Source organism: Arthrobacter silvisoli, from assembly GCF_003369445.1.
Lineage (GTDB): Bacteria > Actinomycetota > Actinomycetes > Actinomycetales > Micrococcaceae > Arthrobacter > Arthrobacter silvisoli.
Genome location: NZ_QRCU01000041.1, coordinates 56,472 through 114,142, shown reverse-complemented (window position 1 = coordinate 114,142; position 57,671 = coordinate 56,472). Strand labels below are relative to the sequence as shown.

Below are 57,671 nucleotides of genomic sequence, written 5' to 3'. Positions count from 1 at the left end.
CGGGAACGGCTGGACCACCTGGTCCGGCTCGGCGTCGAGATCCTCTATCTCACTCCCTTCTTCCCCTCGGCGTCGAACCACCGCTACGACGCCGAAAGCTTCCGCCGAGTGGACCCGTTGCTGGGCGGCGACGAAGCCCTCATCCGCCTGGTGCAGGCCTGCCACGAGCGGGGCATCAAGGTGATCGGTGACCTCACCACGAACCACACCGGGGACACCCACGAATGGTTCCGCACGGCGCTCGCAGATCCGGGCGCCGCGGAACGTTCCTTCTACTACTTCGCCCCGGACGGCGGCTACGAAAGCTGGTGGGGCGTGCCGAGCCTTCCCAAGCTTGACTGGGCCTCGGACGGACTGCGCCGCGAATTCGTGGAAGGCCCGAAATCCGTGGTGGCCCACTGGCTCGCCGAGCCGTTCAAACTGGACGGCTGGCGGGTGGACGTGGGCAACATGACCGGCCGGCTGGGCGCCGCGGACTGGAACCGCGAAGTCGGCGCCTTGGTACGGCAGACCGCTCTGGAGACCCATCCGGACGCGTTGCTCGTGGCCGAATCCACCAACGACGCCGCCCCCGATTTCCAGGGAGACACCTACCACGGCTCCATGAGCTACGCCTCCTTCACCCGTCCGTTGTGGGCCTGGCTGACGGACGGGACCGCGGTGAACTTCTTCGGCTCACCCCTGCCCTGCCCGCCACGGATCCCGGCCTCGCAGTTCGTGGCGGAATACCGCGCCTTCGCCGCGGCCTATCCCTGGGCCGCGCGGCTGCACAGCCTCGTGGCGATCGACACCCACGACACCGCCCGCGCTGCCACCGCAATGGTTCCCGGGGGACAGGCGGTGGCCGCCGTCCTTTCCTTCACGCTGCCGGGTATGCCTACCGTGTTCGCCGGAGACGAGTTCGGCCTGGAAGGCATGAACGGCGAACACTCCCGCACGCCCATGCCCTGGGACGAACCGGAGCGCGTGGTGCAGGACCTCCGCGGCCTGTACGCCGCGCTCGGCGCGCTCCGCCGGGAGCCGGTCCTGCGCGCAGGCTCGCTGCGCTGGTTGTACGCCGACGGCGACTCCCTCGCCTTCGTCCGGGAACTGCGGGGAAGCACGGCGCTGGTGGTCGCCGCCCGGGACAAGGCCGACGTCGTCCTGCCGCCGGGGCTGCTGCCGGCCGCAGCCGGGACGGGTACCGACGCCGCGCTCGCCGTCGGGCGTATTGCCCTGGGCGCTGACGGCGACGGCGGCACCCGGCTGCGCGCGGCCGGTCCTGCAGCGGGGGTGTGGCTGCTGTCCTGAAGCTACCGAGTGTTTCCGGGCTAAGCTGGTTGGCACTGAAACACTGCGAAGACTGCCGGCTTGGCAAGTCCGCGGTGCGCGCATGTGAGGAAACACCCGTGTCACATCAGACGGCAGCAGCCGGGAATTCACAGGAAATCAACGCAGCGGCCAGCCCCAACGAGGCGCCGGCCGGCTTCATGGAGGAACTCGCCGCAGGCCTGGCCGCGGCACAGATCACCGCGGACGGCGGCACGCTGTCCACCTATTCGATCGACCAAGGCCCCGTGACCGACTGGCAGTTGCCGCTGGCCGTGGTCTGGGCCGAATCCGTGGAGGACGTGCAGCACATCGCGCGCACATGTACGAAGTACCGCGTGCCGATCGTTCCGCGGGGTGCCGGGACTGGCATTTCGGGCGGCGCGCACGCCGTCAAGGGCTGCATCGTGCTCAGCTTGGAACGGATGAACCGCATCCTTGAGCTGAACCCGGAAGACGAGACGGCCGTTGTCGAACCGGGCGTCATCAACGCCGACTTGAACGCCGCCGCTGCGGAGCATGGCCTGATGTACGCGCCGGACCCGGCGAGCTACCGGATCTCCACGATCGGCGGCAACGTGGCCACCAACGCGGGCGGGCTGCGCTGCGCCAAGTACGGCGTGACCCGCGATTCGGTACTGGCCCTCGACGTCGTGCTGGCCGACGGTTCCCTCCTGCACACCGGGCACCAGACCTTCAAAGGCGTCGCCGGGTACGACCTGACTGCGCTGCTGGTCGGCTCGGAGGGCACTTTGGCGATTGTGGTGGGCGTGACCGTGCGCCTGCGGTACTTGCCCCGCGAGATCCAGACGATCGCTGCCTTCTACCCGGACTTCCGCGGCGCGGCCGCCGGAGTGTTGGCGGTCGGCAAGGCGCGCGTGCAGCCGGCCATCATGGAGCTCCTGGACTTTGGCAGCCTGGAGCAGCTCGACGAGCTGAACGGCACGCAACTGTTGGCCCGGGGCAGGTCCCTGCTGCTGGTCCAGACCGACGGCTTCGGCGCGGCCGCGGAAGCGGATGTCGTCCGGGAGGTGCTTGCGGCCGGGGGAGCTGTGGTGACCACCGAAGCCAGCGAGGAGGCCGAACGCCTCGTGGACATGCGGCGCAGCAGCCGCGGCACCGAGGTGGACGACGAATTCCGGGTGGGCGAGGACATCGCGGTGCCGAGGTCGAAGCTGGTGGATTTCGTCGCCGCGCTGGAGGACATGGCCGCCCGGCACGACGTGCGCCTGAAGGTGGTGGCGCACGCCGGCGACGGGAACCTGCATCCCACGTTCTGGGCGGACCGCGTGGACGAACTGACCGACGCCGGCACCGTCCACCGGCTCAACGCTGCCCTGGATGAGTCGATCGAGGTGGGCCTGCGCCTGGGCGGCACAATCACCGGTGAGCATGGCGTGGGCCAGTACAAGCTGCGCTGGCTCGGCCTGGAGCTGCCGGAGCCCGTCCGTGCGTTGCAGCGGCAGATCAAGGAGATTTTCGACCCTGCCGGCATCATGAACCCGGGCAAGGCGATCTAAGCCACTTGGTATCCCAATACGCCTAAAGGGGTGCTGTGACCACGCTCTGGACGCCCATTTACACCATCCCTATCGCCCTCTAATCTTATTTGGTATACCAAACTCGGACGAGGGGGAACCATGGGCACCAAACGGCAGGGCAAGGCAGCCGGGGCCAAAGGAGCCGCGGGGTGGTCCGTGGTGGCCGTCCTGGCGGCCCTGCTGATGGTATCCGTGAACTTGAGGCCGGCCATCACCACCCTGGCCGGTGCCATGGGCAAGCTCGAAGACGGATTCGGCGTGGACAGGCACCTGCTTCCGGCCTTGGGAGCCCTCCCCGTGCTCGCGTTCGGGATCTCCGCACCGCTTGGCCCGTGGCTGGCCAAGCGGCTCGGAAGCGGATGGGCCGTGGCGGTGGCGCTGCTGGTGCTCGCCGCCGCGCTGGTGGCGCGTGCACTGGTTCCTGGATTCATCTTTCCCGGCACGTTCTTCGCGGGCTCGGCAATCATGGCGGCCAGTGTGCTGCTGCCGCAGATCGTCAAGGAATACCACGGCAGTGGTTGGTGGACCGGGTTGTGCACCATGGGCTTCGGGCTTGGTGCCGCGCTCGGTGCCGGCCTGGTCCAGCCCCTGCAGGCGGCACTGGGCGGCAGCCTCGCCGGTGCGCTCGCGGTCTGGGCGGTGCCGGCCGTGATCGGCGCCCTGATGGTGGGATCGGCGGTCCGGCAAGGCCCGGTCCGGCAAGGCCCGGTCCGCCAAGGCCCGGTCCGGGCGGTGGCGGCCGCTACGTCATCCGGTGGCCCGGCGGCGGCCGACGCGCCGGGCGAACCAGCCCGCCGATCCCTGCGCACCCAGCGCACCGCCTGGGCCGTGGCGGCGTTCTTCGGCCTGCAAGCTTTGCTGTACTTCGCCGTCACGTCCTGGCTTGCCGTGTTCCTCGAGTCCAAAGGCCTGGGCCCGGCGGAGGCCGCCGCGCTTCTGGCCTGGTTCAGCATCGCCGGCCTGCCTGCAGGGCTCCTTGTTCCGGTGCTTGCCGGCAGGCCCGCGGTGCTCAGGATCATGGCGCCGGGCCTCGGTGTCCTGATCGCCGCCGCCTTGCTGGGAGTCCTCGTAGCCCCCGCCGGCCTGCAGTTTCCCCTGATCGGCATCCTGGGCTTCGTCCAGAGCGCCCCGTTCGGCCTGGGCATGGCGCTGATCGTCATCCGGTCCTCCGGTCCGCGCACCGCCGGCCGGCTGTCCGCCATGAGCCAGGGCCTGGGTTTCGCAGTGGCCTCCCTGGGGCCGCTGGCGGCAGGACTCCTGCACGAATGGAGCGGGGCCTGGACGCCAAGCTTCGTCATGCTCGCGGCCGTGGCGCTGCTGGTCGCTGCGGCCGGCTTCTTCGCCGTCAACGGGCCGGTGGTCGACGCCGGTGAGGCCGTCGAGCACGAAAAGGAACCGGCCGCCGTCGGGCGTTAAGAACACAGCGCGAACTGGCAGCAGATGACCCATAAACCGGGACTTAAGGGCAGCTGCTGCCAGTTCGCGCCTAACGCGGAGCGGGGCTAGACGAGCTCCAGCTGCTCCGCCACCACCTGGCCGCGGTGCAGGACCGTGCGGTCCGTGCCGCGGTCCATGACGGCGGAGGCGACCGTCTCGCCGTCGACCAGCAGCAGTTCCGCGGGGTCTCCGACGTCGACGCCGGGGCGGTGGGCAGTGCCCTTCAGCCGGGTGGCGTTCGGGTCCAGGATGCTGGCGCCGCCGATGCTGGCGATCGCGAGGCAGTGCTCGATCAGTTCGTCCTTGCGGAAGCCGTGGGTGAAGGCGAGCTGCCAGGTGCGGTCCAGCATGTCCGTGTTGCCGTAGGGGGACCAGTAGTCGCGCTGGCCGTCCTGGCCAAGGCCCAGCCGGACGCCAGCTTCGGAGAGCAGCGGGATGGGCAACTGGCCTGCCACGCCGGCCGATCCCGGGGCGACGGAGGCCAGGGACACGTCGAGTTCGGCGAACTCGTCGATGAGGCGGCGGGTGGTGGCCTCGTTGACGCTGCCCAGTTGGTAGGCATGGGACATGGTGACCTTGCCCTGCATGCCGAGTGCACGGGTGCGTTCCAGGATGAGGTCGGTGCTGAAGACGCCAAGCTCGCCGGGTTCATGCAGGTGGATGTCCACCATGACCTGGTACTTCTCGGCCAGGCCGAACACGATGTCCAGGTGCTTCACGGGATCGCGGTCCAGGGTGCAGGGGTCGATGCCGCCCATCACGGTGGCACCGGCCTTCAGGGCCTCTTCGAGCAGTTCCGGGGTGCCCTCTTCGCGGAGGAGGCCGGCCTGCGGGAAGGCGATGATTTCGACGTCGGCCTGGTCCTTGAAGTGCTCCTTGGCGGCGAGGACGGCTTCGAAGCGTTCCAGCCTGCAGTCCACGTCCACCTGGGCGTAGGAGCGGACACGGGTGGTGCCGCGGGCGATCATGCGGCCCAGGGTGTCCTGCACCCGCTCGTTCAGCGGTACTTCGGCCTTGCGCCAGTTCAGGCGGTCGTTCATCATCATGGCCCAGACGCCGGGGGCGCCGGTGTGCTCGCGGAAGGGCAGGCCGATCCGGGTGGAGTCCAGGTGCACGTGCACATCGGAGAACGAAGGGACCAGCAGGCGGCCGCGACCCTCGACGACGGTGGCGTCGCCGGCCGGGCGGGCCGGGTCGTGCGGCTCGACGGCGGTGATCTTGCCGCCTGTGCTGTCCGAAACGATGCTCACGTCGCTCAAGGCCTGTCCCCAGGGCCGGGCGGCACGGATCAGGGTTTTCACAGTGATGCTCCTTTGTTGATGGGTCTATTGCACACCGGCGGCCAGCGCGCCCGCCAGAGTGCTGTGGTGGCAAGCGGGGGAGCCTGCGGCTGCCTGGACCGGGACTTCGCCGACGCATCGCTGCTTTTGCTCCTCGCCGAGGGTGGTGAACAGCGGGCAGCGGGTGCGGAAGACGCAGCCGCTGGGCGGGTTGGCCGGGGAGGGCAGGTCGCCGCGCAGCCGGATCTTCTCCTGGGCCCGGGCCTGCCGCGGGTCCGGCAGCGGGACGGCCGAAAGAAGTGCCCGGGTGTAGGGGTGGCGGGGATTGTCGAAAAGCTCGTCGCGGGAACCCTGCTCCACCATTTTGCCCAGGTACATCACCGCCACCTGGTCCGAAATGTGCCGGACCACGGAGAGGTCGTGCGCGATGAAGATATAGGAGACTCCGGTATCCTGCTGGATTTCCTGCAGCAGGTTGACCACCTGGGCCTGCACCGAGACGTCCAGCGCGGAGACAGGTTCGTCGCAGACGATCACGGATGGGTTCAGCGAGATGGCCCGGGCGATGCCCACGCGCTGGCGCTGGCCGCCGGAGAATTCGTGCGGGAAGCGGTTGTAGTGCTCGGCCTTGAGCCCCACCTGCTCCAGCAGTTCCTTGACCCGGTTTTTCAGGCCGCCCTGCGGGGTGATTCTTTGCGCCACCATCGGGGCCGAGATGGCCGTGCCGATGCTCTGCCGGGGGTTCAGTGAGGCGAAGGGGTCCTGGAAGATCATCTGGACCTTGCGCCGGAAGTGGTAGAGGTCCCGGCCGCCCAGCTGGCTGATGTCCACGCCGTCGACGACGATCCGCCCGCCGGTGGGGTCCATCAGCCGGGCGATCATCCGGCCGGTGGTCGACTTGCCGCACCCGGACTCACCCACGAGTCCCAAAGTCGTGCCGCGTTCGAGGCTGAACGAGACGCCGTCGACGGCTTTGACGGTGCGCTTCCCGCCCGGAGCGAAGAGTCCGGTCTTGATGGGGAAGTGCTTCTGGAGGTTCTCCACCTGGAGAATGGGCTGTTGTTCCATGGTGGTCCTATCGGGAATTCCGGATGCTGAGGATCTGTGGGCCGCTCAGGTGGCAGCGTGTGCCGTGCCCGTCCTCGCTGGTGAACTGGGGCCGCTGCGATTCGCAGACGCCGTCGCCGGCGAGGGCCGCGTACTCGCAGCGTGCGCTGAAGATGCAGCCTTGCGGCAGGGCAAGGAGCGACGGCGGCTGGCCCGGGATCGGGTTCAGCTTGCCGGACCCGGTGGTCAGGGTGGGCATCGAGTTGAGCAGTCCCAGGGTGTACGGGTGCCGGGTGTTGTAGAAGATTTCGTCCACCGGCCCGGACTCGACACACTGCCCGCCGTACATGACCAGGACGTCGTCGCACACCTCTGCTACAACCCCGAGGTCGTGGGTGATGAGGATCAGTGCAGAGTTGGTCTCCTGCTGGAGTTCGGACATAAGGTCCAGGATCTGGGCCTGCACCGTGACGTCAAGGGCGGTGGTGGGTTCGTCGGCGATCAGCAGCTCCGGCTCGCAGATCAGTGCCATGGCGATCATGGCCCGCTGGCGCATGCCGCCGGAGAAGTGGTGCGGGTACTCGTCGAAGCGCATGTCCGGGCTGGGGATTCCCACCCGGCCCAGCATGTCGACGGCGGCCGCCCGGGCCTGCTTCTTCGTCGCCTTGTTGTGGACTAGGTACGCCTCGGCGATCTGGTGGCCCACCGTGTAGAAGGGGTGCAGCGCCGAGAGCGGATCCTGGAAGATCATGCCGATGTTCCGGCCGCGGAGCTGCCGCATGCCGGCTTCGGGGAGCGTCACCAGGTCTTTGCCCTGGAAGAGGGCCTCCCCGGTGACCTGGGCGGACGTGCCCTTGAGCAGGCCCATGAGCGCCTGGCTGGTGACGGACTTCCCGGAGCCGGATTCGCCCACGATGCCGAGGGTCTGGCCACGCTCGAGCGTGAAGTCCATGCCGTTCACCGCGGAGACCACGCCGTCGTCGGTGGGGAACTTCACGGACAGGTTCCGGACCTCCAGGAAGGCTCCGGTCATGACGGCTCGGGGCGCAGAGGCGGGTTTCGGCGCAGGGGCGGCGACCGCCGTCGGGCGTGTTTGGGGCTGGGTCATTGGAGCCTCACTCGGGGGTCAATGGCTGCGTAGGCGAGGTCGACGACGACGTTCGCGACGATGACGAAGAAGGCGGCCAGCATGGTGATGGCCATGGTGACGGGAAGGTCGCCGGAAACGGCGGCGCGGACGGCGGTGAAGCCAAGGCCCGGAACCGAGAAGATCTGCTCGGTCAGCACGGCACCGCCCAGGAGCAGGCCGATGTCCATGCCCAGCATGGTCACCACCGGGGTGATGCCGGCGCGCACGCCGTGCTTGAAGGTGACGGTGCGCGGGGCCAGGCCCTTGGCGCGGGCGGTCCGGATGAAGTCCTCGCCGAAGGTCTCGATCATGTTGGTGCGCGTCACCCGGATGTAGGAGGCGCTGAACAGTACCGCGAGGGCGATCCACGGCAGCAGGTAGTTCAGCACCCAGGCCAAAGGGCCCTGCGGCCCGAAGGGACTGTTGATCTCGTTGGTGGTGAACGGCAGCAGGTGGAACTGGTTGACGAACACCAGCAGCAGGAACAGGCCCGTGACCGGGATGGGCAGCGAGACGCCCACCGAGGCGGCGCCGACGATGAATTTGTCCGTGGCGGAGCCCTTGCGCAGGGCGGCCAGGAGGCCGAGCCCGACGCCGGAGAGGGTCCAGAGGACCAAGGCGCCGATGGCCATGGAGAAGGTATAGGGGAGCGAACGGGCGATGATGTCCGAGACGTTCTCGTTGGTCTGGAACGACTTGCCAAGGCAGGGCCACTGGCAGAGGGACTCTGCGCCCGGAGCGCCGATCATGCGGGACGAGAACAGGCCGCGCATGTACTCCACGTACTGGACCAGGAACGGCTGGTCCATGCCCAGGGCCACCCGGGCTTCCTGCACCCGTTCGGGGGTGCATTCCTGGCCGCAGGCCGCGGAGGCCGGATCCGCAGGGCCGAACTGGAACAGGGTGAAGGTGATGAAGCTGACGGCGACGAGGAGCAGGAACAGGGAGCCTGTCCGGCGAAGGATGAAACGGATCATGGTGCTGGTTGCGGGCCGCCCGGAGTCTTCCGGGCGGCCCGCGTCTCCTTTGCGATGAGGCGGTTAGTGTTCGACGCCGACGATCGAGAGGTCGATGCCGCCGAAGAAGTAACCCACCTGGGCGTTGCGGATGTTGGAGCCCACCACGCTGTTGGTGTGGCTGCGGATGAGCGGGATGATCGGGTAGGCCTTCAGAGCCTTGTTGAACTCCTCAGCCCACTTCTTGCCCAGTTCCTCGGAGGTGCCAGCCGTGTTGCGCAGTTCGTACATGGCCTTGGAAACCTGCGGGTCGAAGTACCGGGAGGTGTTGGAGAAGCCGTAGCTGGTGCCGTCGTTGTTCGGACCCAGGATCGGGTCGGCCGAGGTGCGGACCGAGGACGGGTCGGCGCCGCCGCACCAGCCGGAACGGCCCATGTCCGGGAGCTGCTCGCTGGCCAGCACGGAGTAGTAGTTCGGGGCCGGGATCGGCACAAGCTGCACGTCGATGCCCAGGGCCTTCAGGTTCTGCTGGACCACGGTGCCGGTGTTCTTGTAGGAGTCGCGGTTGTTGGCGTAGCCGTACGTGAGGGTCTTCGGGTAGTCCTTGCCTTCGAGGAGCTTCTTGGCTTCCTCCAGCTTCGGCTTGCCCGCGGGGTCGATCTCCAGGCCCGGATCGGCGTAGCCGACCATCTTCGAGTTCAGCGGGCTCTGCTCAAGTTCGCCGAAGCGGCGTCCGCCGTACTGGACCAGGATGGACTGGCGGTCCAGGGCGAGGGCGATCGCCTTGCGGACGTCCGGGTCCTTGAGCTTCTCGGTGTTCAGGCTCAGCACGTCGTTGCAGCCCAGGAGGCCGGACGCCACGCGGTCCTTCACCTGCGGGTCGGCCAGCTTGGCCGAGTCCGAGGTCTGCATTGCGCCGTTGGAGTCCAAGGTGATGGCGTTGGGGTCGGAGTTGGCGAGCAGTTGCTGGCTGATGGTGCTCTGGGAGGTGGAAAGCGAGAAGCTGAAGGTGTCCGGCAGGGCGGTGCGGTTGGTGTCGGTGGCCGGATCCCAGTGCGGGTTTCGGACCAGCTTGAGGGACTTGCCGCGGCTGTAGGACTGCACCATGTAGGGGCCCGATGAGACGGGGTGGTTGGTGTAGTCCAGCTTGGTGTCCTTGTCCTTCGGGACAGGGGCGGTGTTCGAGCGGGAGGCAAGCGCCGGGAACTCGGCGAACGGCTTCTTCAGGTGGAAGACGACCGTGCGCGCATCGGGGGTTTCCACTGCCTTGAGCACGGCGGACGGATCCTTGTACGGGCCCTTGTAGCCGCCGTCGTCGAGCGCTGCATTGAGCTCCTGCGGGGCCTGGGTGTACACGTCCTGCGCGAAGGTGCGCTCCACGCCGTACTTGATGTCGGCCGAGGTGATCGGCCGGCCATCCTCGAATTTGATGCCTTCCTTGAGGGTGTAGGTCCAGCTCATGCCGTCCTTGGAGACCTTGCCCGTGTCCGTGGCGAGGTCGGGGACAACCTTGGGCGGCTGGCCTGCGGTTTCCTTGGCCATGGTCAGCGTCCGGTAGTACAACTGGCCGACGTTGGCCGTCTGGACGTAGTTGCTGTTTCCGGGATCCAGGGTCTGGAAGTCCGAAGACATCAGGACGTTGATGTTGCCGCCCTTGGTGGTGAAACCGGACTTCACGATCTGTGGTGCGGACTCGGTGACCGGGCCTGCCGAAGCGTTGTTGCCCGGCTGGCTCTGGCCGGCCGCGCAGCCTGTTGCGGCGGTGGCGATCAGCACGGCAAGGGCAAGCGCCCTGCTGCGGTTCTTCATGGTTCTCCTCTTTGAGTTGATGGAACGGAGGGTGGGTATGACGGAGTCGGGCGGATGGAACGGGGGCGTTCGGTGGAACGGGTGCAGGGAGTGCTAGTGGCGGGAGGCCTTGGGATCCAGGGCATCGCGCACGGCGTCGCCGAGCAGGTTGAAGGCCAGGACGGTGACGATGAGCATGGCGCCGGGAACGGCCAGGAACCACGGATCGCTCAGGTACCAGTTGCCGGCCTGGGCGGCGTTGAGCATCTGGCCCCACGACGGTGTGGGATCCTTGACGCCGACACCCAGGAAGGACAGCGCCGCCTCGGCGGAGATGTTCGTGGGAATGAGCATGGTGGCATACACCAGCACCACGCCCATTACGTTGGGGATGATCTGGCGGAACAGGATGCTCAGGTGCGAGGAACCGAAGGAACGGGCCGCCTCGACGAACTCGCGCTCGCGCAGGCTGAGTACCTGGCCGCGCACGATCCGGGCCAGGTACGCCCAGCCGAAGAAACCCAGGATGATCACCAGTGATGCCATGGGCAGGAAGCTGCCCTGGCCCAGCGGCGTATCGCGGAGCCGGGACTGCAGGATGGGGGTCAGGGACAGCACCAGGAGCAGGTGCGGGAAGGCAAGGAACAGATCCATGAGGCGGCTGATGACCGCGTCGGTCTTACCGCCGAAGTAGCCGGCGGCCGCACCGAGGACTGTGCCCAGGACCACGGACACGGCCGTGGACAGCAGGGCAATGGTGAGGGAGACCTGGCCGCCGAAGGCCAGGCGGGCGAACAGGTCGCGGCCGAGGCCCGGTTCCACGCCCAGCCAGTGGCTGGCGGAGGGGTACATGTAGCCCGGGAGCGGGAGGCCCGGGGTTTCGAAGTCGTCAAGCACTTCGGGGCTGGTGTTGGAGGTGAAGGGATCATTGCCGGACATGGCACTGAGGACCGGTGCGAGGATCGCGAACAGCATGATGGCCACTACTACGCACAGGCTGAGCAGGGCAATCTTGCTGCGACGGATCCTCAGCCAGGCGGTGGCCAGCAGGGAACGGGCCTCGGCGGGCCGGTCCCGGGAGGGGGCCGCGCTCGCGGTGCCAGGCTCGGCTGGGGACTGAAGCTGAGTCAACGGAAAAGCTCGTTTCGTGGTTCGAGGAGTGCGCTCCGGAACGTTTTGTATACCAAACTCAGGCTAGGATAGTTCCGATGCGATGTAAATCACAAAACGTGGATTGTCTGGAATACCAAACACCAAGCGGTATATGACCCGAAAGCGGCCCGCGAAGGCCGCGGCGGGGAAAGAAAGGAAGCACAGTGAGGATGAGCGTTCTTCCCGGCGCGGGCCACCCCCGCGGTACTGCGGAACAGCTGTTTTGGCCCGTGTATGCTCGGGTGAAGTGATGGGCGGTGTGACCCGCCGTGCTCCGGTGGTCAGTGCCGGGACAGTGAGCTGGAGAGGGGCCATGCCGATGACGACGCCGGTTACGGGAACACTGAACGGCCGGGACGATGAAGCCCGTGCGGAACAGGTGTACCAGCTGGTCCTTGAAGGGATCGTTGCCGGCGAGTATGCGCAAGGAACCCGGTTGCGCGAGCGGGAGCTCTCCGAGCTCTACAGCGTCTCGCGGATCCCGGTGCGCGAGGCCATCCAGCGGCTGGAGCAGGACGGCTTCGTGGAAACCTTCCCGCGCCGCGGCGCGGTGGTACGCAGGCTGAGCCTCAGCGACGTCAATGATCTCTTCGACGTGCGGCTGTGCCTGGAAACCTTCGCCGCACGGATGGCCGCCGTGCAGGTCGCCCAGGGCGCCCCGGGCGAGAGCCTGCAGGAACTGCTCGACGCCGGACGGCAGGCGATCGACGACGGCCGCACCGACGACGTCGTACGCCTCAGTGCCGCGTTCCACGCGGAGATCGTTCGGCTTTCGGGCAACCGCCTGCTGATCGAATCGGTCAAGCCGCTGTTCGGCAGGATGCGTTGGATCTTCGGCCTGGCGCACAACCGCAGCAACGAACTCCAGCGCGACGAGCACGTGGAACTGTGCAAGGCGATCCTCGGCGGCCACGCTGAGCTGGCCTACTCCCTCGCCTACTCCCACATCGAACTGGGCCGCGAACCCGTGCTCCGTGGCCTCGCGGGAACACTGGAACCCTAAGGCTCTTTAAACCCCGACGGCCGGGTTGCTGCCCGCAGGCGGCAACCCGGCCGTCGTCGTCATCAGCGGTCCGGCATCAGTCGTCCGCGTCCGGATAGTCCTCAAGCTCGCTGTACCGGGACTCTTCGGTTTCGACTTCCAGGATCTTCAGCAGCTCGGTGTCGGGGTTGAGCATGATCGCGGCTTCGTCCCGCCGGTGGCGCAGCACCGTGTCCAGGTAGGACTGCACGGTTTCGGCCAGCGGGATGTGGCGGTCCTGCTTCTGGCTCATGTACCAACGGTGTTCGAGGACCTCGTGGACCACCTCGGCCGGTTCCAGCTTGCCCGCCAGTTCGCGCGGGATGGAGCGGACAATCGGCTCGAAGATCTGGCTCACCCACAGGTGGGCGCTGTATTCCTCGTCCATTTCCGGGTTGTTGTCCGCCCGGAACTGGTCCATGTCGTTGAGCAGGCGGCGGGCCTGGTTCTCCTGGGCGTCCAGCCCCGTGAGGCGCAGCAGGCGCCTCTGGTGGTGGCCGGCGTCGACGACCTTGGGCTGCAGCTGGATGGTCGACCCGTCCGCGGTGGTCTTGATGGCGTATTCCTCGACGTCGAAGCCGAGTTCGTTGAGTCGGCGGATGCGGGCGCCGACGCGCCAGCGCTCGCCCAGTTCGAAGGATTCCTTCCCGGTGAGTTCGGCCCAGAGGCGGCGGTAGGAGTCCATGATGAGCTCGGAGGTGGCCACGGGGTCCACTTTCTCCTCGATGAGTCCGCCGTCCAGCAGGTCCATCAGCTCCCCGGCGATGTTCACGCGGGCGATCTCGAGATCGTATTCGCGCTGGCCGGTGGACAGGTCCGGGTACAGTTCGCCGGTTTCTGCGTCCACGAGGTAGGCGGCGAAGGCGCCCGCGTCGCGGCGGAACAGGGTGTTCGAGAGGGAAACGTCGCCCCAGTAGAAGCCGATCAGGTGCAGGCGCACCAGCAGGAGCGCCTGCGCGTCGATCAGGCGCGTCAGGGTGTCCTTGCGGAGCATCTGGGAGAACAGGGCGCGGTACGGCATGGAGAACTTCAGGTGCCGGGTAACGAGCACGGGGTTCAGCGGCCTGCCATCGGGCGTGGTGCGTCCGGTGATCACGGCGACGGGCTCAACGCAGGGCACGTCCAGGCGGGCCAGTTTGCGGAGCATGTGGTACTCGTGGCGGGCCACGTGTTCGGAGGTTTCCTTGATGGCGATGACCGAACCGCCCAGGTGCGCGAAACGCACGATGTGGCGCGAGATGCCGCGGGGCAGGGCGGCAAGGTTTTCCGCCGGCCAGTCCTCCAGCGCGATGTGCCAGGGGAGATCCAGCAGTTCGGGATCGGCGGCGGCTGCGGTGATGTTGAGCGAGCCAATCACGCTCGCCGGGGGAGCGGTGTCCTTGGCGCTGGCGGCTTCGGTACGCGGCAGCTTGCCGATCTGCCCGTAGTCGGTCGGTTCGTCATGCCACTGGGCTCCGCTTTGCTCGGTCATGGTGTCAATTCTTCCGTATGAAGTGGGCGTTTAACGCCGACGGCGGCCCATCCGTGTGGAGGAGCCGCCGTCGGTTATGCGGTTATTGCTTTGTCGGTGGACGTTAGTCGCCCAGGCGCAGGCCCGTCTTGGTGTCGAACAGGTGCACGTGGCCCTGCTGCGGACGGACGAAGATGGCCTCGCCCTTCATCGGGGGGCGGCGGCCGTCGACGCGGGCCACGATGTCGTGGTCCTTGCCGTCCAGGGTGGTGTGGCCGTAGACGTAGGCGTCGGCGCCGAGTTCTTCGACGACGTCGACCTCAACCTGCAGGCCTTCGCCGGCCCCGACGGTCTCAAGGTCTTCCGGACGCACACCAAGGGTGACAGTCTTGCCGGTGGCGTCTTCGAGGACGTCGTGCTTGACGGGGTAGACAGCGCCACCGAACTGTACGCCGTCCCCGACAACCGGGAGCTCGAGCAGGTTCATGGCGGGGGAGCCGATGAAGCCGGCAACGAAGACGTTCTGCGGGCGGTCGTAGAGGTTGCGCGGGGTGTCGACCTGCTGAAGGAGGCCGTCCTTGAGCACTGCGACGCGGTCACCCATGGTCATGGCCTCGACCTGGTCGTGGGTCACGTAGACAGTGGTGACGCCGAGGCGGCGGGTCAGGGAAGCGATCTGGGTACGGGTCTGGACACGGAGCTTGGCATCCAGGTTGGACAGCGGTTCGTCCATGAGGAAGACCTGCGGGTTACGGACGATCGCGCGGCCCATGGCAACGCGCTGGCGCTGGCCGCCGGAGAGGGCCTTCGGCTTGCGGTCCAGGTACTGCTCGAGGTCCAGGAGCTTGGCGGCTTCGCGGACGCGCTCTGCACGCTCTTCCTTGGAAACGCCGGCGATCTTCAGCGCGAAGCCCATGTTGTCCGCGACGGTCATGTGCGGGTAGAGGGCGTAGTTCTGGAAGACCATTGCGATGTCGCGGTCCTTCGGCGGAACGTCAGTGACGTCGCGGTCGCCGATGAGGATACGGCCGGAGTTGACGTCCTCAAGGCCTGCGAGCATGCGCAGGGAGGTGGACTTACCGCAACCGGAGGGTCCGACGAGGACCAGGAATTCGCCATCGGCGATGTCGATGTTGAGCTTATCGACGGCGGGCTTGTCTGTGCCCGGGTACAGACGCGTAGCGTTGTCAAAAGTAACTGTAGCCACAGTTCTCATTTCCCTTCACCGGCAGGTACGTGCCGGACGATCCGTTGTGAATGGTTCTTTTTATTCAGTTGGACTCCCCGCCGAGGGACGCCTCATGAAAGGCGGCTCGGTCAGGGAGCTCATGCGACGCCGCACGGTGTCTGTGCGCCGCGTCACAAAAGAGAGTATGCCAGAAATCATCCCAGGCGAAGCAAATGTTACGTCCGTCACACTTCCGGGTGTTCGGCGGCGACATTTTCGCGCCGTTCCCGGAGCACGGCTTCGAGGAGTTCTGCCACGTGGACCGGCGCCTCGACCCGGAATTGGGCCTGGGTGAAGTCCAGGCCCACCTTGACGCCGATGTCCCCCGGGTGGAGCCTGGCCAGTGCGTCCTCGTCGGTGACGTCGTCGCCGGCGAACAGCACCGCCGTCGCGCCGGTGGCCTGGCGCAGGAACGCCAGCGCCTCGCCTTTGGAGGCGTGGACCACGGAGGCTTCCAGGACGCGTTTGCCATCCTTCAGGTAGACACCGTGCTTGTCCTGCAGCGCGGTGCGGGCCGCGTCGACGGCGTCCTCTGCCACGTCGTCGTCGGCCAACCGGGTGTGGAGCACGACGCCGGCGGGCTTGTCCTCGAGGAGGGTCCCCGGAGCGATGGCCACGATTTCGGCCAGGATTCCGCGGACCTCCGCCAGCAGTGCCTCCTGGTCGGGGTCCAGCCGCAGCCCGGCGGAGCCGGGCCCCAGCCAGGCCTCGGCGCCGTGGCTGCCGATCAGCAGGGTCGCGGCAGGAGGGGCGGCGACCGCGCGCAGGCTGGACAGGGCCCGCCCGGAGATGAGCGCCGTCGTCGTGCGGGGCAGGGCGGCGAGTTCGGCGAGAGCTGCAGCCGAACGCGGCAAGGGACGGGCATCACCGGCATGGTCGACGATCGGCGAGATGGTGCCGTCAAAGTCCATGGCCACCAGCAGCTGCTCGGTTTCCGCGATGGTGCGCACGGCGTCGAGCAGGTCGGGCGAGAGGCTCAGGGGCGGCTTGTTCTCAGCTGTCATTGCGGACCACCTTTTCTGCCAGGGCGGCGAGGAATTCGGAGGACCAGTGGTCGACGTCGTGGTCCAGGATCTGCTTGCGCATGGCGCGCATCCTGCGCCGGGCCTCGCCTGCCGGCAGGTCGACCGCCCGCATGATGGTGCTCTTGAGCCCGTCGATGTCGTGCGGATTCACGAGGAGGGCCTGCTTGAGCTGGTCGGCCGCGCCGGTGAACTCGCTCAGCACCAGGGCGCCGGTGTGGTTGGTCCGCGCGGCGACGTATTCCTTGGCAACGAGGTTCATGCCGTCCCGCAGTGCCGTGACCAGCATGACGTCCGCGGCGAGGTACAGCGCCACCATTTCCTCCACCGGGTAGCTGTGGTGGAGGTAGCGCACCGCGGTGTTCTGCATGGTGTCGTATGTGCCGTTGATATGGCCCACCGTGCCTTCGATCTCCTCGCGGAGGATCCGGTACTGTTCCACGCGCTCACGGCTGGGGCTGGCCACCTGGATGAGCGTGGCGTCCTGGACTTTCAGGCTGCCGTCCTGCAGCAGTTCCTCGAAGGCCTTAAGCCGGTGGCGGATGCCCTTGGTGTAGTCGAGGCGGTCCACGCCCAACAGGATGGTCCGCGGATTGCCGAGGTCGTGGCGGATCTGCCGTGCGCGCTCGACGATGTCCGGGCGCTCGGCGAGCTCGCTGATCTGCTCCACCGCGATGGAGATCGGGAAGGCCTGGGCGCGGGCGATGTGTGTAACTTCGCCGATGGAATCCCGGACTTGTACCTGCTGCTGCTTGACGCTCGCCCCGAGGAAGCGGCGGGCGGAGCGCATGAAGTTCGCGGCATCGCTGGGGCGCTGGAAGCCCACCAGGTCCGAGCCCAGCAGGCCTTCGAGGATCGCCTGCCGCCAGGGCAGCTGGGCGAAGATTTCCGGCGGCGGGAACGGAATGTGGTTGAAGAAGCCGATTTTCAGGTCCGGACGCACCCTGCGCAGCATCTGCGGGACCAGCTGAAGCTGGTAGTCCTGCACCCAGATCGTGGCGTTCTTGTCGGCGGACTGCACGACGGCGTCGGCGAACCTCTGGTTCACGCGGCGGTAGGCGTCCCACCACGTCCGGTGGAACTCCGGGCGGGCGATCACGTCGTGGTAAAGCGGCCACAGCGTGGCGTTGGAAAAGCCTTCGTAATACAGCTCAACATCGTCCGCGCTGAGCTCCACGGGGATCAGATCCATGTCGTCGTGGCTGAAAGGTTCGACGGCTTCGTCCGGGGCGCCGTGCCAGCCGACCCACGCGCCGTCGCTTTTTGCCATGAAGGGGGCCAGGGCCGTGACCAGCCCGCCGGGCGAGCGCCTCCAGCCTTCGCCGCTGTTCGCCGTGTCGTCAGCGGAACAGCGGTCCACAGGCAGCCGGTTGGAGACCACCATGAAGTCGTATTTGGCCGGCGCGGGCGAGGGTCTTTCCTTCGCCTTGGCCGTGAGTTTTTCGCTTGCCGGATTCTGCATTGCTGCCCCCTGGGATGGCTTGTGACTCACATCCCACCCTACCGGCGGGAATCATCACCCACATCCGCTCGTTCATTGGACGGGGTGGCGCCCTCAGCCGGACGCGCGGTCTTCACCCGTAAACTGGCCACAGTGCCCTACCCCCGTAACAGCCACCGAACAACGAGGAACTGATGAGCCCCGCAAACGAACCACGCCTGTCCAAGGCAGAGCGCACCGCCCAGGCCCGGGAACGCGCCCGCGAGATCCGCGAAGCGCAGCTTAAGAGGGACAAACGGAACAAGCTGCTCATCGGCTGGGGCATCGTGGTTGCCGTTGTGGTGATCGTTGGCATCATCGCGGTGACCGTCATGCAGGGCATCCAGAACAACGCCCCCATCGCGGACAAGGGCCCGACGCCGGCCAACGGCAACGTGCACGGTGGCGTGACTCTGCTGAAGGGCACCGAAGTGGCCAAGTCCGAGGCCGCCAGCGTCGACCTCGCCGCCCTGCCGTCCGCACCGGCCACCAAGCCCGCCACCGTCGTCGCACCGGGCGCCGAGGCCGAGGCGGGAAAGCCCGTCAAGGTCGTGGCGTACATCGACTTCATCTGCCCCGTCTGCAAGAGCTTCGAAACTGCGTACGGCGAAACGCTGACCAAGCTGCGGGATGAAGGCAAGATCACCCTGGAATACCGAGCCCTGGGCTTCCTGGACAGCCGCTCCACCACCAACTACTCCTCCCGCGCCGCCAATGCGGCGGCCTGCGTGGTGAACACCTCGCCGGACAAGTACGCGGCCTTCTTCAACCTGCTGTTCGAACGCCAGCCCGCCGAGGGCAGCGCCGGCATCTCGGACAACGACCTCAAGAAGATGGCCACTGAGGTGGGCGCCGCCAACATCGACTCCTGCGTGGACAACAAGACCTACCGGCCCTACGTGAAGGTCATCACCCAGGAGACCGCGAACATCGGCGTCACCGGCACGCCCACCGTCTTCATCGACGGCAAGCAGTGGAACGGCCAGACGACCCCGGACTTCCCCGGCGAACTGAACAAGGCCATCGCCGCGAAGAAGTGACTTCCCTGCGTTTGCGGGCCGCGCTCTTGGTTTCGGCGCGCGGCCCGCAGCCGCGTTTTGGAGGGTGGGCCCAGGAATGAGCTACCCTTGTTGAGCGTTCTTTTTTGACGCAGTGCCCCGCGTAAGGCCGGGGCAGAGGTTCCGGGTCCGCCGGGACACGCCTCCTTAGCTCAGTTGGCCAGAGCACCTGTCTTGTAAACAGGGGGTCGCCGGTTCGAATCCGGCAGGGGGCTCCGATTGAACCCCGCCAGTGCATGCGAGTATGCAGCTTCAGGCGGGGTTTTCTTGTATGCGGTTTTGGCAGCAAGCCACGGCGGTGCGGTTCGATGATCCCGGGCGCATGACAAGAGGGTGCTCGCCGCGCTCGAGGACGTCCGCAAGGACGGGCTGACGATCGCCGTCGGCGGCAACGCGATGGAGGGCCCGGGCTAGGGGCCGGGACCTGTCCATCTACGCTCTGAAGGACTTCTCCCGCGCTAAGTACGTCATGTACAACAGCGGCTGGGTCCGGCCGCAACCGTGCGGGCATGCACCCCGGGAAACCAGGGGTGCATGCTCATTCGAGGCTTTTCTCCACAATCGGCAGGCACTCGTTGCGGCTGTGCTCCACGTGCGCGAACGCCAGCGCGGCGGCAAGTTCGGCATGCCCGCCCAGGATCGCCTGGACGATGGTGCTGTGCTCGTCGTGCTGCACGGCCTGGTCGCGGTCCGCGGCCACGTGGAAGAGCCGGCGGAGCTGGCCGTTGACCGGCGACATCAGCCGCTTGAGCAGGCGGCTGCCGCTCAGCTCAAGGATTTCTTCGTGGATCTGGGCGTTGAGGTCGGCGATCAGCCGTTCGTCGCCCGTGACAAGCGCCCTGCCCGCTTCGGCCAGCAGGCCCGTCAGGCGGCCGGTGTCCGCCCCCGCCGCCGCTGCCTCGGCCGCCAGGCGGGCGGCGAGGACTTCGAGGCTGGCGCGGACGTCGAACAGTTCCGTGACGCCCTGGACGGTCAGGTGGGTCACGACGGCGCCGCGCCGGGGGAGCGTTTCGATGTAGCCTTCGCTTTCGAGCTGGGGGAGCGCCTCCCGCACCGGAACGCGCGATACCTCCAGTTCCAGGGCGACCTCGCGCTCGCGGATCCGCTGTCCGGGCGGGTATGTGCCGTCGATGATCCGCTCGCGTATCCACTCGTAGACGCTCCCGGTGCGCGAAGCCGAAGGTCGCGTCGCCATCGCCTCAGCGGTCATCAGGGGCTCCTTTTCTCACTTGCTGCCCACCTCGACGGCGCGGGCTTCTTTGGCATGCCAATAATCCACCCGAAGCGATGAATTCGGCAAGTTTCCCGGACGCCATCCCTGTTTGGCATGCCAAAAGTATTCTATCGTGATCCTGATAACACTTTGGAAGGAGACCCCCTTGGCCCTTATTCTCAGCGCTTCAGAGCTGGCTGCAGCGGTTGACATGAAAGCGACGATCCAAGCGCTGGAAAGCAGCCTGGTAGACCAGGCGAACGGTGCGGCCGCCCAGCCGGCCCCGCTTTCCATGAAGCTTCCCGACGCCGATTCCCGCTACCTGGTCATGGCCGCAGCCTCGGCGCCGCGCGGCCTGGTCGCCTCGAAACTGCTCAGTGACATCCCGGAGAATGCCCAGGCGGGGCTGCCGTCCCAGCGCTCGTCGATTGTCCTCGCCGACCGGTCAACGGGCGAAACCCTTGCCCTGCTCGACGGGCGTGTCCCCACCCGGATCCGGACTGCGGCCATGACAGCTGTGGCTTCCCGCCACCTTGCCCGGCCCGACAGCAGGGTCCTGGGCCTGGTCGGAGCAGGTGCCTTGGCGGTTGCGCACGTCGAAGCACTGCGGGCGGTCCTCCCGATCGACACCGTGGTGGTCTGGTCCCGCACGGCTGCGACCGTGGATTCCTTCCGCCGTGCCGTGGAACGTCATGGTGTCGAGGTTGTCCGCGCGGAACGCTTGCCCGGGGTCCTGGATGCCAGTGATGTCGTGTGCACGCTGACCCCGTCAGTGTCGCCGATTGTCTTCGGCCGGTGGTTCGGCGAGGGCCTGCACGTCAATGCGGTCGGAGCCCGCCCCCGCCCCGACCACCGCGAGGTCGATGCCGAGGCGATGGCGCGCTCGCGGGTGGTGGTAGACAGCTTGGAAACCGCACTGGCGAAGTCCGGCGATTTGCTCCTCGCGGTCGAGGAGGGGGCACTTCGGGTCGAGGACGTGGCGGGCGAGCTCGGCCAGGTGATCGCCGGTTCGGTGGCCGGCCGAGAAAGCCGCGAGCAAGTGACCCTCTTCAACTCCGTCGGCATGGGGCTGCAGGACCTGGCCATCGGGCGGCTTCTCTATGACGCCGCGGTGGAGCGCGGCCTCGGCCTGAAGGTCGATCTCTCCGCCTAGGGCGGCTCGGTCACTTGGCATGCCAAAACTATAAAATGTCACCTTTCACTAGTGACATTGCACACAAATAATGGAATCCTGTATGCCAGGAGCGATGAATGGACGCTCTGGTACCCCACACAGGATTCCCGTTCTCCCCAACAGAAAGGCAATGTGATGGCAACGACGCGGTCACTCCTTGAACGCATGGACGGCATGCGGGTCGGCAAGCCCCACATCCAGCTGGCGTTCATCGGAGGCCTTGGTCTGCTCTTCGACGGCATGGACGGCTCGCTCGTCTCCTACATCATGCCGATCATCAAACCGCTCTGGCACCTGGACGGCGCCCAGGCCGGACTCATCGGCAGCTCGCTCCTGATCGGTATCTTCATCGGAGCGATCGGAGCCGGCGCCCTTGGCGACCGGATAGGCCGCCGCAAGGTGATGATGTACGCCCTGGCCCTCTACGCCACCGCGACCGTCGTTGCCGCGTTCTCCCAGAACTGGGAGTTCTTCTTCACCATGCGGGTGATCGCAGGCATCGGCATCGGCGCCGAGGCCGCCATCATTCCCACCTTCATCGCCGAGTTCATCCCGAAGAAGCGGCGCGGCTTCTTCGTCGGTGCGGTGGCCGGCTTCTTCGCCCTCGGCTACGTCAGCGCCGCGCTGATCGGCACCACCGTCGTCGCCGGTTCCCCTGAGGGATGGCGGATCGGCCAGCTCGTCACGGCGGCCCCGATCGTGATGCTCCTCTGGTGGCGGCGGGTCCTTCCCGAATCCCCGCGCTGGCTCCTCACCCGGGGCCGCGACGCCGAAGCCGAACAGATCGTCCAAGGCCTCGAAGAAGGACGCCTCGTCCGCACCAGCGGCTCAGCCGTCGTCGCTGTCAGGGCAGAGACGCCGAAGGCGCCGCCGCTGTTCCAGCAGGCAGACCTGTGGCGGCACGGCAACGCCCGCCGCACGGCGGTCATCTGGCTCCTCTGGGTCTCGGTGACCTTCTCCTTCTACGGCTTCTTCGTCTGGATTCCCTCACTCCTCGTAGCCAAGGGGATGACAATCACGGGCAGCTTCACGTACTCGCTGATCATTACCATCGCGCAGATTCCGGGCTACTACAGTGCGGCGTTCCTGAATGAACGGCTCAGCCGCCGCGTGACCATCGCGATCTACCTGACCGGCGGCGCAGTCTCGGCGTTCCTGTTGTCCCAGGCCCCTGCCGAGGGCGCGGTCCTGGCCTTCGGATCCCTGCTCTCCTTCTTCATGAACGGCTGCTACGCCGGCCTCTACGCCTACACCCCTGAGGTCTACGGAACCAGGCTCCGCGCAACCGGTATGGGCAGCGCTTCGGCCTTCGGCCGGATCGGCGGCATCACCGCTCCGATCCTGATCGGCGCGGCCTACCCGGTGCTGGGCTTCGGCGGTGTGTTCACCATGGTCATGGCGGTCCTCGGAGGCGCGGCCCTGGTGGTCCTCGTCTTCGGCGTTTCCACCAGCGGCCGCTCCCTCGAGGACATCGATCAGCGCGCCTCCGGGAAGGCGGAAACGGCGACGGCGGACGCAGCCGGCCGGCTCGGCCCCACCAGCCCGTCGGTGCGGGCAGGCGAAATGAACCACGATGCCGGTTAGGACCGACCCCGGGCAAGCCCGCTCCCAGCCAGTCGTCCTCCGCAACGCGCGTATCCTCGACGTCGGGAGCGGCGAGGTGGGCCCCTCGCGCACCATCGTCGCCCGCGACGGCAGGATCGCAGAAATTTCGGGGTCCAGCCGCACGGTAGCGGACGCCGTCGACATCGACCTCAGCGGCCTGACGGTGCTGCCGGGCATGATCGACGCCCATGCCCATGTCACCCAGGCCTCCGGTGACTTCAACGAGATCCTGTCCTGGACGCCGTCGTACCATGCCGCACGCACGGCCCGGGTGATGCATGAGATGCTCCTACGCGGCTTCACGCTGGTCCGCGACATGGGCGGGGCGGACACGGGGCTGTCCCGCGCCGTGGAAGAGCGGCTGGTCACGGGGCCCAGGCTCAAGGCCGGCGGACCGATCTTCGCCCCCACCGGCGGCCACATCCTCACGAAGGTCTGCGACGGCGAGGTGGAACTCCGCCGGGCACTGCGTGCGGAGTTCCGCGACGGCGCAGACCACGCGAAGCTCACGCTCTCGGGCGGGGTCGTCTCCAAGATGCGGCTCGAAGCGCTGGGCTTCTCGGACGCGGAGGTGATCGCCGCCGTCGACGAGGCCCGGCTGGCGCACCGCTACATCGCAGCGCATGTCTACACAGCGGAGGCCGTCTCGCGGGCACTGCGGCTGGGTGTGCGCACGATTGAGCACGGCAACCTCCTGGACGGCGAATGCATCGAGCTGTTCCAGGAGAAGGGAGCCTTCTACGTGCCCACCCTGGCCACGTACTGGGCGATCCTCTCCGGAGCCAGCGGGCACGGCCTGGACCCGGCCAAGAAGGCCGCGGTGGAAGAGATCTTTGAACGCGGCATCGAGTCGCTGGCCAAGGCGTCGGCGGCCGGTGTCCGGATCGGCTACGGGACGGATCTGCACGGTGCCGGGCTGGCCCACCAACTCGAAGAGTTCCGCCTCCGTGCCCGGGTGCAGACACCTTTGGAGGTGCTCCGCTCGGCAACGCTGGTCGGCGCGGAAATCGTGGGGGAGAGCGGCAATGCAGGCGTGGTAGCCGAGGGCGGCTACGCGGACCTGATCGCTGTGGAAGGGGATCCGCTGACGGATATCGGGGTCCTGGCCGACGGGCGCTCGCTGAAGTTCATCCTCAGCGACGGCGATCCTGTGCCGATTCCTTGACGCTGCCGCCGCCTGGGGCCGGCCGACGCGTGAAGCGGCTGCCGGCCCCGGCCATGATCAGGGCGGTCAGCAACGCCGCGGCCACGTGGGTGACGAGCATCAGTTCCTGCAGGTGCCCCGCGGGCGCCGCGGTGGACCCCGGAACCGGGGGCAGGAGCAGCACGTGGGCGTGCGATACGCCCTGGGGTCCCGCGGATACTCCAGAGAAGAGCGCGAAGGCGGGATGCAGTACCTGCTGTGCCAGCCCGCAGAGCAGGAGCAGCGCCCACGCGGGCAACCGCAGCCGGGAAACCAGCGACGCCGCCATGCTGAGCAGCGCCGCCAGGGCAAGGAGCGCCGGCGGCCAGGGCAGCGCGCCGCCGGAAAGCAGATGTGCCAGCAGGCCCAAGCCCGTGGCGAGGGGGCCGAGCAGCCACGGCACGTAGCTTGGGGCCTGAATCTCCTTGGGATCCATGACTACTCCATGGTGCCCGGGTAGTGGGAGCAAAGGAATAGGTAATCGGGACTCAAGACGCCGTGGAAGGGGCCCAAAAGACGAGTACCGACTACTCGGGCGGATGTTCCCACGCGTCCCTATTGTTTCTAGCAGCACGCACGGAGCGTGCAGGCATTCAACGGGATGCCATCTGTCACGAAGCTGGACGGTGGAGATGGTGCACAGTTGGGGCGCGTCATGTGCCAACGATCCGGGTGCGCGGATTTCATCTATTGAAAGGGCCGGCCAGAACGCAGAAGTCGTGGGAACAACAGGGATCCCGGGACTGGAAATTCCAATGCTCATTGAGGAGTGAAGAATGAAGCGAATACTGGCCGCGGCTGCTGTTGCGGGCATGGTTTTCCTCGGCGGGGCCATGCCCGCCAGCGCTGCCCCGCCCGCCGGACAGCTTTGTCCGGAATGGGATTCGGGCCGGATTGATGTCACCGGAAGCCAGACGTCGATCACCTTGACGGCGCCGGCCGGCATGGTCATCACCGCAACCTGCGTCAAGGCGGGCTCGGCGAACCAGGGCCTCGGTGCGGAAATCACCTACTACGATCCCGGAGTCACCAGCGTGACCATCTGGCACACCTCCGGCAAGGACCTCTCGCACTACTCAGTCATGTACGGTCCGGGCGGTCCCTCCAGCTAGGTCGGACACGGCTGAGAGAAAATGGAAGCTTCCGCGGGCCCTCCCGTGGAGGCTTCCATATTTAACCCGGCTGCGCTAAATACCTCGGGATTCCGGGCTGAAACCGCTGCCTGGAAAGCGAAAATGTTTTCTTGGACACACTATTCGTTGAAGCCGTGTACTATGCCCTAAACTCCTTCACTGAGGTGCCGGAATGGCACTGTGCAGCAACGAAAGCGAACCACACTCATGGCTACCGATTACGACGCCCCACGCAAGACCGAAGAAGAGTCTCCCGCCGAATCGCTTGAGGCCCTTCAGGCGTCCCGCGGCGCCGGTGCCCAGACGGCTGTCATCGATGTTGACGAGAACGACACAGCTGAGGGCATCGACCTTCCCGGCGCCGATCTTTCCGGCGAAGAACTGACAGTTGTCGTCGTCCCTGAGCAGTCCGATGAATTCACCTGTTCGTCCTGCTTCCTGGTCCGTCACCGCTCGCAGATCGCGCTGGAGAAGAACGGCCTCAAGTACTGCTACGACTGCGAAGGCTAAGCCCTCGCACGACTGAGCAAGCCCCGTCTGCCGGACTGTCGGCCAGGCGGGGCTTCTTTTTGTGCCTGGCTCCTTTTCTTGCGCCGATCGATGGGCAATGAGGTCTTGAATTACCCCTGGCAGGCTCCTACCCTCAAGAAACAAGCGTTCGAGGTTTCACGCGCCGGGGGTGAACGCCATGTGGCAGAACATCGTGCCCTTGACCGTCCTCCAGCGTGCCCTGCGTATCCTCCTCGGTTCCCTTTTTGTCGCTGTCGCCTGGGTCTTCGTCAGCGCCGCATCAAGCTTCGCCTCCGACCTTTCCTCCGTGGTTTCTGACACGATCCGGACGGTTCAGGACAACGAACCGGCGTCGAAGGACCCCGTCGCCGACGGCGCGTCGACCGTGGCCGGGCATCCCCCGGCCCGCGTGACTTCCTTGGCGGACACCTCGCTCGCCGCGGTCGAAACCACCACCCGGAATCTGAGCTCTACCGCGGCATCGGTGACTCCAACACGGGCGCAGGCCATCTCCAAGCCGCTTGCCGCCGTCGTGGATTCCGTCGTCCATCACGCTGCCACGGCTGTGAAACCGGTCCTCACCACAGTGGCGTCCCTGCCGGCCCGCGTTGCTGGCGGTGTCGTCCCGTATGTGGTGACGGTGCCCGCTTTGCCGGCAGCCGCAGCCAAGCCTGCCGTGGAAACCGCACCCGCGGGCACGGAGCACGTTGCTCCGCCGTCGGGGCCTGCCCTCGGTGCGGTGCAGGGCCCGGGCGCCCGCTTCCTGGTCACACAGCACGTCGACAGCCGGGCCCCTGCTTCAGGGAACCCGTCCGCAATGGCGGCGCCGGGTCCGGCAGGCCGCCCCGGCGGCCCATCTTCGCCGTCGTCACCCGCAACCGGAGTGGGCGGCGCCGCAGGCTCCGGGGGACCGAGCACCCAACAGCTCGCCGGAACCATCGATATTTTCGCCGTGCCGTTCACCCCGGCCAGCGAGCTCAGGACCCGCTCGAGCGGACCTGACCCACGCGCCCTCAATCGCCACCCCGGTTTTTCTCCTGACTGAATGATCGCCCGCGGTCCGCTGTGGCCGCATCAGCCATGCCTGCCTGAGCAAGGCGGACGATCATTCACGCTCATTTCAGGAGAAGAACGACATGCAAAACTTCATGCGCAGGGGCCTTTACGGCGCCCTGCTTGCAGGCGGAGTCATGCTCGTCGGGGCGGCCGCGGCTTCCGCTGCGGATGCCACCGATAACCAGGAGGGAACCAGCAACCTGCAGGTAACCCTTGGCGCAACGGCTCCGGAACAACAGTCCGACGGCGCTGTGAGCCTCCGGCTCGGAACGCTTGGAACAGGAACGTCATCGCCGTCGGCGAGCCAGCCCACAACCGCGGTGGTTTCGCTCAATAGCCTGGCAGCCCCCACGGGCACCCCGGCTATCACCACATCCGGGACGCAGGCCGGGCCTGCCGACGTGACGGTGTCGCTGGGTACGTTGGATGCCGGGACGGCGGATCCGGCGGCGGGTGCCACCGGGACGCATGCCGGGCCTGCCGATGTGACGGTGTCGCTGGGTACGTTGGGTGCCGGGACGGCCGGCACGAAGCCAGGCACAGCCGTTGCAGCGCCAACAGCCGGGACGGCAACGGTCTCGCTGGGTAACGTGGCAGTGCCTACCGCTGGCACGCCGCGGGTACCGGCGCTTGGCACGGGGACGCTTGGCAACCTCGGTGGCGCGGGGACAAGCGTACTCGGCACTTCGGGACTCCTTGGTAAGACGGGGATCCTCGGCACGGGTGTCCCCGGCAATCCCGGGGGAACCACGGCCCGCGTTCCCGGCGGCAGGACTGTCCCCGGGAACCTTGACGGAACCGGGCTCGGCGTTCTTCGCAACGCCGACGTCCTCGGCGAGGCAGGGATCCTCGGCACGGGCGTCCTCGGCCTTGGCAGGACGGGCGCCTTGGGTAGCACGAAGCTGCCCGGCAATGCAGCTGTCCTGGGCACGGGACTCCTTGGCAACACGGCAATCCTTGGCACCGCCAACTCCGGCGGAAAACAGAATGGTGGCGCTGGCAACGCGAACGGTGCTGTTCCCGCCGTGGTTCGATTCCTCAACGGCCTGCTGGGGGATCTCAGCGCAGGGCGCAGTGATGGTGGGGCCGCTGGCGGCACCGGCGGAGAGCCGGGATCGGGCAACGGATCTGCTCCGGGGGTTGATGTTGTAGTCGACGGCGGCACGAAGGGTTCCGGGTCCACGAATGGCTCGGGATCCGGTGCCGTTGCGGCAACTCCCGTTGCGGCAACTCCCCTTGGCCTGTGCACAGCGCTCGCTGCGTCGCTTGCCCAGCCCCTTGGCGCCGACCTATTGGCCCTCCTGATGGGCCTGCTTGTCGGGTTCGTGGTGCTGAGCGCATTGGCCAAGCGGGTGAAGCCGTTCGCGGGCTTTGCCAAGGCGGCCCGGTAATCCACATACGGTGGCCAGGCCGGTGAGGCCGCCCCGTTGCTGGGGGACGGGGTACCCTCGCCGGCATGGCCGGTATGGACAGCAAGCGGAAGGAGGAGGGGCGGCACCGGACCGCAAGCCGGCGGGCCGGTGCCGTTATCCCGCATAACGAACGGGGTTTTGAAAGCCCCGCAGGAGCCTGGAAAACGGCCAATCCAAGCCCTCCGGGATGACACTCCGTGACCGGTCCGCGGAACGTCTAACGGTTCTGCGCCGAAGCGGATACGAGCCGTTATTACGGGCCAAAACGCTCCTACCCTTGAGGTATCAATCACTCAAGGGAGGTGGCCCGAAATGAAAAAGGTCTACACCTGGCTCGCAGCTCTGCTCATGGCTGCCGGTCTTGGTCTCATCGCTCCGGGGCCCGCTTCGGCGGCCTCATATTGCGGACTCGTCTGGGGGTCGTTGGCCAAGACCAACGCCGCGATGTCCGGTGCACAAGTAACAAACGTCAGAACAGGTCAACAGCCCTGCTACGACCGACTGGTGATCGACCTCAACGGCAAAGTGGCCGGGTACACGGTCAAGTATGTTTCCCAGGTGGTCCAGGACGGCTCCGGCCTTCCCGTGCCGCTGCGCGGCGGTGCCTTCATCCAGGTCACCGTCAACGCCCCGGCATACAACAGCAGCGGACAACCGACGTACAACCCAGTCAACAAGAAGGAATTGACCAACGTCTCCGGGTACCAGACCTTCCGGCAGGTGGCCTGGGCGGGCAGCTTCGAGGGCTACACCACGGTGGGTCTCGGGGTGCGGGCACGGCTGCCGTTCCGCGTCTTTACCTTGGCCGGACCGGGAACGGGTTCACGGCTGGTGGTGGATGTGGCTCACTTCTGGTGAGCCGCGGCCCGGCGAAGGGGTGAGCCGCTAGGCCCGCCGCCGGAGGCATGGCACAGAAGAAGCCCTGGCCCGGAAATCCGGACCAGGGCTTCTTTGCGGGCCGCGCTTCAGGCCGCGCGGCCCGTTCCGACGCTCCGCTCAGACGTCGAAAGCTACTCGGGGACCACCAGCGCGGGAGTGTCCTTGCGGATGGTCTCTCCCTTGAAGAAGCCGGGGTGCAGCCGGGCCATGACCAGCATGACCACGACACCCAGGGCCAGGATGCCGATGCCGAGGATGAACACCAGGCCCACGCCGCCGATTTCGGAGCCGCTTCCGAACTCCGGTGCCCAGCTGTCCACGGCCGTCTGGAAGAACACCAGTGTCAGCACCAGGCCGCCCAGCAGGGGGAAGAGCAGCCGCATGAAGAAGTTGCGCACGCTGGAGAACAGGCTCTTGCGGAAGTACCAGGTGCAGGCGAAGGCGGTGAGTGCGTAGTAGAAGCAGATCATGAGCCCAAGGGCCATGATGGTGTCGTTCAGGACGTTCTCGCTGACCACCTTCATCACTGCGTAGAAGCCGCCGGAAATCGCGCCCGCCGCAATGGTCGCATAGCCGGGGGTGCCGAAGCGCTTGCTTACTGCCGAAAGGTTCTTCGGCAGCGCGCCGTAGTGGCTCATGGCCAGGAGGCTGCGTGCCGGGGATGCCATGGTGGACTGCAGCGAGGAGGCGGTGCCGGACAGCACGGCCAGGGACATCAGGATGGCGAGGGGGCCCATCACGGGCGAGGCCAGGGCCGCGAAGATGTTCGACTGATTGTCCGGGTTGTTCAGGCCGATGCCGTCGCTTCCGATGCCTGCGACCATCATGGTTGCCACGATGACGGCGATGTAGAGCCCGAGGACGGCTACCGCGGTGGTGGTTCCCGCCTTGCCGGCGGTGCCCTTTCCGCCCTTGGTCTCTTCGTTCAGGGTCAGGCAGACGTCCCAGCCCCAATAGACGAACACGGCAAGGGACATGCCCGCGGCGAGCTGTTCGAAGCTGCCGATCTTGGCGGGGTTGAACCAGTCCCAGCTGAAGGCAATGGCGGTAGGGGTGTCGCCCGAGGCTGCGTGGGCGATGGCCATGACAATGAAAAGGCCGAGGACGACGATCTGGAAGCCGACCATGCTGTACTGCACCAGCTTGGTGGCCTGCAAGCCCCGGTAGCTGACCCACACGGCCAATGCCACGAACGCCAGGCAGGTTGCGATGTTCAGTGCCGTGTTGGTGGAGAGGTCCGCCAGTTCCGGGTTTCCGAACACCTGAGCGAGGAACAGGTAGAAGAAGTCCACTGCCACGCCGGCCAGGTTGGAGAGGACGATGATGTTGGCGGCCAGGAGGCCCCATCCACCCATCCAACCGACCCACGGGCCGAAGGCCTTGGTGGCCCAGGTGAAAGTGGTGCCGCTGTCCGGGGAATCGGCATTGAGTTCCCGGTAGGCGAAGGCCATGAGGATCATGGGAATGAACGCAAGGATGAAGATTGCGGGCAACTGCAGTCCGACGGCGTCCGCGGCCGGGCCGAGCGAACTGGTCAGGCTGTACGCCGGGGCAACGGAGGAGATGCCGAGGACGACGACGGCGAGCAGGCCGAGCTGCCCGGTCTTCAGTCCCTTGCCGCTGATCTTATGTACGGAGCTGGCGGCGTTGCCGTCGCGATTGATTGTCTGGCTCATGTGGGCCCTTTCTAGCTGGCCGGGCGTGGTCGGGGGAGGACGAAGATTGCCGCTCGGCCATTGAGACAAGAATCACTAAATGAATAGCGTTCATTTAGTATGGACGCAGAGCGGCCCCAATGCAAGCTGGATCACTTTTTTGTTTTGTTGGTTGGGTTCCGCGCGGTTGCGAAGCGGGATGTGGAGCGGCTCGGAGCGGGCTTCCGCCCCGGAGCCGCGCCTAGTTTTCCACGGGGAAGGCCACACCTTCACCCACCACGCGCAGGCACAGTTCTGTGCCCGGCTTCGTGATGGAGGCGTTCCAGTGCCGGATGGTGATGACTTCCCCGCCGCCGGGGAAGCGGTGGTCGGAACCGGCGCCAGGCTTGGGAGCCAGCCGGATCCGGACGGTGGTTTCCGGGCCGAAGTAGTCGGTGTCCACTACCACGCCGCGGATCGGGCCGTCGGGTGCGATCCGGATCTGTTCCGGCCGGAGCATCAGCTGTACGGCACCCTGGGCCGGGGGGCGGCGGACCGGGATTCCGCCCAGCGAGCAGGTCGCCAGCGAGCCTTCCATCCAGGCGTCCAGGATGACCGCGTCGCCGAGGAATTCCGCGGTGGCGCGGTCTGCGGGCCGGGTGTAGACCACGAAGGGGTTGCCGATCTGGGCCAGCGTTCCGCCGCGCATGATCGCCACCTGGTCGGCGAAGGACAGTGCCTCGGCCTGGTCATGGGTGACCAGGATAGTAGTGACTCCGGCCTCGTTCAGTACGTTGGCCACGGCCCGGCGGGTGGCGACCCGGAGGCCGGCATCCAGTGCGGAGAACGGCTCGTCGAGCAGCATCAGCTCGGGTTTGCGCGCCAGTGCCCGGGCAAGGGCGATGCGCTGCTGCTGGCCGCCGGACAGCTGGTGCGGGCGGCGTTTCGCCATCGCGGGGTCGAGGGAAACCATGTCGAGCAGCTCGGCGACCCGGTCACGCACGGCCCGGCGGCCGCCGTCGAGCGCTGAGTGGTCAAGGCCGAAGGCAATGTTCTGCCCCACCGTCAGGTGCGGGAACAGTGCGCCGTCCTGCGCTACATATCCCACGTGCCGCTTATGGGCCGGCTGCCAGGCGCCGTTGCCGGCCACTTGCCGGCCGTTGAGGCTGATCGATCCGGTGTCAGGGTACTCGAAGCCCGCGATCAGGCGCAGGAGGGTGGTCTTGCCCGATCCCGAGGGGCCGACGATCGCGGTGGTTCCGCCCTTGGCAACGGATAGGTTGACGCCCTTGAGTACGGCCTGGGCACCGAAGTTCTTGGTGACGTCGATGATCTCCAGGTGCGGATCTGTGGTCGAGGCGATGGCCGGGGCGATACGGGGAGCGGGAAGGAGGGAAGGGGATTGTTCGGTCACTGTCCGGCCACTTTCTTGGACTGTTGGAAGAGCAGGTAAGTCATGGGTGCCGAGAGCAGGATCATCAGCAGCGCGTAGGGGGCGGCGCCGGAGTAGTCGATCTCGCTGCTCTTGCTCCAGAATTCCGTGGCCAGCGTGCTGGTGCCGTTGGGGGACAGGAGCAGGGTCGCCGTCAGCTCATTCACGATGCCGAGGAACACCAGCGCTGCGCCGCCGGCGGCGGCCGGTGCGCTCAGGCGCAGGGTGACCTTCAGGAATGCCAACCAAGGGGATTTTCCGAGCGAACGGGCCGCCTCGTCGAGTTCCTTGGGTGCCTGGGCCAGCCCGGAGCGCAGGTTCACCAGGGAGCGGGGCAGGAACAGCAGCACGTAGGCGGCGATGAGGAGCCCGGAGGTTTGGTAGACGCCGGGCAGCAGCCTGATGCTGATGGTCACGAACGCCAGGCCCACCACGATTCCGGGCAGTGAACTGGTGACGTAGTTGGAGAGCTCGAGTGCCTTGCTGAACCAGCCGGGGTTCCGGACCGCAAGGTACGCCAGGGGGAACGCCACCACGGTGGTCACGAGGGCGCCGGTGAGCCCGTAGGCGAGGGTTTGGAGCAGCGCGGGAATGAACTCGGCGGCATCCCAGATCGCGCTTCCGCCAAGCAGGACCCAGCGCAGAACCAGCCAGCACGGCAGACCGAAAGCGAGCACGGTGAGGGCCAGCAGGGCCAGTTGGGAAGGCAGTTGGAAAACGCCGAGGCGCAGGCGGGTGGGCTTGGCCTGGGCGCCCGAACCGATGCGGGCATAGCGGGCGGTGCCGCGGCTGCGGACCTCCACCACCAGCAGGCCCAGGCAGAACAGCACCAGCACGCTCGCCAGCATGTTTCCCGCGGTGCCATTGAAGGTTGACTGGAACTGGGTCATGATCGCCGTGGTGAAGGTGTCGAAGCGGATCATCGCGAAGGCGCCGTATTCGGCCAGCAGGTGGAGGGCCACCAGCAGCGCCCCGCCGGTCATGGCGATCCTCAGCTGGGGCAGCACCACCCGGAAGAACACCGCCCAGGGGCCAAGTCCCAGGGAGGCTGCGGACTGTTCAATTGCAGGGTCGAGCCGGCCCAGCATCGCGGCTGCCGGAATGTAGACCAGAGGGAAGTAGGACAGGGTCGCGATCAGGACACCGGACCAGATGCCTTCCAGCGACGGCACCGCGGAGACCCAGGCGTAGCTGTTGACGAAGGCCGGGATGGCCAGCGGCGCGGCCAAGGCGACAGCCCACACGCGATGCCCGCGCAGTGCTGTCCGCTCCACCAGCCAGGCCCCGCCGACGCCCAGCACCAGGGACAGCGGAACCGTGATGAGGATCAGCAGGATCGTGTTCCCCAGCAGTTCACCCACCCTCGGCCGGAAGATCAGCCCGGCGGCGGTGTCCCAGCCGGTGGCCGCCGTCATGTAGGCGACGTAGCCCAGCGGCAGGAGCGAGAAAAGTGCGATCAGGACCGCAATGACGGAAAGGGCTGGAACGCCGAAAGGCGGGCGAGGGCGCTTGCCCTTGCCCGCCGTCGTCGTGCTCCCCTGGGAAACGGAAGCCGATGGAACGGTACTCACGGAATTAGAGGAGTCCTGCCTCGGTCATCATGTCGGTGACCTTCTTGGAGTTCAGTTTGGCCGGATCAACGGTGGGGGCCTGGAGTTCCTTGACCGGGACGAGCTTCCCGTTGGCCGCGACACCGGACGCGATGGCGTACTCGAAGGAGGTGCCGTCGCGGAGGATCTCCTGGCCCTTCTTGCCGGTGATGAACTTCAGGAAGGCCTGCGCCTTCGCCGCGTTCTTGGAGGACTTCAGCACGCCGCCGCCGGAGATGGAGAGGAAGGCGCCCGGGTCCTGGTTCTTGAAGTAGTACGGGGTGACGTTCTTGGAGTCATCGCCGGTCTTCGCCTGGTCGCCGTAGTAGTAATAGTGGTAGATCAGGGCGGCATCCACTTCGCCGGAGTTGACGGCCTTCATGGCGGTCTTGTTGCCCTTGTATTCCTTGGCATTCTCCTTCATGCCCTTGAGCCATTCCTTGGTGGCGGCTTCGCCCTTGAGTTCGAGCAGGGCGGAGATGATCGCCTGGAAGTCGGCGCCCGACGGGGAAGCGGACCACTTGCCCTTCCACTCCGGCTTGGCCAGGTCCAGCATCGACTTGGGCAGCTTGTCCTCGCTGATCTTGTTCTTGTCATAGACCAGCACAGTGGAGCGCGCAGCGATGCCGGTCCATTTGCCCGTGGAGGGGCGGAAGTTGGCGGGCACCTGGGCGAGGGTGGCCTTGTCGACGTCGGCGAAGAGGCCGGCGTTCTCCACCTGCGCCATGGCGGGGGAGTTCTCGGTCAGGAAGACGTCCGCGGGGGAGGCTGCGCCCTCCTGGATGATCTGGTTGGACATTTCGGTGTCCGAACCCTGGCGCAGCGTGACCGTGATGCCGGTCTCCTTGGTGAACTCCTCGACCCATTCCTTGGTCAGGCTCTCGTGCTGGGCGTTGTAGACCGTGATGTCGGTGGGACCGGCCGGGCTGCTGCTCTCTGCGGACGGGGTGGAGCCGCCACAAGCGGCCAGGCTGAGGGCAGCGGCGGCGGCAAGGGCAATGCCGGCCAGCGCGTTCTTGCGGATCATGGATGCTACTTTCTGCGAACAGGAGCCGTGGGGTTTGCGAAGCCAAGGAAGACCGCCCGAAATTAGGGTAGCCAAACCTTTGAACCCATCAAGCATGCCCCATGTTCGCCGGAATCGCACATATTACGCAAAACCAATGTGACGTAAATACCTCCGGGTCGCTCAGGAGTGCGTGGGTTCCTCCACCAGTGCCGTGGCGATGCTGTCCGCGTCCTCGAGCGCCGCGAGGTAGCGTTCGGCATCCAAGGCAGCGGCGCATCCGCTGCCCGCGGCCGTGATGGCCTGCCGGTAGCGGTGGTCCACGGCGTCGCCGCAGGCAAAGACGCCGCGGAGGTTGGTGACCGTGGTGGGCGAGACCACCTTGATGTAGCCTTCGGCGTCCAGGTCCACCTGGCCCGTCAGCAGTTCGGTGCGTGGCACGTGGCCGATGGCCACGAAGATCCCCGTGGCGGCGTGTTCCCGTTTTTCCCCGCTGCGGGTATCGCTCAGAGTGACGCCGGTGACCTTGGCGTTGCCGTGGATGGCGGAGACGGCGGAGTTCCAGGCGAAGCTGATCTTGGGGTTGTCCTTGGCACGCTGGGCCATGATCCGGGACGCGCGCAGTTCCTCGCGCCGCACGACGACGGTCACGGACTTCGCGAAGCGCGTCAGGAAGGTGGCCTCCTCCATGGCGGAGTCGCCGCCGCCCACCACGATGATGTCCTGTTCCCGAAAGAAGAATCCGTCGCAGGTGGCGCACCAGGAGACCCCGTGGCCGCTGAGCCTCTTCTCCTCCGGCAGGCCCAGTTCCTTGTAGGCCGAGCCGGTGGCAAGGATGACAGCGGGCGCCTCGTGGGTGTCCCCGGCTCCCGTGACCACGCGCTTGAGGTGGCCCGTCAGCTCCACCGACACGGCGTCGTCGAACACTATCCTGGCGCCGAATTTCTCCGCCTGTTCCTGGAGTCCGTCCATCAGTTCTGGGCCCTGGATGCCGCCCGGAAACCCAGGAAAGTTCTCCACCTCGGTGGTGTTCATCAGGGCGCCGCCGGCGGTGACGGAGCCGGCGACGACGAGCGGTTCCAGCCCGGCACGGGCGGCGTAGATGGCGGCGGTGTAGCCGGCGGGGCCGGACCCGATGATGATCAGCTGTTCGGTGCTCATGGTGCCAGTGGAGCAAGAACCGGGCGTCCGATCAAGGGGCGGGGCGGATGCCGTTGCAAGCCCTTGACATCCGGGAGGAAAAGCAAATACTTAAGTATGTGCTTAACAATCAGGGAGAGGCGGATCTCGACGCCGTTTTCCACGCCCTCGCCGATCCCACCCGGCGGGCCATCGTGTCCCGGCTTTGCGAGTCGCCTGCGCCGGTCTCGGAGCTCGCGAAACCCTTCGCGATGAGCCTGCCGGCGATTGTGCAGCACCTCCAGGTCCTGGAGCGCAGCGGGCTGGTGCGGAGCGAGAAGATCGGCCGGGTCCGCAGCTGCAGCGTCGTCCCCGCGGTTGTCCGCTCGGCCGAAGCCTGGCTTGGCCTCCGCCGGACCGGCGCCGAGCGGCGCCTGGACCGGCTCGGGAAGTTCCTGGAAGGCAGCAACGAAGAAAGCAACGAAGGCAGCACCCAACTCAAGGAGTAGGACATGAGCATCACCCACGCCAGCTTCAGCCTCGAGCGCCGGCTGAACGCCCCCGTATCCCGCGTCTGGACCGCCTTCGCGGACAGCGCGAGCAAGAAGAAATGGTTCACTGGCCCGGCGGAGTGGGTCCGGGGCGAATCCAGCCTGGACTTCCGCGAAGGCGGCACCGAGACGGACAGCGGAGGACCCGAGGGTGGCTTCGTCTCCACGATGAAGGCCGTCTACCACGACATCGTGGAGAACGAGCGGATCGTCTACAGCTACGAAATGCTGCTGGACGGTGAACGCATGTCCGTTTCGCTGTCCACCATCGAACTGGAGCCCGACGGCGACGGCACCCGCCTGACGCTGACCGAACAGGGCGCCTACTTCACGGACGAGGACCATGTGGAGGGCCGCAAGGAAGGGACCGAAGGCCTGCTGGACGCCTTGCAGGCGTTCGTCGAAGCCGGGTGACGCGCTCCCGTGCGTGGCGGGCCGCGGCGGGTGGGGGATGATGTAAACCATGCCGCGTAAACCCATTGCCCGGGACGCCGTCCTGGATGCTTTCGAAGCCCTCCTGATCGACGAGGGGGAGCGGGCCGCCACCCTTGACGCCGTTGCCAAGCGCGCCGGCGTCTCCAAGGGCGGCCTGCTCTACCACTTTCCCAACAAGGAGGCGATGATCGGCGCCCTCCTCGAGCGGCTCGACCGGCTGGCCGAGGCGGATATCGACGCGATGAAGTCGGCCCCGGAGGGTGCGGCTGTGTACTTCATCAAGTCCTCGCTTTGGGACGATACGCCCATGGACCGGGTGTTCGTGGCGGCGACCAGGCTCGCCGAAGTGGCGCACGAGGAGACGCGCCGGCGCTTCGCGGGAATCCAGCAGCAATGGCTGGACGTGCTGGCCGGGGAGATCGGGCCGGAGCTGGCCAAAGCCGTCCGCTACATGGGCGACGGACTGTACTTCAACGCCATGCTCGAAGGCAGCCACGGGGGTGCTGCCGCCCATCGGCAGGCCGATGTCGAGGCCCTGATTGCCGCCGTCGAGATCCTCCGCAAGGGCTGACCGGGCCGCGGGCAGCTGCCCCGGCGAGGTGGCAGCCGGAGACATTTGCGAACCGGTCCGCTCCATAGGACAATTGAGCCTTGTGGCAACCATCACCGGTTGCCGCGCGCAGCAAAGACACAAATGAATATGCCTCTGATCTGCGGCGGGAGAGTCCTGCAGACACGTGATGCAGGCGCCGTAGGAGCAAATCCTCCCCAGGAATCTCTCAGGCCCATGTACCGCCGCAGCAAGGCAACTCTGGAAAGCAGCACGCTGTCCCTGCGGGACAAAGGGCTCACCGACGGTGCAAGCAGACTCGTCTGCGGAATCTCTCAGGTCCAAGACAGAGCGGGGAGGAACCCAACCACTGTGGCGTACCCAGCGCCCCCTTCGTCAATGGAGTTCCTTCGTGACTGTTAGTTCAGCATCAACCGCCTTCGTGGACCGGCATATCGGCGCCCGCCGCCAGGCCGATATCGACCACATGCTCAAGACCGTCGGCTACGACACCGTCGACTCGCTGGTGGACACTGCGGTTCCCAACGACATCCGCCAGGAATCCCCCCTCTCCCTCGGCAAGGCCCTGAGCGAGGTCGAGGTCCTGGCCGAGCTGCGCAGGCTCGCCGCCAAGAACAAGACCGCCGTGCAAATGATCGGCCAGGGCTACTACGACACCGTGACCCCTCCGGTGATCCGCCGCAACATCCTCGAAGCCCCGGCATGGTACACCGCCTACACGCCGTACCAGCCGGAAATCTCCCAGGGCCGCCTCGAAGCCCTGCTGAACTTCCAGACCATGGTGGAAGACCTCACCGGCCTGCCCATCGCCAACGCCTCCCTCCTCGACGAAGCCACCGCCGTGGCCGAGGCCGTGCTGCTGATGCGCCGCGCCAACAAGAACAAGTCCGCAGTTGCCGGCAAGACCGTTGTGGATGCGGACGTCCTGCCGCAGACCATCGCGATCGTGCAGGGCCGCGCCGAGGCGCTCGGCTTCGAGGTCGAGGTCGCCGACCTTTCCCAGGGCCTGCCCGACGGCGACATCAACGGCATCGTCTTGCAGCAGCCCGGCGTGTCCGGCCGGGTCTGGGACCAGGGCGCCGTGATCGCCGCCGCCAAGGAACGCGGCGCCCTCGTCACCGTCGCCGCCGACCTGCTGGCCCTGACCCTCATCACCCCTCCGGGTGAGCAGGGCGCCGACATCGCCGTCGGCACGGCCCAGCGCTTCGGTGTCCCGCTGTTCTTCGGCGGCCCGCACGCCGCCTACATGGCCGTGCACAAGGGCTTGGAGCGCCAGCTCCCGGGCCGCATCGTGGGCGTGTCCAAGGACAACGCGGGCGTCCCGGCCTACCGCCTGGCCCTGCAGACCCGCGAGCAGCACATCCGCCGCGAGAAGGCCACCTCCAACATCTGCACCGCGCAGGCACTGCTGGCCATCACCGCCTCGATGTACGCCGTCTACCACGGCCCCGACGGACTGAAGGCCATCGCCGAAACCGTGCACGGCCACGCCCGCACCCTGGCCGCCACCCTGCAGGCCGCCGGCCGGGAACTGGTCAGCGGGTCCTTCTTCGACACCATCACGGTCAAGGTGCCCGGCAAGGCCGGGCAGGTCATTGCCGCCGCCGAAGCCCGCGGCATCAACCTGCGCCGGATCGACGCCGACACCGTCGGTGTTTCCGTGGATGAAACCACGACGCCGGAGGTCCTCTCCGCGGTCGCCGTCGCCTTCGGTGCCGGCCCCCTGGCTTCCCCCGCCGAAGGTGACGCCTCCGGGCTCGAGCTGCCCGCCGCCGTCGTGCGCAGCTCCGACTACCTGCAGCACCCGGTGTTCAACACCCACCGCTCGGAAACGCAGCTGCTGCGCTACATCCGCAAGCTCTCCGACCGGGACCTGGCGCTGGACCGCACCATGATCCCGCTGGGTTCGTGCACCATGAAGCTGAACGCCACCGCCGAGATGGAAGCAATCTCCTGGCCGGAATTCGCCTCGATCCACCCCTTCGCCCCGGAATCCCAGACTGCCGGCTGGCGTGAACTGATCGAAGGTCTGGAAGCGGACCTGTCCACCATTACCGGCTACGACCAGGTCTCCATCCAGCCCAACGCCGGCTCCCAGGGCGAGCTCGCGGGCCTGCTGGCCATCCGCGGCTACCACCTCTCCCGCGGCGACGAGCAGCGCAACGTCTGCCTCATCCCGGCTTCGGCCCACGGCACCAACGCCGCCTCTGCCGTCCTGGCCGGCATGAAGGTCGTAGTGGTCGCCACCACGGCCGAGGGCCTCATCGACCACGATGACCTGCAGGCCAAGATCGGTGCCAACAAGGACGTGCTGTCCTGCATCATGATCACCTACCCGTCCACGCACGGCGTGTACGACGGGGACGTCCGTGAAGTCTGCGACGCCGTGCACGAGGCCGGCGGCCAGGTGTACGTCGACGGCGCCAACCTCAACGCCCTGGTGGGCCTGGCCCAGCCAGGCAAGTTCGGCGGCGACGTCTCGCACCTGAACCTGCACAAGACCTTCTGCATCCCGCACGGCGGCGGCGGCCCGGGCGTGGGCCCGGTCGCGGCCAAGGCGCACCTGGCTCCGTTCATGCCAGGCGACGCCACCAAGGCCGCACACGAGGAAGGCCACGGCGTGGCGATCTCCGCCTCCCGCTACGGCTCCGCCGGCGTGCTGCCGATTTCCTGGGCGTACGTGAAGCTCATGGGCGGCGAAGGCCTCACCGAAGCCACCAAGTCCGCGCTGCTGGCCGCCAACTACGTGGCCGCCCGCCTCAACGAGTACTTCCCGGTCCTGTACAGCGGCGAAGGCGGACTCGTGGCCCACGAGTGCATCCTGGACCTGCGTGAACTGACCGCCCGCACCGGCGTCACCGCCGAAGACGTGGCCAAGCGCCTCATCGACTTCGGCTTCCACGCACCCACCCTGGCCTTCCCCGTGGCCGGCACCCTGATGGTCGAACCCACCGAGTCCGAAGACCTCGGCGAGATCGACCGCTTCATCGAGGCCATGATCACGATCCGCGCCGAGATCGAGCAGGTTGCCGCCGGCGACTTCACGGTGGAGGACTCCCCGCTGCGCAACGCACCGCACACCGCGGCCGCCGTCGTGTCGTCGGACTGGAAGCGTGAATACCCGCGCGAGCAGGCCGTCTTCCCGGTCAAGTCGCTCAAGCAGGACAAGTACTTCCCGCCGGTCGGACGCATCGACGGTGCAGCAGGGGACCGCAACCTGGTCTGCTCCTGCCCGCCGATCTCTGAGTTCGAGAACTAAGTCCGCGCCGACTCCCTAAGGACATTCACATGAGCAAGCACACTGCCCTTTACGGCACGCACGAAGCACTCGGGGCTTCCTTCACGGACTTCGGCGGCTGGCAGATGCCGTTGAAGTACTCCTCCGAACTGGCCGAGCACCACGCCGTCCGCCAGGCCGCCGGCCTGTTCGACCTCTCCCACATGGGCGAGGTCTGGGTCACCGGTCCGGACGCCGGCGCGTTCCTGGACTACGCGCTGGTGGGCAAGCTGTCCGCGATCGCGGACGGCAAGGCGAAGTACTCGCTGATCTGCAACGCCGACGGCGGCATCATCGATGACCTCCTCACCTACCGATTCGGTCCGGAGAAGTACCTCGTGGTTCCCAACGCGGGCAACGCGCCCACCGTCGCTGCCGAATTGGCACAGCGCGCCGAAGGCTTCGACGTCGTCGTGGAGAACGTCTCCGAGGCCATGTCCCTGATCGCCGTGCAGGGCCCGAACGCCGAGGCCATCCTGCTCAAGCTCACGGACGATGCCCAGCATGACCTGGTCAGCGGGCTGAAGTACTACGCCTTCGACGAGGTCACCGTTGCCGGGCACGACGTTATCCTGGCCCGCACCGGTTACACCGGCGAGGACGGCTTCGAACTGTTCCTGCCCAACGAAGGCGCCGCTGCGCTGTGGGCCTCGATCAGCGAAGCGGGCGCCGGGCTGGGCCTGATTCCGTGCGGCCTTGCCTGCCGCGACTCGCTGCGCCTGGAGGCCGGCATGCCGCTCTACGGCAACGAGCTCTCCCTCGAAGGCAACCCCTTCGCAGCCGGCCTCGGCCCTGTGGTGGCACTGTCCAAGGAAGGCGACTTCGTGGGCAAGGAAGCGTTGGCTGCCCTCAAGGCAGCCGGCGCAGGGACCACTTCGGGCCGCCGGCTCGTTGGCCTGAAGGGCCTGGGCCGCCGTGCCGCCCGCAGCCACTACCCGGTGCTGAAGGACGGCGCCGTGATCGGCGAGGTAACCTCCGGCCAGCCCTCCCCGACGCTCGGGTACCCGGTCGCGATGGCGTATGTCGACGTCGAGCATTCCGAGATCGGCACCGCCCTGGAAGCCGAGCTGCGCGGCAAGGTCGAGGCCTTCGAAGTCATCGCGCTGCCGTTCTACAAGCGCGCCAAGTAAGGTTGGGCGCCGGACGGAAGATCCGGCCGGCGCCCCCGCCCCTTGATTCTCAGACAACTGATTTTCCAGACAACGAAACGTAAGGAATGAACATGGCAAAAGTTGCAGCAGGACTCCAGTACTCGGAGGAACACGAATGGGTTGCCCGCGAAGACGGCAACGTTGTGTCCGTAGGAATCTCCGCCGTGGCCACTGACGCCCTCGGTGACATCGTCTACGTCGACCTGCCCGAGGTCGGCTCCACCGTGACCGCCGGCGAAACCTGCGGCGAGGTCGAGTCCACCAAGTCCGTCTCCGACCTGTACTCCCCGGTGACCGGCGAGGTCACGGAACTGAACACCACCGCCGTCGACGACCCCGCCGTGATCAACAGCGACCCCTACGGTTCCGGTTGGCTCTTCAAGGTGGCGGCCGTGTCCGACGGCCCGCTGCTCTCCGCCGAAGAATACGCTGCCAAGAACGGAGGCGAACTGTGAGCACCGCTGCAGGAACCACCGCATTCGACCAGGTCGTCTCCCCGTCCCTCGACGCCCTGCTGTCCGAACTCGACCCGGAAATCGCCGCGAAGATCGACGACGAGCTGGGCCGCCAGCGCGGCGGCCTGGAAATGATCGCCTCGGAGAACCACACCGCCGTCGCCGTGATGCAGGCGCAGGGTTCGGTCCTGACCAACAAGTACGCCGAGGGTTACCCGGGCAAGCGCTACTACGGCGGCTGCGAGCACGTGGATGTCATCGAACAGCTCGCCATCGACCGCGTCAAGGCCCTGTTCGGCGCCGAGTACGCCAACGTGCAGCCGCACTCCGGCGCGCAGGCCAACGCCTCCGTGATGCACGCCCTGATCAAGCCTGGCGACACCATCATGGGCCTGAACCTGGCCCACGGCGGCCACCTGACCCACGGCATGCGCATCAACTTCTCCGGCAAGCTGTACAACGTGGTGCCCTACGGCGTGCGCGAAGACACCCACACGGTGGACATGGCCGAGGTCGAGGCCCTGGCGCTGGAGCACAAGCCGGCCCTGATCGTTGCCGGCTGGTCCGCCTACTCCCGCCAGTTGGACTTCGCCGAGTTCCGCCGCATCGCGGACCTGGTGGGCGCCTACCTGATGGTGGACATGGCGCACTTCGCCGGCCTGGTGGCAGCAGGGCTGCACCCGAGCCCGGTCCCGCATGCCCACGTCACCACCTCCACCACGCACAAGACCCTCGCCGGTCCGCGCGGCGGAATCATCCTGAGCAACGACGCCGAGATCGCCAAGAAGATCAACAGCGCCGTCTTCCCGGGACAGCAGGGCGGCCCGCTGGAGCACGTGATCGCAGGCAAGGCCGTGGCCTTCAAGATCGCCGCGTCGGAAGAGTTCAAGGAGCGCCAGTCCCGCGTGCTGGCCGGTTCCCGGATCCTGGCCGAGCGCCTGGTCCAGCCGGACGTCGCGGCCAAGGGCATCTCCGTGGTGTCCGGCGGCACCGACGTGCACCTGGTCCTGGTGGACCTGCGCAACTGCGAACTCGACGGCCAGCAGGCCGAAGACCGGCTCGCCGCGATTGACATCACCGTCAACCGCAACGCCGTGCCGTTCGACCCGCGCCCGCCGATGGTCACCTCCGGACTGCGGATCGGCACCCCGGCCCTGGCCACCCGCGGCTTCGGCGAAGCGGCCTTCCGTGAAGTCGCGGATATCATCGCCGAAGCGCTGATCGCCGACGCCGGTGCCGACCTCTCCGGTCTGCGTCACCGTGTTGAGGTCCTCGCCGAAGCACACCCGCTTTACCCGGCTGTCAGCAACCTCGGCTGACACCACCCCTTTCAAGCCAACAGCATGCCGTTCCAAACAGCGCGCTGCTGGCAAACCGCTGGGCCGGCATCCGGCAGCGGGCGTCCAAGGGAGCATCACGTCCGCGCAGCGGGCGTCCATGCGTCCGAGCCCGCAGAGGATGCCGGTTCAGCGGAACCCGAGAAGTAACCACCTAGTTAGGAACCGACATGGCTGTTGGCGTCTTTGACCTCTTTACTGTTGGCCTTGGACCCTCGAGCTCCCACACTGTGGGGCCGATGCGTGCTGCCGCGGTGTTCGCGGGCGAGCTGAAGGAGAGCGGCGTGCTTCCGCGCGTCGCGTCCCTGCGCGTGGATTTGTACGGCTCGCTTGCCGCCACCGGTCACGGGCACGGCACCATGACGGCCATCCTGCTGGGCCTGGAGGGCTACCACCCCGAGGTGATCCTGCCCGAAGAGGTCGAGGAACGCCTAGCGGCGATCGCGGACACCGGGACGCTGCACGTGGCCAGTTCGCTTGATCCCGACGGCGGCGTGGCCCTGCCGTACGGCGTGTCCGATATGGTGCTGCGCCCCCTGACCGTGCTGCCGCGCCACACGAATGGCATGACCTTCACGGTCAGCGACGCCGACGGCGAGGTGCTGCACACTGCCACCTTCTTCTCCGTGGGCGGCGGCTTCATTGTGCGCGAGGGTGAAGAGGACGCCGCGCAGAAGGAACTGGACGAGTCCAAGAAGGAACTCCCGCTGCCGTTCCGCACCGCCGCCGAACTGCTGGGGCGCTGCGCCTCCAAGGGACTGAGCATCTCGGAGATCATGCTGATCAACGAGCTCGCCTCCCGTTCCGAAGAGGAAATCCGTGAGGGCCTCCTGCACATCTGGTCCGTCATGGAAGGCTGCGTGGAGAAGTCCATCAAGCGCGAAGGCGTGCTGCCCGGGGGACTGAAGGTCCGCCGTCGGGCTCCCGACTGGCATGACCGCCTGCTGAAGGAAGACAAGGACCGGGACCCCAAGTACTGGCAGGAATGGGTGAACTTGATCGCCCTGGCGGTGAACGAGGAGAACGCCTCCGGCGGACGCGTTGTCACGGCACCCACCAATGGTGCCGCCGGCATCATCCCGGCTGTGCTCTACTACGCCCTGCATTTCGCCCCCGGCATGGACAAAGCCACCCAGCAGGACCGCGAAGACGTGATCGTGAAGTTCCTGCTGGCGGCCGGTGCCGTGGGCGTGCTCTACAAGGAGCAGGCCTCCATTTCCGGCGCCGAGGTAGGCTGCCAGGGTGAGGTCGGTTCGGCCTCGTCAATGGCCGCGGCCGGCCTGGCCGAGGTCATGGGCGGAACTCCGGCGCAGGTGGAAAACGCCGCCGAAATCGCCATGGAGCACAACCTGGGCCTCACCTGCGACCCCATCGGCGGCCTGGTGCAGATCCCGTGCATCGAACGCAACGCGATCGCCGCGGCGAAGGCCATCAACGCCGCCAAGATGGCGCTGTGGGGCGACGGCTCGCACCGGGTCTCCCTGGACGAAGTCATCGTGACCATGCGGGAAACGGGCAAGGACATGAGCTCCAAGTACAAGGAAACCGCAATGGGCGGCCTGGCCGTCAACGTGGTGGAGTGCTGACGCCCCCGCACCCTGTTTATTGTCTGAGCCCGGTGCCATGCTTTTCCCATGAGCGGGGGATACGACAGCGGGTTCCTGCGGGCCGGCCTTGAGCTGCCCAGTCCGTCGGTGACGACGATTCTTCTGGACTACACACACTTCTCGGTGCGGTTCCGTCCGGACCGGAAACTTGCGGCGATCGTCGGGGTCAACATCAACGGGAGGGAGCTGGAGGCCCTGGCCCGGGAGGGCACCTGGCATTTCGATTCGAGGGTGCCCAAGGATCAGCAGGCCGGGCCTGAGGTCTACAAGAACAATGCCTTCGACCGGGGCCACCTGGTGCGCCGTCTGGATCCGGTGTGGGGCGACGAGGCCACGGCCAAGACGGCCAACCAGGACACCTTCGTCTTCACCAACGCGGCCCCGCAGATCGACGACTTCAACCAGGGCAAGCAGTTGTGGGTGGGCCTGGAGGACCATGTGCTGGGGCATGCGGACACCTACGACGCCAAGCTGAGCGTCTTCACCGGTCCGGTCTTCCGGGACGACGATCCGCCGTACCGCGGGGTGAACGTGCCGCGGAAATTCTGGAAGATCGCCGCCTGGACCAACGAGGCCGAACTCGGCGCCGTGGGTTTCGTAGTGGACCAGACGTCCCTGCTGGACAAGGTGGAGCTGGAGAAGGCCACGCGCAAGCGGCTCCTGGAGGACGAGCCGCCCCCGCTGGGTCCCTTCCGCACGTTCCAGGTGCCCATCCAGGACATCGCGGAGCTGACCGGCCTGGCGCTTGACGGGCTCGTCGACGCCGACCGCCTCGCCCGCGGGCAGCGCGCCCTCGGAGAGAAGCCCAAGGCCGTGTTCCTGGAGAGCGCCGCCCAGATCAGGCTCTAGCACCCGCACGGGCCCTGGCGGACGCCGGGGCTGCGCTGTGCGCGACTTGCCGGGCGGGCGCCGTCATCCGGTGCCGATAGACTTGTGGCTGCGCTTCTCCTGTACGCGACTGATTGGACCGACTGATTGGACACGGCCCCCTTGCGAGAATTCACCGCCCGCTTTGCCACTGCCGAGGAAATTGCCAACTGGGATGCCTTGGTAACAGCCAACCCGAACGGTGGAAACCTCCTGCAGTCCGAGGCCTTCGCCGAGGTGAAGCAGCACTACGGCTGGAAGCCCCTCCACCTGGTCTACGAAGGCCCGCACTACACCAGCTACAACCTGGTCCTGGAGAAGTCCTTTCCGGTGCTGGGCAAGCTCTGGTACCTCATCAAGGGCCCGGACGTCGCCGAGGTGGCGGATATCGCCGGCATCGTCCGCGCCAACGCGGAGTTCGTCAAGCGCAGCAAGGCCGGCGTGTTCGCTATCAAGATCGAACCGGACATCGTGCTCACGGACGAAGCCCGCGCGGCCATCGAGGCCACCGGACTGGTCAAGACGCCCAACCTGCAGCCGAACGACTCCACGGCGCTCCTGGACATCTCCCTTGAGGAGCAGCCGCTGCTGCGCACCCTCCATTCCCGCGGCCGCAACGCCGTGCGCCGGGCCATCCGCGAAGGCGTCGAAGTGCTCAACGTGGACCCCACGGAGGAGAACTTCCGGGCCATGTACGGGCTCATGACCAACACCGTGGAAGCCAAGTCCCAGGTCCGGGTCAGGGAGTTCGACTACTACAACCGTTTCTGGACCAACTTCATCAAGCGCGACCAGGGCCGGCTGCTGTTCGTCTACGAAAACGGGGTCCCCTCCGTAGGCGCTTTCGTGATCAACTACGGCCGCAAGGGCACCTACAAGGACGGCGGCTCCCTGCAGAAGCGCGGCCAGTACGGCGACTCGCACCTGGTGCAGTGGACCGCCATCAACCAGGTCAAGGAACTGGGCTGCACCGAGTACGACTTCTGCGGCACCCCGCCGGCGGACAAGGTCAAGGACAGCACGCACCCCTTCCACGGCCTGGGCCTGTTCAAGACCAGCTTCAGCAAGACCGTCACGGACTTCGTGGGCTGCTACGACCAAGTGCTCAGCCCCCTGAAATACAAGCTCTGGACCGTGGCGGGAGAGCGGATCGCCCGCCAGCTCTACACCCGCCGCACCGGGCAGCAGTTCTACTAGAATCGCAGCTGCAACACCTGCTGCATGGCCTTGACGGCCGCCCGACCTGGAGGAAGACCCGCTTGACCGACCGCCCTGAACAGAAGTCGGACGCAGGCAGCCGGCCCCAGACGGACGGGCTGCCGAAGACGCAGCCGATCCGACCCTCACAGGTACAGCAGAACATCAGCGCCCGGCGGATGCTCCGGCGCCTGGTGCAGGGCGAAAACCCGCCCACGGCTCCCCTGAGCATCGTGGACCGGCTCGCCGGCAGCCCATATGCGAACCCGACCATCCAGGTGGGCGGAGTGGATGCCTCCGCACGGAAGACCATCGACTTCGCGCTGCACCTTGCCGAGACGATGTTCCGCTACGGCGCCGGCGCCCTGGAAGTGGAAACCAGCATCATCGCAGTCACCGCTTCCCTGGGCCTGAAATACATCGAGGTGGACATCACCAACCAGTCGGTGGCCATCAACTACTCGCCCAAGGACCAGACCCCCGTGACCCTCCTCCGGGTGGTGCGCTCCTGGACCAACAACTATGCCGGGCTGGCCCAGGTACACCAGCTGGTCACCGACATCGTGGCCGGGGGAGTCGGCAGGGACGAAGCCGTCCGCCGCCTGAACGACATCATCCGCAAGAGCAAGCCCTTCCCGCGCTGGATGGTCACCGTGGCCTTCGGCGTGTTCTCCGCGGCCTTCGTCGGCGTACTGGGCGGCGGCCCTGGTGCTTCCGCGCTGGCCTTCGTCTCGAACCTGCTCGTCAGCCTCCTCGCCCGGCAGCTCGGCCGCTGGCGGACTCCCGATTTCTATGTCACGGCGGCCTGCTCCTTTCTGGTGACCTTCATCGCCGTGATGCTTCGCTGGGCCGGGGCGGACATCGCCCCGTCCATCGTCGTGGCGGGCGGCATCCTGCTCCTCCTGCCCACGGGCCGGCTTGTCTCCTCGGTGCAGGACGCCATCAACGGCTTCCCGGTCACGGCGGCCGGGCGTTTCCTGTCCACGATCCTGACCTTCGGCGCCATCGTGGCAGGCATCGCCGTCGCCCTCGTCCTGGGCGACCGCCTCGGCAGCCAGGCGATCGACGTCACCCAGACCTTCCCGGACGCTTATCCCTTGTGGGCGCAGGCGCTCTTGATCGGCATGGCAGTTGTGGCGATCGGCATTACGGAACAGACCCAGCTCAAGCTGCTGCTGCCGACGGCGGCAGTCGGCCTGGTGGGCTTCTTCGTGCTGTGGGGCGCCACGACACTGGGGCTCGGGGGCCGGCTGTCCCCGGCCCTGTCAGCCGTGGTGATCGGCCTGCTGGCCCGCATCGTGGCCCTCAGGCTCGGTGCGCCGCAGTTAGTGGTGGCCGTTCCGGCCGCGCTGATCCTGCTGCCCGGCCTGACCATATTCCGTTCGATGTATGTGTTGACCATCGAGGAAGCGGACATCCTTGCCGGGACCGGCGGCATGCTCAACGCCGGGGCGATTGTCCTGGCCACCGCTGCGGGAATCGTGTTGGGTGACAACCTCGCCCGCCCGCTGACCCGGAACCTGGCCAGCAACGAGCGGCGCCGGGTCCGCCGTCGCCGCTAGAGGATCTGGCCTACGGGGAGCTTCTTTTCGGCCTGGAACTGATCCTCCACCCGGCCCTGGGCCCAGTAGCCGGAGAGCGACACCTGGCTACGCTCCAATTCATGCTCGCGGAAGAATATATCGCGCAGGCCCTTCATGTAGCCGCGCTCCCCGTGGGCGAAGACGTGGACGCGCCCGGGCAGCCAGGCGGCATTGCGCACGGCGTCCAGCAGGAAGCTGCCGGAGCCGGCGGACACGCCCTCGCGGAAGAGCCAGGCCAGTTCGACGCCGGCCGGCGCCTTGATGTCCAGCACGTCACGTTCGCCGTCCACCTCGAGGAACGCCAAACCCCTTGCATCGGCCGGGAGGGCTTCGATCGAGGCGGCGATGGCCGGCAGGGCGGCGTCATCGCCGACGAAGAGGTGCCAGTCCGCAGAAGGGTCAGGGTTGTACGCGCCGCCAGGTCCGGTGAAGACCAGGCTGTCGCCGGGCTTGGCCTGCAGGGCCCAGGGGCCGGCCAGTCCCTCGTCACCGTGGACTACGAAGTCGATGGCCAGTTCCTGAGCCTCCTCGTCCACCCACCGCACGGTGTAGGTGCGGGTGTGGGGCCAGAGTTCCCGGGGCATGGTCTCCCGGATCTTCCAGAGGTCCAGCGGTTCCCCGTAGGCGACGCCGGGCTGCGGGAAGACGATCTTGACGTAGCGGTCCACGAAATCGTTGTTCGCATAGCCGGCGAACCCGGGACCGCCGGCAATGACGCGCACCAGATGTGGCGACAGCTGCTCGGTGCGTAGCACGGTCAGGTTGACCTGCGGGCGGGACGTACGGTTCGCGGAGGAGGTGGCCGGGAGGGAAGTCACATAGCCAAGCTTAAGGCGTCACCGGCAGTTCCCAGTTGACCGGGTCCGCGCCCTGTTCGACGAGCAGCTCGTTGGCCCTGCTGAAAGGCCGTGAGCCGAAGAATCCGCGGGAGGCGGACAGGGGGCTCGGGTGCGCGGAGGAGATCGACGGCGTCCCGTCCAGGAGGGGTCCGAGCGCCCCGGCGTCCTTCCCCCAGAGGATGGCGACCAGCGGCTTCCGTTTTCCGTCCGCGGTACGGCGGCCGGCGACGGCGGCGACGGCCGCCGTCGTAATGGCTTCCCAGCCTTTGCCCCGGTGCGATCCGGCACTGCCCGCGGTGACGCTCAGGACCCTGTTCAGCAGCAGCACGCCTTCCTTGCTCCAGGCGCTGAGGTCGCCGTGGGTCCGCGGCGGCAGGCCCAGGTCCGATTCCATTTCGCGGTAGATGTTCGCAAGGCTCCGGGGAATGGGCCGGGTGGACCCCGACACCGCGAAGGAGAGTCCGATGGGATGGCCCCGCGTCGGGTACGGATCCTGGCCGAGGATCAGCACCTTCACCCCGGCAAGGGGCTGGCGGAAAGCGCGGAGCAGGTCGGCAGCAGCGGGCAGCACCTCGGCGCCGCGGGCCGATTCGGACGCGACAAAGCCCAGCACGGCGCGCAGCTCCGGTTCCACACCCGCCAGCGCTTCCGCCCAATCGGGGGCCACGAGCGCGGACAACGGCAGGCTGCAGAGCTCCTCGAAATCCGCGGAGCTGTTTCCGGCGTCGAGTTCAAACAGCGTTTCATCGCTTCCCACGCCTCCATTCTTCCTGCGGAAAGGAACGGCGGCGAAACGGCCCGGCAAATGACATGGCTGTTATTTGCCCGTTACCATAGGGAGGGATTGTGTTGGCAAGCGTCGAAGGAGTGTGTCGTGGCAGAGCCCGCGCAGGAACCGATGGCGCCCGCAAGCGGCGCTTGGGCCCTGGATGACCTCAGCACCGAAGTCCGCAGCGACTCTCCGCTCGGTGCGCGGGAGCAGCAGATGCTGGCCCTGGAGCGCCAGTGGTGGAAGTACGCAGGCGCCAAGGAACAGGCCATCCGGGAGCTGTTCGACCTCTCGGCGACGCACTACTACCAGCTGCTCAACGCCCTCATCGATTCAGAGGATGCGCTGGCACACGATCCGATGCTGGTGAAGAGATTGCGTAGACTACGTACGTCACGGCAGCGCGCCCGCACGGCCCGCCGCCTCGGATCCGGCGCCTGAGCCCCGACGCTTGGGTGCAGGGCTGATTCCCGCAGCAAGCAGCAAGGACACCGCTTCATCATGACCAAATTCCCCCGCGATGAATTCGACCGTGTGCCGCAAAACTCCTCGCGCCAGGGTGTCCACCGCGTCGTCACGCCGGCCTCCCGCCCGGCGCTGTGGCCGGTCCTGGTCCTTGGAGCCCTGGCCCTGGTGGTCGGCCTGACGGCGTTCCTGATCCTGCCCAAGTCCGCGCCCACCGCCGCGCCAAGCCAGCAGGCCGCCGCATCGCAGCAGCCCACGCCGTCGCCGTCCGCAAGCAGCACCCCCAGCGCCAGCCCGAGCGCGACCCCCACGCCGAGTGAGACGCCAACGACGAGCGCCGCCGTCGACAAGACGACCCCGGTTGCGGTCTACAACGGGGCCGGGGTCAGCGGCCTTGCCAGCAGGGTCTCCACCACGGTGCAGAACGACGGCTGGGCGCTGTCCGACGTCGGCAACTGGCAGGGCACTCCGCAGCAGGCCTCCGCGATCTTCTACAACGGACCGGAACAGAAGGGCAACGCCGAAGCTCTTGGCAAGCTCCTGGGCATCACCGAACTGCTCGACACCGCCGAGTACCAGGTGCCGGTCGTCGTCGTGCTCGGACCCGGGTACAACTGATCCCCGGCCAGGGAACCCTCGCCGGCGTGGGCCCACCACCGGCTCCCTGACCTCGCTCCGCTTCGGCCAGGGAACCCTCGCCGGCGTGGGCCCACCACCGGCTCCCTGACCTCGCTCCGCTTCGGCCAGGGAACCCTCGCCGGCGTGGGCCCACCACCGGCTCCCTGACCTCGCTCCGCTTCGGCCAGGGAACCCTCGCCGGCGTGGGCCCACCGCCGGCTCCTTGACCTCGCTCCGCCGGTCACGCCTGAATAACATTGCCCCCAGACACCGACTTGGCACCTCCCGGGGGCGGTGACCTTGGTTACAGTGGTTGAAGCCGCTCCGGAGATCCCGGAGGCGGCTCGCAACTGAAAGTGTGGGGAACATGGCTTTGGGAACCGTCAAATGGTTCAACGCCGAAAAAGGGTACGGCTTCATCACTGTTGATGAAACCGGGGACGACGTCTTTGTGCACTGGTCCGCCATCCAGATGGACGGCTTCCGCGCCCTCGAAGAAGGCCAGCGCGTCGAATTCGAACTCGGCGAAGGCCAGAAGGGGCCGCAGGCAGAAAGCGTGCGGTTGATCTAGTGCAGTCAGCCCTCGGCCGGCGTCCAGCGCTCAAGCGTGGTTCTTGGGCCTTGGCACTTATTTCGGGCCTTGTCCTTGGCGTCTCCGCATGCGCTGCGCCGAGCGGAAATGCCCGGCTGGATTCCGTCGAGGCCAGCGGCGACGGGACGCTGCGGATCGGCCTGCTGCTGGACAACACCGGCGACTCGGCATTCCTGAATGAGTCCGAGCTCGCGGCCGCGGAACTTGCCGTCAAACAGATCAATGCCGCGGGCGGGCACAAGGGCCAGCCCGTGGAGTTGCTGCCGCAAAATGCCGCAGCGGACTCCGCCGACTTCGACCGTGACCCCGGGACCCAGGCCCGCTCCCTGCTCGAAGCCGGAGCCGACGTCGTCATTGGACCCAGCGATTCGAGCCATGCCCCGGCGGCGATCGACGTCCTCTCCCGCGCCAAAGTGCCGGTGATCTCCCCGGCCAACGCGGCAACGGTCTTGAGCGGCTACAAGAGCGGTGGCTACTACTTCCGCACCGCCGCTGCCGATTCCGCGCAGGGGAGCGTGCTCGCAAAGCTTGCCCACGGCGGCGGTGCGAAGCGCCTTGCCGTGCTGCACGAAGACAGCGACTACGGCAACGATGTTTCCGGGGCGGTGGCGGACGCCGCCCGGCGGCTCGGCATCGAAGTCCTGCCGGCGGCGGGCTTCGCCGAGGGCAAGGCAGGATCCGCGGTGGCGACGCTCAGGGATGCGGCGCCGGACGCCGTCGTCGTAGTTGCCCGCCGGGGCGCGCAGGCTGCCCTCGCGGAACTGCTCGACGCGGGCATCTCCGGAAAGAAGCTGCTCCTCAGCGACGGTGCCGTCCGCCAGTACGGCAGCGAAGTGGGAGCCGGCGGACTGGACGGCGCCCGCGGGGTGCTGCCGGGAACCTTCCCGGGGACCGACTTCCAGAACGAACTCGTGGGGATCGACCCCGGACTGAAGGACATGACCTTCGCCGCCGAGACGTTCGACGCCGTGAACCTCGCGGCCATTGCCGCCGCCGCTGCGGAGGACGATGCCGGAGCATCCATCGCCGCGTCGCTCACCATGGTTTCCGGCGGTGTGCTGCCGAAGGCCGCCACCGGGAGGGAACGGACCGCGTGCGGTACTTACCGGGAGTGCGTGGCAGCGCTGAACGCCGGCAAGACGCCGGATTACGACGGCGAATCGGGTGTCATCGCCTTTGACGCGAACGGCGACATCACGTCGGCGAACTACATGGTTTTCAGCTACGGCCCGGACAATACGGCCAAAATGGTCGGCAAAGAAACAGCCACCCGCGCCGCCGGGACCTGATCCCGGATGATCACCCCTGGCGAACACGGCCCCGCCGGGGCCCATCCGTCCGGCCTTGTGCTTGCACTCTCCCCGGGTGAGTGCTAATTATTGACTTAGCACTCACTGGCACTGACTGCTAATCCTCGCCGGTTTCGGCCGTCGATGGAGCCGCAGTCGCCAGGGATCAAGAAAACCTTGCCGAGGTGAGGTCCGGACTGCGCGGCGTACAGAGGCCGCAAGGAACTGGCCGTCCGTCGCGGGCACCGCTGCAGGGCTCCTTCTTAACGACTGTCCCGAAAGGACTACCGCCGTTATGGCCAAGATCATTGCATTTGATGAAGAGGCACGCCGCGGTCTCGAGCGGGGTCTGAACACCCTCGCCGACGCCGTCAAGGTCACCCTCGGCCCGCGTGGCCGCAACGTCGTCCTGGAAAAGAAGTGGGGCGCCCCCACGATCACCAACGATGGTGTTTCCATCGCCAAGGAGATCGAACTCGACGACCCGTACGAGAAGATCGGCGCCGAGCTCGTCAAGGAAGTTGCCAAGAAGACGGATGACGTCGCTGGCGACGGCACCACCACGGCTACCGTGCTCGCCCAGGCGCTGGTCAAGGAAGGCCTGCGCAACGTTGCCGCCGGCGCTGACCCGCTGTCCCTCAAGCGCGGCATCGAGAAGGCTGTTGACGCCGTTATCGCTGAGCTGCTGAACTCCGCAAAGGAAATCGAGACCAAGGAAGAGATCGCCGCCACCGCATCGATCTCCGCCGGCGACTCCGAAATCGGCAGCCTCATCGCCGAAGCCCTGGACAAGGTCGGCAAGGAAGGTGTCATCACCGTCGAGGAGTCCAACACCTTCGGCCTGGAGCTCGAGCTCACCGAGGGCATGCGCTTCGACAAGGGGTACATCTCCGCTTACTTCGTCACCGACGCAGAGCGCCAGGAGACGGTCCTCGAAGACCCGTACATCCTGATCGTCAACTCCAAGATCTCCAACGTGAAGGAACTCGTCACGGTCCTGGAGAAGGTCATGCAGTCCAACAAGCCGCTGCTGATCATCGCCGAAGACATCGAGGGCGAGGCTCTGGCCACCCTGATCGTCAACAAGATCCGTGGCACCTTCAAGTCCGTCGCCGTCAAGGCCCCGGGCTTCGGTGACCGCCGCAAGGCACAGCTCGCCGACATCGCTATCCTCACCGGTGGCCAGGTCATCTCCTCCGAGGTCGGCCTCAGCCTGGAGAACGCCAGCCTCGAACTGCTGGGCCAGGCCCGCAAGGTTGTCGTCACCAAGGACGAGACCACCATTGTCGAAGGTGCCGGCGACGCCGAGCAGATCGCTGGCCGCGTGGCCCAGATCCGTGCCGAGATCGAGAACTCCGACTCCGACTACGACCGCGAGAAGCTGCAGGAGCGCTTGGCCAAGCTGGCCGGCGGCGTTGCAGTCATCAAGGCCGGCGCCGCAACCGAGGTTGAGCTCAAGGAACGCAAGCACCGCATTGAGGACGCTGTCCGCAACGCGAAGGCTGCCGTTGAAGAAGGCATCGTGGCCGGTGGTGGCGTTGCCCTCATCCAGTCCGGTGCCAAGGCATTCGCCAACCTGCAGCTCGAAGGCGACGAAGCAACCGGTGCGAACATCGTTCGCGTTGCCATCGACGCTCCGCTGAAGCAGATCGCCTTCAACGCCGGCCTCGAGCCGGGCGTTGTGGTGGACAAGGTCCGCGGCCTGCCGTCCGGTCATGGCCTGAACGCCGCGACCGGTGTCTACGAGGACCTGCTGGCCGCCGGCGTCAACGACCCGGTCAAGGTCACCCGTTCTGCCCTTCAGAACGCCGCCTCCATCGCCGGTCTCTTCCTGACCACCGAGGCCGTCGTTGCCGACAAGCCTGAGAAGGCTGCCCCGGCCGGCCCCGGCGCCGACGAGATGGGCGGCATGGGCGGCTTCTAGTCCCCACGCCCTCCCGCTGCACAGCGCGCAGAGCGCGTTGTACAGCGGGGCCCTCGGGCGCGTGGGCCCAACGCCCGCCCGTAGAACGCACGACGGCGGCCTCCACTTCGGTGGGGGCCGCCGTCGTGCGTTTCCCGCTCCTCCGGCATGGCCGCTTTTCCCGGGGGCTTCGCTGTCAGTCCGGTCTGGCAGGATTGAATACATGACGATTATTGCTGCCGCCGACGGCTCCGCCCTCGGCAACCCCGGGCCTGCCGGCTGGGCCTGGTACGTAGATGACTCCTGTTGGCAGGCAGGAGGCTGGCCGCACGGCACCAACAACCAGGGTGAACTGATGGCCGTGCTGGACCTCTTCAAGTCCACCGCCCACCTGCCCCAGGAAGACCTCCGCATCCTGTGCGACAGCCAGTACGTCATCAATTGCATCACCAAATGGATGGCAGGGTGGAAGCGCAAAGGCTGGCGCAAGGCTGACGGCAAGCCGGTGCTCAACGTGGACCTCCTGAAGGAGATCGACCAGGCCATCGCAGGCCGCAAGTACACCTTCGAATGGGTCAAGGGACACGCCGGCCACGACCTCAATGAGGCCGCGGACGAACGCGCCCGTGCCGTAGCCCTGGCCTACCAGCAAGGAACCGCCGCCCCCGTCGGCCCCGGATTCCCGGGAGCACCGCAGACTGTGCCCGCCGGCGGTGCCGTTCCGGCCGTTGCCGCGACACAGGCACCGGCAGCCCGGGCTGTCGCGCCCGCAGTTGCCGCACCGGCCCCCATGCAGTTGCATGCGGAGCCTGCCCTCTTCGGGGAGTCAGGTCTCTTCGGCCAGGCGGATCTCTTCAGCGAACTTGACGACGAGATCGTTCCGTCCGGCGAAATCCCGGCCGAGGACGTAGTGCTTGGCCTGGAACGGGAACTGCTGCGACCCGACGTCCGCGCGGACATCGGCAGGACGGGTGTCCTCCTGCACCCGGACTTCGCGGAGATCGGCAGCTCCGGTCGTTACTGGACGAGGGACGCAATGCTGATGGCCCTCGAGGAGGATCCCGGAGAGGCCATCGACCTGGAACTCCTGAGCGCGGACCGGCTCAGCGAAAACTCCATGCTGCTCAACTACCGCAGCCGCTCCCGCGCCGGAGCGTCCCTGCGCAGTTCCCTCTGGCTGCTCGACCGCGGCCAGTGGCGGCTCCGATTCCACCAGGGGACACCCGAGAGCTAAGGGGGAGCTGCGGGGCCTGCCTGGGGGACGGCTGGCCCCGCAGGGCTTCGGTGGCAGCTTATCGGAGCCTTGTGTTTGGCAGGGTCCAGCGCCTGTGGTTGCGCCTCCGTCAGTAGCTGAACCGTTGGGTGTTCCCCTGCTCGGTCTGCAGGTAGGCGGATGCGGCCGTGGACAACGCGAGGTTGATGGAGGCGAGCGATGCTTCCACCTTGTTCTGTGTCAGTGTCCATTCGGCAATCAGGCTCTGGAAATTGTTGGCAGCCGTGCCTTTCCACGTGGCCTGAAGCTCATCGAGCCCCCGCTTCATGGCCTGGACGTCAGCCCTGATTCGGTCCTCCGTGGCCTTGACGTTGGATGACTTCAACTGGAGCAATTCGGTATCGACGGAAATGACAGTCATGGCGTTGCCTTTCGACTCTGGCGGGTCCGCTGATGCGGCTGGCTGTGGTCCACGTCAATGAGCCTAGGCCCGGCCGTTGCGGCCCTCCAGAGCCCGAAGCCGCTATGTGGACAACTCCCGTAATCCCTTACTCCGGGCCTGCATCCGCCTAGGAAGCAGCCCCTGTTGCGGCGTCCGCCGCGCCCTGGCCCCGCCCGGAATGGCCCTCCCGTGAACGTCCTTGCCCCGGGGATTCCTGTTCCGGAAGCCCCTGGCCGGACAGCCCGTCGCGTCTGGGGAGGCTGACCACCAACGTGGCCCCGCCACCGTCGGTATCCTCCACGCGCACCGTACCGCCGTGGGAAGCGACGATCGCCGAAACAATGGCCAGGCCCAGTCCGCTTCCGCCGGTCTGCCGGGTCCGCGAGGTGTCCGCACGGTAGAAGCGCTCGAAGATCCTCGGCCTTTCTTCCGCCGGGATCCCCGCGCCGTGGTCCCGCACTTCCAGGACGGAAACCTCGCCGGCCTCGGTGCTCCGTACCCCGACACCGATCTCCACCGGCGTCCCTTCGGGCGTATAGCGCAAGGCGTTACCCACAAGGTTCCCCAGCACCTGGCGCAGTTTCGCCTCATCGCCGAGCACCGGAGCCGCAGCCGCAGCGCCGCCGTCGATTCCGGTGAGTGAGAACGCCCGGCCTGGGGAATTCGCC

General features: G+C 66.9%; 51 protein-coding genes, 1 tRNA gene and 2 riboswitches (2 of these 54 cut by a window edge). Of the genes, 31 read left to right on the top strand and 21 right to left on the bottom strand.

The features are described from left to right. The 3 genes from DWV11_RS12550 to DWV11_RS12540 form a co-directional block, all read left to right on the top strand. A protein-coding gene (locus DWV11_RS12550; RefSeq protein WP_245953602.1) for a glycoside hydrolase family 13 protein crosses the window boundary here: on the top strand, positions 1–1,290 show its 3' portion. Its footprint begins 564 nt before the window's first position; the window shows 1,290 of its 1,854 coding nt (coding positions 565–1,854); its start codon lies beyond the left edge, outside the window; the stop codon is at positions 1,288–1,290. Positions 1,291–1,469: 179 nt separating this feature from the next. Beyond that, positions 1,470–2,828, top strand: a complete 1,359-nt coding sequence (locus DWV11_RS12545; protein ID WP_115789273.1) for an FAD-binding oxidoreductase — start codon at positions 1,470–1,472, stop codon at positions 2,826–2,828. 120 nt (positions 2,829–2,948) lie between these two features. Further along, a complete protein-coding gene (locus DWV11_RS12540) occupies positions 2,949–4,265 on the top strand; it encodes an MFS transporter (protein WP_245953600.1) in 1,317 nt (438 codons plus the stop codon). 86 nt (positions 4,266–4,351) lie between these two features. On the opposite strand, the gene DWV11_RS12535 is transcribed toward DWV11_RS12540, so the two are convergent. The 6 genes from DWV11_RS12535 to DWV11_RS12510 all read right to left on the bottom strand — a co-directional run bounded on the left by DWV11_RS12535 (position 4,352) and on the right by DWV11_RS12510 (position 11,617). Next, positions 4,352–5,587, bottom strand: a complete 1,236-nt coding sequence (locus DWV11_RS12535; RefSeq protein ID WP_115789258.1) for an amidohydrolase family protein — start codon at positions 5,585–5,587, stop codon at positions 4,352–4,354. Positions 5,588–5,611: 24 nt separating this feature from the next. After that, positions 5,612–6,634, bottom strand: coding sequence for an ABC transporter ATP-binding protein (locus tag DWV11_RS12530; RefSeq protein WP_115789257.1), 1,023 nt, complete (start codon positions 6,632–6,634; stop codon positions 5,612–5,614). A 7-nt stretch (positions 6,635–6,641) separates the two neighbouring features. After that, a complete protein-coding gene (locus DWV11_RS12525; RefSeq protein ID WP_245953599.1) occupies positions 6,642–7,721 on the bottom strand; it encodes an ABC transporter ATP-binding protein in 1,080 nt (359 codons plus the stop codon). Further along, a complete protein-coding gene (locus DWV11_RS12520) occupies positions 7,718–8,719 on the bottom strand; it encodes an ABC transporter permease (RefSeq protein ID WP_115789255.1) in 1,002 nt (333 codons plus the stop codon). The genes DWV11_RS12525 and DWV11_RS12520 overlap by 4 nt, the downstream gene beginning before the upstream one ends. 63 nt (positions 8,720–8,782) lie before the next feature. Next, entirely contained in the window at positions 8,783–10,507 is a 1,725-nt protein-coding gene (locus DWV11_RS12515) for an ABC transporter substrate-binding protein (protein WP_115789254.1), read from the bottom strand. A gap of 93 nt (positions 10,508–10,600) precedes the next feature. Further along, complete coding sequence (locus DWV11_RS12510; protein ID WP_115789253.1) at positions 10,601–11,617, bottom strand: ABC transporter permease; 1,017 nt, start codon at positions 11,615–11,617, stop codon at positions 10,601–10,603. Between the two features lie 334 nt (positions 11,618–11,951). Between DWV11_RS12510 and DWV11_RS12505 the strand changes: the two genes are divergently transcribed. Then, complete coding sequence (locus DWV11_RS12505) at positions 11,952–12,641, top strand: GntR family transcriptional regulator (protein WP_245953597.1); 690 nt, start codon at positions 11,952–11,954, stop codon at positions 12,639–12,641. Positions 12,642–12,717: 76 nt separating this feature from the next. Here DWV11_RS12505 and DWV11_RS12500 read toward each other — a convergent pair whose 3' ends face one another. The 4 genes from DWV11_RS12500 to DWV11_RS12485 form a co-directional block, all read right to left on the bottom strand. Next, a complete protein-coding gene (locus tag DWV11_RS12500) occupies positions 12,718–14,130 on the bottom strand; it encodes a DUF4032 domain-containing protein (RefSeq protein WP_115789251.1) in 1,413 nt (470 codons plus the stop codon). A gap of 103 nt (positions 14,131–14,233) precedes the next feature. Then, positions 14,234–15,316 (bottom strand): ABC transporter ATP-binding protein, encoded by a 1,083-nt coding sequence (locus DWV11_RS12495; protein ID WP_115789250.1) that lies wholly within the window; start codon positions 15,314–15,316, stop codon positions 14,234–14,236. Positions 15,317–15,522: 206 nt separating this feature from the next. Beyond that, complete coding sequence (gene otsB / locus DWV11_RS12490; RefSeq protein WP_115789249.1) at positions 15,523–16,341, bottom strand: trehalose-phosphatase; 819 nt, start codon at positions 16,339–16,341, stop codon at positions 15,523–15,525. Beyond that, positions 16,331–17,821, bottom strand: coding sequence for an alpha,alpha-trehalose-phosphate synthase (UDP-forming) (locus tag DWV11_RS12485; protein ID WP_115789248.1), 1,491 nt, complete (start codon positions 17,819–17,821; stop codon positions 16,331–16,333). Before DWV11_RS12485 ends, otsB begins: the two co-directional genes overlap by 11 nt. Positions 17,822–17,994: 173 nt before the next feature. On the opposite strand from DWV11_RS12485, the gene DWV11_RS12480 reads away from it, so the two are divergent. Together DWV11_RS12480 and DWV11_RS12475 are read left to right on the top strand one after the other, a co-directional pair. Then, positions 17,995–18,879 (top strand): DsbA family protein, encoded by an 885-nt coding sequence (locus DWV11_RS12480; protein ID WP_115789247.1) that lies wholly within the window; start codon positions 17,995–17,997, stop codon positions 18,877–18,879. Positions 18,880–19,038: 159 nt separating this feature from the next. Next, positions 19,039–19,112 (top strand) — tRNA-Thr (locus DWV11_RS12475). Positions 19,113–19,435: 323 nt separating this feature from the next. On the opposite strand, the gene DWV11_RS12470 is transcribed toward DWV11_RS12475, so the two are convergent. Then, on the bottom strand, positions 19,436–20,107 hold the full coding sequence (locus tag DWV11_RS12470) for a GntR family transcriptional regulator (protein WP_245953595.1): 672 nt from the start codon (positions 20,105–20,107) through the stop codon (positions 19,436–19,438). A 169-nt stretch (positions 20,108–20,276) separates the two neighbouring features. Between DWV11_RS12470 and DWV11_RS12465 the strand changes: the two genes are divergently transcribed. The 3 genes from DWV11_RS12465 (at position 20,277) to DWV11_RS12455 (ending at position 24,054) form a co-directional block, all read left to right on the top strand. Beyond that, entirely contained in the window at positions 20,277–21,263 is a 987-nt protein-coding gene (locus DWV11_RS12465) for an ornithine cyclodeaminase family protein (RefSeq protein ID WP_115789246.1), read from the top strand. 156 nt (positions 21,264–21,419) lie between these two features. Next, a complete protein-coding gene (locus tag DWV11_RS12460; RefSeq protein ID WP_115789245.1) occupies positions 21,420–22,868 on the top strand; it encodes an MFS transporter in 1,449 nt (482 codons plus the stop codon). Next, positions 22,858–24,054 carry a metal-dependent hydrolase family protein gene (locus DWV11_RS12455; protein WP_115789244.1) on the top strand — a complete coding sequence of 399 codons (1,197 nt, stop codon included), beginning with the start codon at positions 22,858–22,860 and terminating at the stop codon, positions 24,052–24,054. Before DWV11_RS12460 ends, DWV11_RS12455 begins: the two co-directional genes overlap by 11 nt. Here the strand turns inward: DWV11_RS12455 and DWV11_RS12450 are convergent. Beyond that, complete coding sequence (locus DWV11_RS12450; protein WP_115789243.1) at positions 24,023–24,508, bottom strand: hypothetical protein; 486 nt, start codon at positions 24,506–24,508, stop codon at positions 24,023–24,025. The genes DWV11_RS12455 and DWV11_RS12450 overlap by 32 nt on opposite strands. Before the next feature lie 340 nt (positions 24,509–24,848). Between DWV11_RS12450 and DWV11_RS12445 the strand changes: the two genes are divergently transcribed. The 5 genes from DWV11_RS12445 to DWV11_RS12425 all read left to right on the top strand — a co-directional run bounded on the left by DWV11_RS12445 (position 24,849) and on the right by DWV11_RS12425 (position 29,041). After that, positions 24,849–25,184, top strand: a complete 336-nt coding sequence (locus DWV11_RS12445; protein WP_115789242.1) for a hypothetical protein — start codon at positions 24,849–24,851, stop codon at positions 25,182–25,184. 228 nt (positions 25,185–25,412) lie between these two features. After that, a complete protein-coding gene (locus DWV11_RS12440) occupies positions 25,413–25,715 on the top strand; it encodes a DUF4193 domain-containing protein (protein WP_115789241.1) in 303 nt (100 codons plus the stop codon). Positions 25,716–25,893: 178 nt separating this feature from the next. Then, positions 25,894–26,760, top strand: a complete 867-nt coding sequence (locus DWV11_RS12435) for a hypothetical protein (RefSeq protein ID WP_136017903.1) — start codon at positions 25,894–25,896, stop codon at positions 26,758–26,760. Between the two features lie 91 nt (positions 26,761–26,851). Continuing rightward, positions 26,852–28,162, top strand: a complete 1,311-nt coding sequence (locus DWV11_RS12430; RefSeq protein ID WP_115789239.1) for a hypothetical protein — start codon at positions 26,852–26,854, stop codon at positions 28,160–28,162. A 333-nt stretch (positions 28,163–28,495) separates the two neighbouring features. Continuing rightward, the gene (locus tag DWV11_RS12425; RefSeq protein WP_115789238.1) at positions 28,496–29,041 is read left to right on the top strand and encodes an AMIN-like domain-containing (lipo)protein; all 546 of its coding nucleotides are present in this window, start codon (positions 28,496–28,498) and stop codon (positions 29,039–29,041) included. Between the two features lie 152 nt (positions 29,042–29,193). On the opposite strand, the gene DWV11_RS12420 is transcribed toward DWV11_RS12425, so the two are convergent. The 5 genes from DWV11_RS12420 to trxB all read right to left on the bottom strand — a co-directional run bounded on the left by DWV11_RS12420 (position 29,194) and on the right by trxB (position 35,884). Then, positions 29,194–30,738 (bottom strand): APC family permease, encoded by a 1,545-nt coding sequence (locus DWV11_RS12420; RefSeq protein ID WP_115789237.1) that lies wholly within the window; start codon positions 30,736–30,738, stop codon positions 29,194–29,196. 220 nt (positions 30,739–30,958) lie between these two features. Then, positions 30,959–32,110: an ABC transporter ATP-binding protein gene (locus DWV11_RS12415; protein ID WP_210725734.1), complete on the bottom strand. Its 1,152-nt coding sequence runs from the start codon at positions 32,108–32,110 to the stop codon at positions 30,959–30,961. Further along, positions 32,107–33,699: an ABC transporter permease gene (locus DWV11_RS12410; RefSeq protein ID WP_115789236.1), complete on the bottom strand. Its 1,593-nt coding sequence runs from the start codon at positions 33,697–33,699 to the stop codon at positions 32,107–32,109. The genes DWV11_RS12415 and DWV11_RS12410 overlap by 4 nt, the downstream gene beginning before the upstream one ends. A 4-nt stretch (positions 33,700–33,703) precedes the next feature. Continuing rightward, positions 33,704–34,744: an iron ABC transporter substrate-binding protein gene (locus DWV11_RS12405; RefSeq protein WP_115789235.1), complete on the bottom strand. Its 1,041-nt coding sequence runs from the start codon at positions 34,742–34,744 to the stop codon at positions 33,704–33,706. Positions 34,745–34,906: 162 nt separating this feature from the next. Then, the gene (gene trxB, locus DWV11_RS12400; RefSeq protein ID WP_115789234.1) at positions 34,907–35,884 is read right to left on the bottom strand and encodes a thioredoxin-disulfide reductase; all 978 of its coding nucleotides are present in this window, start codon (positions 35,882–35,884) and stop codon (positions 34,907–34,909) included. Between the two features lie 98 nt (positions 35,885–35,982). Here trxB and DWV11_RS12395 point away from each other — a divergent pair, with 98 nt between their 5' ends. From DWV11_RS12395 to DWV11_RS12345, 11 genes are all read left to right on the top strand, one after another. Continuing rightward, a complete protein-coding gene (locus DWV11_RS12395) occupies positions 35,983–36,351 on the top strand; it encodes an ArsR/SmtB family transcription factor (protein WP_245953593.1) in 369 nt (122 codons plus the stop codon). Positions 36,352–36,354: 3 nt separating this feature from the next. Beyond that, entirely contained in the window at positions 36,355–36,807 is a 453-nt protein-coding gene (locus DWV11_RS12390; RefSeq protein ID WP_115789232.1) for an SRPBCC family protein, read from the top strand. Positions 36,808–36,856: 49 nt separating this feature from the next. Continuing rightward, a complete protein-coding gene (locus DWV11_RS12385; RefSeq protein WP_115789231.1) occupies positions 36,857–37,399 on the top strand; it encodes a TetR/AcrR family transcriptional regulator in 543 nt (180 codons plus the stop codon). Between the two features lie 136 nt (positions 37,400–37,535). Beyond that, positions 37,536–37,633: riboswitch (glycine riboswitch) on the top strand. A gap of 1 nt (position 37,634) precedes the next feature. Next, positions 37,635–37,738: riboswitch (glycine riboswitch) on the top strand. Between the two features lie 52 nt (positions 37,739–37,790). Continuing rightward, a complete protein-coding gene (gcvP, locus tag DWV11_RS12380) occupies positions 37,791–40,658 on the top strand; it encodes an aminomethyl-transferring glycine dehydrogenase (protein WP_115789230.1) in 2,868 nt (955 codons plus the stop codon). Positions 40,659–40,687: 29 nt separating this feature from the next. Then, entirely contained in the window at positions 40,688–41,806 is a 1,119-nt protein-coding gene (gene gcvT / locus DWV11_RS12375; RefSeq protein WP_115789229.1) for a glycine cleavage system aminomethyltransferase GcvT, read from the top strand. 92 nt (positions 41,807–41,898) lie between these two features. After that, the gene (gene gcvH, locus DWV11_RS12370) at positions 41,899–42,282 is read left to right on the top strand and encodes a glycine cleavage system protein GcvH (RefSeq protein ID WP_115789228.1); all 384 of its coding nucleotides are present in this window, start codon (positions 41,899–41,901) and stop codon (positions 42,280–42,282) included. After that, positions 42,279–43,601 carry a serine hydroxymethyltransferase gene (gene glyA, locus DWV11_RS12365; protein WP_115789227.1) on the top strand — a complete coding sequence of 441 codons (1,323 nt, stop codon included), beginning with the start codon at positions 42,279–42,281 and terminating at the stop codon, positions 43,599–43,601. The genes gcvH and glyA overlap by 4 nt, the downstream gene beginning before the upstream one ends. A 188-nt stretch (positions 43,602–43,789) precedes the next feature. Next, on the top strand, positions 43,790–45,205 hold the full coding sequence (locus tag DWV11_RS12360; protein ID WP_115789226.1) for an L-serine ammonia-lyase: 1,416 nt from the start codon (positions 43,790–43,792) through the stop codon (positions 45,203–45,205). 48 nt (positions 45,206–45,253) lie between these two features. Then, positions 45,254–46,075, top strand: a complete 822-nt coding sequence (locus DWV11_RS12355; protein WP_115789225.1) for a DNA/RNA non-specific endonuclease — start codon at positions 45,254–45,256, stop codon at positions 46,073–46,075. A gap of 141 nt (positions 46,076–46,216) precedes the next feature. After that, positions 46,217–47,290 (top strand): lipid II:glycine glycyltransferase FemX, encoded by a 1,074-nt coding sequence (locus DWV11_RS12350; protein ID WP_115789224.1) that lies wholly within the window; start codon positions 46,217–46,219, stop codon positions 47,288–47,290. A gap of 62 nt (positions 47,291–47,352) precedes the next feature. Further along, positions 47,353–48,852, top strand: coding sequence for a threonine/serine exporter family protein (locus tag DWV11_RS12345; protein ID WP_115789223.1), 1,500 nt, complete (start codon positions 47,353–47,355; stop codon positions 48,850–48,852). Here the strand turns inward: DWV11_RS12345 and DWV11_RS12340 are convergent. Together DWV11_RS12340 and DWV11_RS12335 are read right to left on the bottom strand one after the other, a co-directional pair. Then, complete coding sequence (locus tag DWV11_RS12340; RefSeq protein WP_115789222.1) at positions 48,849–49,691, bottom strand: siderophore-interacting protein; 843 nt, start codon at positions 49,689–49,691, stop codon at positions 48,849–48,851. The genes DWV11_RS12345 and DWV11_RS12340 overlap by 4 nt on opposite strands. Before the next feature lie 10 nt (positions 49,692–49,701). Then, complete coding sequence (locus tag DWV11_RS12335) at positions 49,702–50,469, bottom strand: uracil-DNA glycosylase (protein WP_115789221.1); 768 nt, start codon at positions 50,467–50,469, stop codon at positions 49,702–49,704. A 117-nt stretch (positions 50,470–50,586) separates the two neighbouring features. On the opposite strand from DWV11_RS12335, the gene DWV11_RS12330 reads away from it, so the two are divergent. From DWV11_RS12330 to DWV11_RS12305, 6 genes are all read left to right on the top strand, one after another. Continuing rightward, on the top strand, positions 50,587–50,922 hold the full coding sequence (locus DWV11_RS12330; RefSeq protein WP_115789220.1) for a DUF3263 domain-containing protein: 336 nt from the start codon (positions 50,587–50,589) through the stop codon (positions 50,920–50,922). Between the two features lie 60 nt (positions 50,923–50,982). After that, the gene (locus DWV11_RS12325; protein WP_115789219.1) at positions 50,983–51,564 is read left to right on the top strand and encodes a LytR C-terminal domain-containing protein; all 582 of its coding nucleotides are present in this window, start codon (positions 50,983–50,985) and stop codon (positions 51,562–51,564) included. A 367-nt stretch (positions 51,565–51,931) separates the two neighbouring features. Further along, positions 51,932–52,135 (top strand): cold-shock protein, encoded by a 204-nt coding sequence (locus tag DWV11_RS12320; RefSeq protein WP_115789218.1) that lies wholly within the window; start codon positions 51,932–51,934, stop codon positions 52,133–52,135. A 50-nt stretch (positions 52,136–52,185) separates the two neighbouring features. Then, positions 52,186–53,445 (top strand): ABC transporter substrate-binding protein, encoded by a 1,260-nt coding sequence (locus DWV11_RS12315; RefSeq protein WP_245953591.1) that lies wholly within the window; start codon positions 52,186–52,188, stop codon positions 53,443–53,445. 295 nt (positions 53,446–53,740) lie between these two features. Then, a complete protein-coding gene (gene groL / locus DWV11_RS12310) occupies positions 53,741–55,369 on the top strand; it encodes a chaperonin GroEL (RefSeq protein ID WP_115789216.1) in 1,629 nt (542 codons plus the stop codon). A gap of 202 nt (positions 55,370–55,571) precedes the next feature. Beyond that, positions 55,572–56,582: an RNase H family protein gene (locus DWV11_RS12305; protein ID WP_115789215.1), complete on the top strand. Its 1,011-nt coding sequence runs from the start codon at positions 55,572–55,574 to the stop codon at positions 56,580–56,582. A 109-nt stretch (positions 56,583–56,691) separates the two neighbouring features. Here the strand turns inward: DWV11_RS12305 and DWV11_RS12300 are convergent, their stop codons facing one another. Then, a complete protein-coding gene (locus tag DWV11_RS12300) occupies positions 56,692–56,982 on the bottom strand; it encodes a WXG100 family type VII secretion target (protein ID WP_115789214.1) in 291 nt (96 codons plus the stop codon). A 148-nt stretch (positions 56,983–57,130) separates the two neighbouring features. Beyond that, a protein-coding gene (locus DWV11_RS12295) for a sensor histidine kinase (protein ID WP_210725733.1) crosses the window boundary here: on the bottom strand, positions 57,131–57,671 show its 3' end. The gene runs 998 nt beyond the window's last position; the window shows 541 of its 1,539 coding nt (coding positions 999–1,539); its start codon lies beyond the right edge, outside the window — the gene reads right to left on this strand; its stop codon occupies positions 57,131–57,133.

Bases quoted from the DNA above. Each gene is read 5' to 3' on its own strand.
- DWV11_RS12545 (WP_115789273.1), top strand. From the start codon at position 1,470: ATGGAGGAACTCGCCGCAGGCCTGGCCGCGGCACAGATCACCGCGGAC.
- DWV11_RS12540 (WP_245953600.1), top strand. From the start codon at position 2,949: ATGGGCACCAAACGGCAGGGCAAGGCAGCCGGGGCCAAAGGAGCCGCG.
- DWV11_RS12530 (WP_115789257.1), bottom strand. From the start codon at position 6,634: ATGGAACAACAGCCCATTCTCCAGGTGGAGAACCTCCAGAAGCACTTC.
- DWV11_RS12525 (WP_245953599.1), bottom strand. From the start codon at position 7,721: ATGACCCAGCCCCAAACACGCCCGACGGCGGTCGCCGCCCCTGCGCCG.
- DWV11_RS12520 (WP_115789255.1), bottom strand. From the start codon at position 8,719: ATGATCCGTTTCATCCTTCGCCGGACAGGCTCCCTGTTCCTGCTCCTC.
- DWV11_RS12515 (WP_115789254.1), bottom strand. From the start codon at position 10,507: ATGAAGAACCGCAGCAGGGCGCTTGCCCTTGCCGTGCTGATCGCCACC.
- DWV11_RS12505 (WP_245953597.1), top strand. From the start codon at position 11,952: ATGCCGATGACGACGCCGGTTACGGGAACACTGAACGGCCGGGACGAT.
- DWV11_RS12500 (WP_115789251.1), bottom strand. From the start codon at position 14,130: ATGACCGAGCAAAGCGGAGCCCAGTGGCATGACGAACCGACCGACTAC.
- otsB (WP_115789249.1), bottom strand. From the start codon at position 16,341: ATGACAGCTGAGAACAAGCCGCCCCTGAGCCTCTCGCCCGACCTGCTC.
- DWV11_RS12485 (WP_115789248.1), bottom strand. From the start codon at position 17,821: ATGCAGAATCCGGCAAGCGAAAAACTCACGGCCAAGGCGAAGGAAAGA.
- DWV11_RS12480 (WP_115789247.1), top strand. From the start codon at position 17,995: ATGAGCCCCGCAAACGAACCACGCCTGTCCAAGGCAGAGCGCACCGCC.
- DWV11_RS12470 (WP_245953595.1), bottom strand. From the start codon at position 20,107: ATGACCGCTGAGGCGATGGCGACGCGACCTTCGGCTTCGCGCACCGGG.
- DWV11_RS12460 (WP_115789245.1), top strand. From the start codon at position 21,420: ATGGCAACGACGCGGTCACTCCTTGAACGCATGGACGGCATGCGGGTC.
- DWV11_RS12455 (WP_115789244.1), top strand. From the start codon at position 22,858: ATGCCGGTTAGGACCGACCCCGGGCAAGCCCGCTCCCAGCCAGTCGTC.
- DWV11_RS12450 (WP_115789243.1), bottom strand. From the start codon at position 24,508: ATGGATCCCAAGGAGATTCAGGCCCCAAGCTACGTGCCGTGGCTGCTC.
- DWV11_RS12445 (WP_115789242.1), top strand. From the start codon at position 24,849: ATGAAGCGAATACTGGCCGCGGCTGCTGTTGCGGGCATGGTTTTCCTC.
- DWV11_RS12440 (WP_115789241.1), top strand. From the start codon at position 25,413: ATGGCTACCGATTACGACGCCCCACGCAAGACCGAAGAAGAGTCTCCC.
- DWV11_RS12435 (WP_136017903.1), top strand. From the start codon at position 25,894: ATGTGGCAGAACATCGTGCCCTTGACCGTCCTCCAGCGTGCCCTGCGT.
- DWV11_RS12430 (WP_115789239.1), top strand. From the start codon at position 26,852: ATGCAAAACTTCATGCGCAGGGGCCTTTACGGCGCCCTGCTTGCAGGC.
- DWV11_RS12425 (WP_115789238.1), top strand. From the start codon at position 28,496: ATGAAAAAGGTCTACACCTGGCTCGCAGCTCTGCTCATGGCTGCCGGT.
- DWV11_RS12420 (WP_115789237.1), bottom strand. From the start codon at position 30,738: ATGAGCCAGACAATCAATCGCGACGGCAACGCCGCCAGCTCCGTACAT.
- DWV11_RS12405 (WP_115789235.1), bottom strand. From the start codon at position 34,744: ATGATCCGCAAGAACGCGCTGGCCGGCATTGCCCTTGCCGCCGCCGCT.
- trxB (WP_115789234.1), bottom strand. From the start codon at position 35,884: ATGAGCACCGAACAGCTGATCATCATCGGGTCCGGCCCCGCCGGCTAC.
- DWV11_RS12390 (WP_115789232.1), top strand. From the start codon at position 36,355: ATGAGCATCACCCACGCCAGCTTCAGCCTCGAGCGCCGGCTGAACGCC.
- DWV11_RS12385 (WP_115789231.1), top strand. From the start codon at position 36,857: ATGCCGCGTAAACCCATTGCCCGGGACGCCGTCCTGGATGCTTTCGAA.
- gcvT (WP_115789229.1), top strand. From the start codon at position 40,688: ATGAGCAAGCACACTGCCCTTTACGGCACGCACGAAGCACTCGGGGCT.
- gcvH (WP_115789228.1), top strand. From the start codon at position 41,899: ATGGCAAAAGTTGCAGCAGGACTCCAGTACTCGGAGGAACACGAATGG.
- DWV11_RS12360 (WP_115789226.1), top strand. From the start codon at position 43,790: ATGGCTGTTGGCGTCTTTGACCTCTTTACTGTTGGCCTTGGACCCTCG.
- DWV11_RS12355 (WP_115789225.1), top strand. From the start codon at position 45,254: ATGAGCGGGGGATACGACAGCGGGTTCCTGCGGGCCGGCCTTGAGCTG.
- DWV11_RS12325 (WP_115789219.1), top strand. From the start codon at position 50,983: ATGACCAAATTCCCCCGCGATGAATTCGACCGTGTGCCGCAAAACTCC.
- DWV11_RS12320 (WP_115789218.1), top strand. From the start codon at position 51,932: ATGGCTTTGGGAACCGTCAAATGGTTCAACGCCGAAAAAGGGTACGGC.
- groL (WP_115789216.1), top strand. From the start codon at position 53,741: ATGGCCAAGATCATTGCATTTGATGAAGAGGCACGCCGCGGTCTCGAG.
- DWV11_RS12305 (WP_115789215.1), top strand. From the start codon at position 55,572: ATGACGATTATTGCTGCCGCCGACGGCTCCGCCCTCGGCAACCCCGGG.
- DWV11_RS12300 (WP_115789214.1), bottom strand. From the start codon at position 56,982: ATGACTGTCATTTCCGTCGATACCGAATTGCTCCAGTTGAAGTCATCC.